Below are 57671 nucleotides of genomic sequence, written 5' to 3'. Positions count from 1 at the left end.
CGGCCCGACGCAGGCGGTGCGTGCGTTGAAGGAGGCCGGCTTCAACGCCGGCCTGGTCAAGCGCTCGCTGGCCGAGCTGCCCACGCTGCTGATGCCGGCGGTGCTGCTACTGCGCGGCAGCGAGGCCTGCATCGTCGCCGGCCGCCGCGGCGGCGGCCAGGCCGGTGCGGTCTACGACGTGGTCATGCCGGGGCCCGAGCACCACGCCTGCACCGCCACCGAAGCCGAGCTGGTGCAGGAGTACACCGGCTTCGCGCTGGTCGCCAGCCCGAAGGTCGAAGCCCGCGCCGGCGTGGCCGAGGAGGGGCTGCGCGACCCGAGCAGCCACTGGCTGTGGGGCACGCTGCGGCGCTTCATCCCCTACTACCGCTCGGCGATGGTGGCGGCGCTGCTGTCCAACCTGCTGATGCTGGTCACCGGCATCCTCACCTCGGTCATCTACGACAAGGTGATCCCGCACAAGGCCTTCGTCACGCTGTGGGCGCTGGCCATCGGCGGCTTCCTGGCGATGGGCTTCGACCTGCTGGCGCGCCAGCTGCGCGCGCACCTGATCGACCTGGCCGGCAAGAAGACCGACCTGCTGATCGGATCGCTGCTGTTCCGGCAGACGCTGTCGCTGCGCATGGAGCACCGGCCCGGCTCGGCCGGCGGCCACGCCCACCACCATGGCCAGGTGGAGGTGGTGCGCGAGTTCTTCGCCTCCGCCTCGCTGTCGGCGATCAGCGACGTGCCGTTCGCGCTGCTCTTCGTCGCCATGACCTTCGTCATCGGCGGCCCGCTGGGCTGGGTGCTGGTGATCGCGCTGCCGCTGATCGCCGCCTGCGCGCTCTTCATCCAGGGCGCGCTGCGCCGTGCCATGCACGCCAACATGGCCCAGCAGGCGGACCTGCACGGGCTGATGGTGGAGGCGGTGGAAGGCCTGGAGGACGTGAAGACCGCCGGCGCGCAGGGCCGCTTCCTGCACCGCTTCGAGCAGGCCAACGCGGCGGCGGCGGACAGTTCGCTGCGCTCGCGCCGGCTCACCGCCTGGGCCAACAACGTGGCCATGATCGGCCAGCAGGCGGTGACGCTGGTGATGCTGGTCTGGGGCGTCTACCTGATCGCCGACGGCGTCATCACCGGCGGCGCGCTCATCGGCGCGGTGATGATGGCCGGCCGGGCCATCCTGCCGCTGGGCGGGCTGGTCAGCCTGGCCATGCGCTACCAGGGTGCCCGCGCCGCGATGTCGGCGCTGGACAAGCTGATGGCGCTGCCGGTCGAACGCGAGCCCGGCCGCGCCTACATCGCGCACCGGCGGCTGACCGGCCGCATCGGCCTGCACGACGTCGGCTTCGCCTACCCGTCGCCGGCCGGCAGCACCACGCCGCCGCCCAAGGTGCTGAAGGGCGTGACGCTGCGCTTCGCGCCCGGCGAGCGGGTGGTCATCCTCGGCCGCATCGGCAGCGGCAAGTCGACCATCCTGCGGCTGATGGCCGGGCTCTACCAGCCCACCGAGGGCCTGGTAGAGGTCGACGGCATCGACCTGCGCCAGCTCGACAGCGCCGACTTCCGCAGCAAGGTGGGCTTCGTGTCGCAGGAGCCGCGGCTGTTCAACGGCACGCTGCGCGAGAACGTGCTGATGGGCCGCCACGACGCCGACGCCTCGCGGCTGGCCGAGGTGGCGCAGCTCACCGGCCTGGACCGGCTGGTGGCCAGCCACCCGCAGGGCTGGGAGCTGCCGGTGGGCGAGATGGGCGGCCTGCTGTCCGGCGGCCAGCGGCAGCTGGTGGCGCTGGCGCGCTGCCTGGTCACCCGGCCGCAGATCCTGCTGATGGACGAGCCCACCAGCTCGATGGACGCGCAGTCCGAAACCATGTTCCTGCGCCAGCTGAAGGAGGCCGCCGGCCCCTGCACGCTGGTCATGGTCACCCACCGGCCGGCGGTGCTGGAGCTGGCGCAGCGGGTGGTGGTGGTCGACGCCGGCCGTCTGGTGATGGACGGGCCGAAGGACCAGGTGCTGGCCGCGCTGTCCGGTGCCAAGCCGGCGGCTGCTGCCGCCTCCACCGCACCGCCGAACGTGCTGCGCCACCCGACCGCGCAGCCGATGGCGGCGCAGCCGGCGGTCTGAGGCAGGTCGATGTTCGGCTTCGGACGCAAACCCAAGCCCGCCCTGGCCGACGGCCGCGTGCTGCCCGGCGACGCCGACTTCATGAGCGGCGTCAACGCCGCCCAGGTGGTCGAGCGAGTGCCGCAGCTCACCTGGCCGCTGTGGCTGATGGCGCTGGCCGTGGGCGCGGCGCTGGCCTGGGCCATGCTGGCCCGCGTCGAGGTGGTGACCCGGGCCGACGGCCGCGTGGTGCCCGACGGCCGCGAGCAGGCCATCGCCAGCCTGGAGGGCGGCATCCTGCGCGAGCTGCTGGTGCGCGAGGGCATGCTGGTGGACGAAGGCCAGGCGGTGGCCCGGCTCGACCCGACACGCTTCGAGGCGCAGCAGAACGAGGGCCAGTCGCGGCGGCTGGCGTTGAAGGCCGCCATCGCCCGGCTGGGCGCCGAGGCCGGCGGCCGGGCGCTGGTCTTCCCCGACGAGGTGCGGGCCGCGCCCGACCTGATGGCCGCCGAGACCGAGGTCTACAGCAACCGCCGGCAGGTGCTGCAGGAGGCCGTCGCCGTCAACAACCGCAACGTCGGCCTGCTGCAGCGCGAGCTCGACATGGCCGAGCTGATGTCGGCCAAGGGCCTGCTCAGCGACGTCGAGGTGATGCGCCTGCGCCGCCAGGTCAACGACCTGCGGCTGGCCAGCAGCGACCGGCTGGCGCGCTTCCGCCAGGACGCCAGCGCCGAGCTGCTGAAGGCGCAGAACGAGCTGGCCGCGATGGAGGAGCAGCAGGTGGTGCGCGAGGACGCGCTGCGCCGCACGGTGCTGCGCTCGCCGGTGAAGGGGCTGGTCAAGTCGATCAAGCTCAACACGCTGGGCGGCGTGGTCGGCCCGGGCGCGGTGATCATGGAGATCGTGCCGCTGGGCCCGCGCGTGCTGGTCGAGGCACGTGTCAAGCCGCAGGACGTCGGCTTCATCCGCCTCGGCCAGACGGCGCAGGTCAAGCTGACCGCCTACGAGTACGTGGTCTACGGCGCGATGACCGGCACCGTCGAGTACATCAGCCCGGACGCCCTGGGCGACGCCGACCGCGCGGCGCAGAACGGCACCTGGTACCGCGTCATCCTGCGCGCCGACCCCGCGGCGCTGCGCGCGCCGACGCCGCTGCAGGTGCTGCCCGGCATGCTGGGCACGGTGGAGATCAACACCGCCGAACGCTCGGTGCTGTCCTTCCTGCTGCGGCCGATGATGAAGTCGCAGGAGGCGTTCAAGGAGCGCTGAGCGGCGCCCCGGCACCGCCGGCGCCAGCGGCCCGCACCGCTGTCCGGTCGGCCGGACGCCGTCGCCCGCCGCGCTCGAGGGCGGCCCCGCAGGGGCGGCGCGACGATTTGCCACGCTGATGTTCAGTCTACCCATCAGATGCCGAAAAGGCCCAGATGCACCCATCCTTTGGTCGTTGAACGGATCTGAGCGCAGACATGAACAGCCTCGACAAGCTGAAAATCGGTACCCGGCTGACGCTGGGCTTCGGCCTCGTCCTCGCCCTGCTGCTGGCGGTGGGCGGTGCGGGCATCTGGCAGACGGCGCGGGTCAACCAGGGCGCGCACGAACTGGGGAACAACTGGCTGCCCAGCGTCGTGGTGCTGGCCGACATGGGGCTCGTCATCACCGACGCACGGCGTGCCAGCCTGCGTCACGCGCTGCACGACGATGCCGAAGGCAAGAAGGCCCAGGAGGCCAGCTTCAACCACAGCATCGACGTCAAGCTGAAGGCGGACTTCGAGCGCTACGAGGCCTTGATCGCCACCGAGGAGGAGCGGGCGCTGTACCGTGACGCCCGGTCGGCCATCGACCGCTGGCTGGCGGCCGACCGGAAGCTGCACGCGGTGTCCAGCGGCGGCGAGGCGAACGTGGCGCAGGCCCATGCGCTGGTCGCCGGCGAGACGTCCGCCGCGTTCCTGGCCGCCCAGACGGCGATGCGCAAGAGCCTGGACTACAACGTCCGGCTGGCGGAGGTCGAGACCCGTCGTGCCCGCGACACCTACGACAGCGCACGCGGCCTGTCGTTCGCGTTGATGGGCGTGGCGGTGGCGCTGGGCGTCGCCTGCGCCGTGTTCATCACCCGTTCCATCACCGGGCCCCTCCGCCGGGCGGTGCAGGTGGTCGACACCGTGGCGCGCGGCGACCTGACGACGCACCTCGACCCGCAGGGGCGCAACGAACTGGCCGACCTGCTGCGCTCGCTGGCGACCATGACCCGGCAGCTGGCCGCCACCGTCGGCCAGGTGCGCCAGTCCAGCGAGCAGGTGGCCTCCGCCTCGACCCAGATCGCCACCGGCAACGCCGACCTGAGCCAGCGCACCGAGGAGCAGGCCAGCAACCTCGAGCAGACCGCCGCGTCGATGGAAGAGCTGCAGAGCACGGTGCAGCAGAACGCCGCGACCGCCCGCCAGGCCGACCGCATGGCGCACGAGGCCGCTGGCGCGGCAGGCGAGGGCGGACGGGTGGTGGGCGAGGTGGTCACCACCATGCAGGCCATCGCCGGCTCGTCGAAGAAGATGGCCGACATCATCGGCGTCATCGACGGCATCGCCTTCCAGACCAACATCCTGGCGTTGAACGCCGCGGTCGAAGCCGCCCGCGCCGGCGAGCAGGGCCGCGGCTTCGCGGTGGTCGCGTCGGAAGTGCGCAGCCTGGCGCAGCGCAGCGCCGAGGCGGCGCGCGAGGTCAAGGCGCTGATCGGCGACAGCGTGGTGCAGGTGGAGACCGGCACCCGCCTCGTCGGCCTGGCCGGCGAGCGCATGCAGGGCATCGTCGACCAGGTCCAGCGGGTGAGCCAGTTCATCGGCGAGATCTCCGGCGCCACGCAGGAGCAGTCCGGCGGCATCGGCCAGGTCAGCGACGCCGTGGCCCAGCTCGACCAGGTCACGCAGCAGAACGCGGCGCTGGTCGAGCAGAGCGCCGCCGCCGCGGACAGCCTGCGGCAGCAGGCGCAGCGGCTGAACGAGGCGGTGGCGGTGTTCCGGCTGGCGTGACCGGTCCGGCGGGCGGACACATCCTCTTTCCACCGGTCCAGAGAAGCGCGGCATTTCCGCTCGCTTTCCGTCGACCGGCCGCGGCGGCCCGGCGGTGAAATGGCCGTCGAGCACCAGCCTTGTCGGGCCGGTGTCGAGACCGCACCCACCGATGCCGCCGCTGTTGTCCTGCCGCCCGTCCTCCGTTCTGTCGCGCCCGGCGCTCGCCGTGGCGCTCGGCCTGGCGCTGTCGCTGCCGGCCGCCGCCCGCTGCATCGACGACAACGGCCGTGAGCTGCAGCCACCGGCGGGCGCCGACGGTGGTGCCGCCGCGCCGATGGAGCCCCGCGCCCAGATGCAGGAGCTGATCGGCCTGGCCATCTCGCGCAGCAACGCGGTGGGCGCGGCCAAGCTGCTGGTGGAGGCCGCGCAGCACGACATCGAGGAGGCCAAGGCCGCCGCCAAGCTGCAGGCCAGCGCCTTCGCCGGCGTCAACTACCAGAGCAACACCGTGTGGGGCCTGGCGCAGCCGGCCGGCACGCAGGGCCGGGTGGGCGCGCAAGTGGGCTCGATGCTGTACGACGGCGGCCGGGTCGAGCGCCTCACCGACTGGCGCACCTCGCTGGCCGAGGCCGCCCGCCAGGGCCAGATCAACACCCAGGAACAGATCGCCCTGCAGGCGGTGAGCAGCGCGCTGGAGCGCGCGCGCTACCGGCTGCAGGCCCAGGTCTACCAGCAGTACGGCCGCAAGATGGCCTGCCTGGTCGAGGCGCTGGAGCAGATCGTCAAGACCGACCGTGGCCGCGCCAGCGAGCTGGTGCAGGCCCAGAAGAGCCAGGCGCAGGCCGAGCTGGCGCGCGCCGGCGCCCTGTCGGCCATGCGCCAGTCCGAGATCCGGCTGCGCCGCTTCGTCGGCGACGGCCTGCCGCCCACCGAGGGGCTGTCGTCGCTGCTGACGCGGCTGCCGCCGATGGACGAGGTGATGGCGCAGACCGAGCGCTCGGCCGAGATCGCGCTGCTGAAGGCGCAGTCGCAGGCGGCGTCCAGCTACGCCCAGGCGCTGGCGGCGGCCACCAGGCCGCAGGTCAACTGGTCGCTCGGCGCCTCCAAGGCGGTGGGGGTCGGCAACCCGAGCGCGCTGCAGGTGGGCATCAACCTCACGCTGCCGCTGCTGGCGCCGGCCGCCGACCCGTCGATCGCCGCCGCCCAGCGGCGGGCCGAGGCCACCCGGTTGACCCAGATCGACGTGCTCGAGTCGCGCCGCTCCCGGGTGGCCGACGTGCACGAGCAGGCCACGTCGGCGTTCGACCGCGCCCGCCGCGTCGCCGAGGTGGTGCGCGACAGCGACCGCGTGCGCAACTTCACGCTGCAGCAGTGGCAGCAGCTCGGGCGGCGTTCGCTGTTCGACGTGATGGCCGCCGAGGGCGACCACTACAACATGCGCGTGACCTACGTCAACGCGCTGATCGACGGCCAGCAGGCGAACGCGCTGCTGTGGAGCCTGGGCGGCGGCCTCGCCGTCTGGCTGCAGTAGCCGCCGCCGCGGCGGTCAACCCGGGATCCTCCGGGGTTCAATGCCCTCAACTGATACGCGGACCTGCCGATACCTCCTGCATGGGGGAGACACGGGCCGCGACCCGATCACGCTGTATGTCGACCGGTTCGCTGCGCCTGCGGGCGCCAGTCCTTCGCGCAGCCGCTTCGGCGCTGCTGTCCTGCCTGATGCTGGCCGGGCCCGCATGGGCCGATGCGCTGCTCGACGACGCCCGCCGGCTGATGGCCGAGCAGCGCCCGGACGCGGCCTGGCGGCTGCTCGAACCGCACGAGGCCGCGCGCGCCGGCGACCCGGCTTACGACCACCTGCTCGGCATCGCCGCCGTCGATGCCGGCCACGTCACCCGCGGCATCCTGGCCCTGGAGCGGGTGCTGGCCGCACAGCCGGACAACACCCTGGCGCGTGCCGAGATCGGCCGCGCCTACCTCGCCGCCGGTGAGCCGCAGGCCGCCCGCCGGGCGCTGGAAGACGCCCGGCGCGGCACCATGCCGCCGGCCGCGGCGGCCACCATCGACCGCCTGCTCGGCACCCTGGCCGAGCGCCCGAGCGAGGGGCTGACGCGGCCGCTGCGACGTGCCTTCGCGGCGCTGACCGTCGGCCGAGACAGCAACGTCAACAGCGCGGCGGCGGCGTCCGAGGTCGCCATCCCGGCCTTCGGCGGCCTGCTGTTCACGCTCGACCCGCAGGTGCGCGGCCGCGGCGACACCGTGACCACTGCGCAGGTCGGGGCCGACGGCCAGTGGCCGCTGGCGGGTGGTGTCAGCGCCATCGCCGCCGCCGGCCTGCGCCGCGGCTGGAACGCCCGGGAACAGGCCTTCGAGCAGCAGAGCGCCGAGGCCAGCGCCGGCGGCGCCTGGGAGCGCGCCGGCGACCGCGTCACCGCGGCGCTGCAGGCCACCACCTTCCGCCTCGGCGGCCAGCGCTACCGCGACGCCCATGGCCTGGGCGCGCAATGGCAGCACACGCTGCGGCCGACCACCCAGCTCAGCGCCTTCAGCGAATGGTCCCGGCTCGACTACGCCGGCCAGCCCGACCGCAACGCCGACCGCACGGTGCTCGGGCTCGGCGCGGCGCAGGCGCTGGACAGCGGCCGGCGGGTGCCCTACGCCAGCCTCTACACCGCGCGCGAACGCAGCCGCAGCGGCCAGGACGCCTTCGCCCACCGCGCCTGGGGCGCCCGCGCCGGTCTGGAGCAGGCGTTCGGGGCGTCGCTGGCCGGCTTCGCCAGCGTGCAGTTCGAACGTCGACGGCACGGCGGCGACGACGCGCTCTTCATGGCGCGCCGGGCCGACCGCCAGACCGACCTGGTGGCCGGCCTGCGCTGGAGCCTCGCCGCCGACTGGCGGCTCACGCCGCAGTTGCTGATCACCCGCAACGCGTCCAACCTGCCGCTGGCGGACTACCGGCGGCGTGTGCTGCAGATCACCTTGAGAAGGGACTTCGAATGACGCCCGCCCGCCTGCGCACCACCGTCGCCCTGGCCGCCTCGATCGCCTGCGGCGCGGCGGTGGCCCAGGCCGCGGCGCCGGCGGCCCTGCTGCTGTTCGTCGACGGGCCGGTCACCGTGGTGGCCGCCGGCGGCGAGCGCCGGCCGGCGGTGCGCGGCGCCAGCGTCGCCAGCGGCGAGCGCATCGAGACCGGCCGCGGCCGCGCCCAGCTGAAGATGGTGGACGGCGCCATGCTGTCGCTGCAGCCCGAGACCGAACTGCAGATCGACGACTACCGCCTGGCCACCCTCGACCAGGACGAGCGCGCCGCGCTGACCCTGCGCCGCGGCGGCCTGCGCACCGTCACCGGTGCCATCGGCCGCAGCCGCCGCGACCACTACCGGCTGCAGACGCCGGCCGCCACCATCGGCATCCGAGGCACCGAGTACAGCGCGCAGGTGGACGAGGGCGTGCGCGTGCGCGTGGCCGGCGGCCGGGTGGCGGTGTGCAACGACGGCGGCTGCCTCGACCTGCGGCCGGGCCAGTCGGGCTTCACGCCGTCGCGCGCGGTGACGCCGGTGCTCGCCGCCGCCCCGGTGCTGCTGCCGGCCGCCGCGCCGGTGGCCGCGGCCGCGCCGACCCGCGTGGCGCATGCCGGCGGCGACGACGCCCGCACCGCCACGGGCCTGTCGCTGGAACCCGAGGCGCCGCCGGTGCCGACCCCGGCGCCGCCACCCAGTGGCCCCGTCGCCGCGCCGCCGGTCGACGGACCGATCGCCGCCCCTGGCAGCCCGGCGCCTGCCCCCGGCTCGGACCCGACGCCCGCGCCGTCCCCACCTGTCGCCGGTCCGGGTGCCGGCCCGGCGCCGTCGCCGGGCCCGGCGCCGAGTCCCGCCCCAGCCCAGAGTCCCGGTGCAGTCCCGAGTCCTGCCCCGGCCCCGAGCCCCGCGCCAGCGAGCCCAGTCCCGTCCCCGGCCCCCAATCCCATCCCGGCCGGACCGGTCCTCGATGTGCCGCTGCTGAACCCGGTGCTCGGCCCGACGCTGGCACTGACCGAGAAGCGCGGGCCGGCGATTGCCGTGTCGGTGGCCATGCAGCAAAGCGGGACCGACCTCGCGGCCGGTTCGGTGGTGCACCGGTTGGTCTCCGGCGCCGAGCGCGTGCTCAAGCTCGATGGCTCGGTCACCGAGATCAAGGACACCGCCACCGGCAAGAAGGTCGACAACGCCGAGATGACGGCGGACTTCGGCGCCGACGGCATCGTCGCCTGGGGCCGCTGGGCCGAGGGCAAGACCACCTTCCTGCCCAAGCACGACAAGCTGCAGGCGCTGCACTACGTGGCCATGCAGGGCTCGCCGGCGCTGCCGGTGGTGCGCGGCTACGCCTCGTTCGCCTCCACCGCGCCGACGCTGTCGGCGGCCGACGGCAGCACCATCGCGGTCGGCGTGCCGAACAGCGTCACCGGGGCGCTGGCCGTCAACTTCCCCGGCGCCAGCGGCGGCACGGTGGACTACCGGGTGCAGGTGCCGCTGGCGGGCCAGACCTACACGCTGGCCGGCACGGCGACGCAGAGCAACGGGTTCGCCTTCAACGGCCCGGCCACGTCCATCACCGCCACCGGCAGCGGCTGCGCCGCCGGCTGCACCGGCCTGCTCGGCGGCGGGCTGGCGGTGCAGGGCCTGGTGGGCGGCAACGGCAACAGCCGTGCGGGCCTGGTCTACGGTTTCGGCGCGCAGCCCGGCACCGTGGCCGGCGCGGTGGTCTTCAAGCCGAACTGATGCGCCGCACCGCGCCCGGCCCGCAGCCCACGCCGGCGGTGGCCCCGCCGCCGCAGGCGCCACGGGTGCTGGTCTGCGACGACTCGCCCAGCCATGCCGCCTACCTGGGCGCGGTGCTGCGGGCGGCCGGCCTGGGCACCGTCGAGGTGGAGACCGATCCCCGGCGGGCGCTGCTGCGGCTGGCCGGCGTCGACCCCTACGACCTGCTGGTGCTCGACCTGGAGATGCCGCACGTCGACGGCTTCGAGGTGCTGCGCCAGGTGCGGGAGCGCCATTCGCCGGCGGCGCTGCCGATCCCTGGTCATCAGCGGCACGGCGGCGGGCGACACCCGCAACCGCGCGCTGCGCGCCGGCGCCAACGACTACCTGAACAAGCCGGTGGAGGTCGAGGAGGCGACGCTGCGCGCGCGCAACCTGCTGCTCGTCAGCGGCGCGCACCAGGCCCAGCGACGGGCCGAGCAGGAGCTGGGCAAGGCGGTGCTCTGGGGCGCCGAGAAGCTCGACGCGCTGGTCGAGAGCGGCCTGCGCATCGCCATGGAGCGCGACCGCGACCGCCTGCTGGACCACCTGCTGCACGAGGGCCAGCGGCTGCTGCACTGCGACGCCGGCACCATGTACCTGGTCGGCGACGACGGCCACCTGCACTTTGCCCGGCGCACCCGCGGCGACCGGCTGCCCGCCGCCTCGCTGCCGATGTTCGACGCGAACGGCCGCCCCAACGCGCAGTACGTCTCGGTCTACACCGCCGTGCACAACGAGCCGGTGGCGATCGACGACGTGGCCCGCGAGACCCGCTTCGACCTCGGCGGCACCCGCCGCTTCGACGCCGAGACCGGCTACCGGACGGTATCGATGCTCACCGTGCCGGTGGCGCCGCGCGGCGGCGCGCCGATCGGCGTGCTGCAGTTCATCAACGCGCTCGACCGCGAAGGCGGCGGCATCGTGCCCTTCGACCGCGACGCGGTGCAGTGGGTGGGCGCGCTGGCCGCGCAGGCGGCGGTGGCGCTGGACAACCTGCAGCTGGTCGAGGAGCAGAAGGCGTTGATGGAAAGCATGATCCGCGTGCTGGCCAACGCCATCGACGCCAAGAGCCCCTACACCGGACGCCACTGCGAGCGGGTGCCCGAGCTGGCCATCATGCTGGCCGAGGCGGCCACCGACTGCCAGAGCGGCTCGCTGGCCGGCTTCGCCTTCCGCACCGAGGACGAGTGGCAGGAGTTCCGCATCGGCGCCTGGCTGCACGACTGCGGGAAGATCACCACGCCCGAGTACGTCATCGACAAGGCGACCAAGCTCGAGACCATCCACAACCGCATCCACGAGGTGCGCACCCGCTTCGAAGTGCTGCTGCGCGACGCGCAGGTCGAGCGCCTGCAGGCCCTGCTCGACGGCGCCGACCCGGCCGACGCCGACGCCCGCTTCGAGCGCCGGCGCCAGCGGCTGCAGGACGACTTCGCCTTCGTCGCCGAGACCAACCTGGGCGGCGAGTCGATGGACCCCGGCCGCATCGAGCGGCTGCAGCGCATCGGCCGCACGCCGTGGTTGCGCCACTTCGACGACCGGCTCGGCCTGTCGCAGGACGAGCTGGCGCGGCACGCCGGCGAGCCGGTGGCCCCGCTGCCCGCCACCGAGCGGCTGCTGGCCGACCGGCCGCGCGACATCCTGCCCCGCGGGCCCGAGGACCGGCCCGACCCGCGCCTGGGCTTCCGCATGGCGGTGCCCGAGCACCTCTACAACCGCGGCGAGCTCTACAACCTGTCCATCGAGCGCGGCACGCTCACCGCCGAGGAGCGCTACAAGATCAACGAGCACATGGTGCAGACCGTCACCATGCTGGAGAGCATGCCGTTCCCGCGCACGCTGCGCCGGGTGCCCGAGTACGCCGGCACGCACCACGAGACGCTATGCGGCGACGGCTACCCGCGCCGCCTCGGCGCCGAGCAGCTGTCGGTGCCGGCGCGCATCATGGCCATCGCCGACGTCTTCGAGGCGCTGACCGCCGCCGACCGGCCGTACAAGTCGCCGAAGACGCTGTCCGAGGCGCTGGCCATCATGGACCGCATGAAGCGCCGCCGGCACATCGACGGCGAGCTGTTCGACCTCTTCCTGCGTTCCGGCATCTGGCGCCGCTACGCCGAGCGCCACCTGCGGCCGGAGCAGCTCGACGCGGTCGACGTCGACCGCCTGCTGGCGCCGGCCGACGCGGTGCTGTCCGCCGGCGCCCCTTGAGCGTGGCCGGCGCGGCCCACCGCGAGCCGCCGCGCGCCGCGCTGCCGCGGGCCAGCGCGCTGCTGCCGCTGGCGCTGGCCGTGCTCGTCCTCTTCGTCGGCCTGGCCGAGTGGCGCCCGCTGGTGCAGCTGCGCCATGCGGTGTTCGACCACTACCAGCGGCTGCACCCGAGGGCCGAGTCGGACGACCCGCCGGTGGTGGTGGTCGACCTCGACGACGAGAGCCTGCGCCGGGTCGGCCAGTGGCCCTGGCCGCGGCCGCAGGTGGCGGCGCTGACCTCGGCCCTGCAGGCCGCCGGCGCGGCCGCCATCGTCTTCGACGTCGTGTTCGCCGAGCCGGACCGCACCTCGCCGCGCGCGGCGCTGTCGCTGTGGCAGCCGGCGCCCGCGCTGGCGCAGCGGCTGGCACCGGCGCTGGCCGCGCTGCCCGACCACGACACGCTGCTGGCCGACACGCTGCGCCGTGGCCGGGTGGTGCTCGGCCTGGCCCTGAACAGCACCCCGGTGCCCGGTGCGCCACCGCTGCAGGCGCCCAAGGCCATGGTCATCGCCCGCGGCGACGCGCCGCCCGACGCGCTGCTGCACGCGCTGCCGCGGCACGAGGACGCCGTCGGGCCGCTGCCCGCGCTGGCCGCGGCGGCGGCCGGCGTCGGCGTGCTCAGCTTCGTGCCCGACGACGACGGCGTCGTGCGCCGGGTGCCGCTGGTCGCCCGCTACCGCGACCAGGTGCACCCGTCGCTGATGGCCGAGGCGCTGCGCGTTGGCCTCGGCGCGCGCCGGCTGGAGGTCGACCTGCACGGCGGCTCCCGCCCGGCGCTGCGCGGCGTGCGCATCGGCGACGTCGCGCTGCCCACCACCCCCACCGGCGAGCTCTGGGTCCACTACGCCGCCCCCGCCCCGTCGACCCGCCTGCCGGCCTGGGCGGTGCTCGAGGGCCGCATCGACCGCGCCCGGCTCGACGGCCGCATCGTGCTGGTCGGCACGTCGGCGCAGGGCCTGCTCGACCTGCGCTTCAGCCCGCAGGGTGGCGTCATCCCCGGCGTCGACATCCACGCCCAGGCGCTGGAGCAGGCGCTGGGCGAGCACCCGCTGCAGCGCCCGCGCTGGGCCGCCGCGGCCGAGACCGGCACCGCCGCGGCGGCCGCCCTGGCGGCCGGGGGCACCGCCCTGGCGACGGGAGCGGCGGCTTCGGCGCTGGCCGCGCTGGCGCTGGTGGCGTTGCTGGCCCTGCTCGGCTGGGGCGCCTTCGTCGGCCCGGGCTGGCTGCTCGACCCGTCGCTGGCCGTGCTGGCCGCCCTGGCCGGCGCCGGCCTGTGCAGCGTGCTGCGGCACCAGCATGCCGAACGCCGCCAGCGCTGGATGCGCGACGCCTTCTCGCGCTACGTCTCGCCGAACCTGGTCCGCCACCTGGCCGAACGGCCGGAGGCGCTGGTGCTCGGCGGGCGGCGCCAGCAATGCACCTTCGTCTTCACCGACCTCGCCGGGTTCACCGGCCAGATGGAGCGGCTGGACCCGGCGCAGGCGGTGAACCTGCTCAACCACTACCTCGACCGCATGGTCGCCATCGCCTTCGAACACGACGGCACGCTGGACCGCATCGTCGGCGACGCGGTGGTGGTGATGTTCTCCGCGCCGGTGGAGCAGGCCGACCACCGGGAACGTGCGCTGCGCTGCGCGCTGGCCATGCGCCGCTTCGCCGACGGCTACGCGGCCGAGCTGACCGCGCAGGGCCAGCCCTTCGGCCGCACCCGCATCGGCGTGCACTCGGGCGAGGTCATCGTCGGCAACTTCGGCGGCCGCACGATGTTCGACTACCGCGCGCTCGGCGACCCGGTGAACACCGCGGCGCGCATCGAGGGCGCCAACAAGCACCTCGGCACCTGGATCTGCGTGTCGGATGCCACGCTGGCCGGCTGCCCCGGCGTGCTGGCGCGGCCGATAGGTCCGGTGCTGCTGTACGGCAAGCGCCAGCCGCTGCTGCTGCACGAGCCGCTGGACGGCCCGCCCGACCTCGACTACCTGGCGGCCTGGACGCTGCTGCGCGAGGGCCGGCGCCAGGAGGCGCTGCGGGCTTTCAGCGCGCTGGCGGCCGCCCGCCCCGACGACCCGCTGCCGGCCCTGCAGCGCGACCGCCTGGCCGCCGGCCGCGAGGCCGAGCCGATCCGCCTCGGCGACAAGTGACCGAGGGGCCCACCGCGGCCCGTGAAATGGCACCGGAACGCCGGTCGCATTTCATTTCAAGTCGCAGGGCCGGCAGGCCGATAACCGGACGACGAAGGTCCGGCTGCCCGCTGAAGAGGGTGAACCCGGACCGCCACAGGACAACGGACCAGGACCCTTTCAATGGCCTCGATCATCTCCAGCCTGAGCACCTCGCAGATCGCCGCGTTGTCGACGACGACGATCTCGCGCCTCACCACCGAGGACTGGCTGGCGTTCAGCTCGGACCAGATCATCGCGCTGGGCACGGCGCAGGTGAGGGCCATCGCCACCGCCGGCCTGGCGGTGCTGGGTTCTGATCAGATCGCGGCCTTCGAGACGCAGGACCTGCAGCAGATCAGCTCGGCCGGCATCCGCGCCTTCGGCAGCGACCAGGTCAACGCGCTGACCACCGACCAGATGGGCGCGCTCACCACCGAGCAGGTGGCCGCCTTCTCCACCGCGCAGCTGCACGCCCTGGCCACCGACAACTTCACGGCGCTGGGCAGCCAGCACTTCGCCGCGCTGTCGAGCACGCAGGCCGCCGCGCTGGTCAGCGACCAGCTCGCCGCCATCGAGACCGCCGACGTCGCCGCCCTGTCCACCGCCGCCGTGCGCGCGCTGGCCAGCGACGCGCTGGCCGCGCTGAACACCGACGCCGTCGTCGCGCTGTCCACCGCGCAGGTGGGCAGCCTGACCACGGCGCAGGTCGACGCGCTGGCCACTGGGCAGATCGCCGCGCTGGAGACGCGTGACCTGCAGGTGCTGTCCACCGCCGCCATCGGCACCTGGTCGAGCGAGCAGTTCAACGCGCTGGGCACCGGCCAGGTCGCCGCGCTGACCACGCAGCAGATCGTCGGCCTGACCACCGCGCAGGTGGCCGGCATGGTCACCGCCAACGTCGAGGCGCTGGGCACCGCGCAGGTGGGTGTCATCACCAGCGCCCAGGCCGCGGTGCTGAACTCGGCCCAGGTGCAGGCGCTGGAGACGCACGACCTGGGCGCGATGAGCACCGGCGCGCTGCGCCAGCTGGGCACCGACGACGTGCAGGCGCTGTCCACCGCGCAGATCGTCGCCCTGACCACCGCCCAGGCCGCCGCGCTGACCACCGCGCAGGTGGCGGCGCTGACCTCCGACCAGGTCATGGCGCTGGAGTCGGCCGACCTGCGGGCGCTGTCGACCGCGCAGCTGCGCGCCTTCGGCAGCGACCAGGTCCATGCCCTGACCACCGACCAGGTGCCGCTGCTGACCACCGCGCAGGTGGCCGGCCTCGGCACCGCGCAGGTCGCCGCCTTCACCACCGACCAGGTGCAGGCGCTGACCTCGGCGGAGCTGCGCGCGCTGTCCACCGCCCAGCTGGCGGCGATGGGCACCGACCAGGTGATCGCGCTGACCACCGAGCAGGTCGCCGCGCTGACCACCACCCAGGTCGCGGGCCTGGCGACGGCGCAGGTCGCCGCGCTGGAGACCGATGACCTGCGCGCCCTGACCACCGCGCAGACCGCCGCGCTGACCACCGCGCAGGTGGTGGCGCTGACCTCCGACCAGGTCGCCGCGCTGGAGACGGCCGACGTCGCCGCGCTGACCACGGCGCAGGTGCGGGCGCTGGGCAGCGCCGACCTGCAGTCGCTGACCACCGACGGCGTGATCGCGCTGACGACGGCCCAGGCCGCCGCCCTGACCACCGCCCAGGTGGCCGCGCTGACCACCGACCAGGTGGCCGCCCTGGAAAGCGCCGACCTGCGCGCCCTGTCCACCGCGCAGATCCGCGCGCTCGGCAGCGACCAGGTGCTGGCGCTGACCACCGACCAGGTGCCGGTGCTCACCACCGCGCAGGTGAACAGCCTGGCCACCGATCAGGTGGCCGTGCTGACCACCGACCAGGTGCAGGTGCTGACCTCGGCCGAGCTGCGCGCGCTGTCCAGCGCCCAGATCGGCGCCCTCGGCACCGATCAGCTCAACGCGCTGGGCACCGACCAGGTGGCCGCGCTCACCACCGGCCAGCTCGCCGGGCTGACCACCACCCAGGTCGCCGCCCTGCAGACCGATGACCTGCAGGCGCTGACCACCGCGCAGGTGGCCGGCCTGACGACGGCGCAGGTCGCGGCGCTGACCACCGAGCAGGTGGCGGCGCTGGAGACCGCCGACGTCGCCGCCTTGACCACCGCGCAGATCCGTGCGCTGTCCACCGACCAGGTGCAGGCGCTGACCACCGACCAGGTGCCGGTGCTGACGACGGTCCAGGCCGCCGCGCTGACCACCGCCCAGGTCGCCGCGCTGACCACCGACCAGGTGCAGGCGCTGGAGACCGGTGACCTGCGCGCCCTGTCCACGGCGCAGGTCCGCGCCCTGGGCTCCGACCAGGTGATCGCGCTGACCACCGCCGAGGCCGCCGCCCTGACCACCGCGCAGATCGCAGGCCTGACGACGGCCCAGGTCGCCGCACTGGAGACCGACGACCTGCGCGCCTTCAGCAGCGCACAGACCGCCGCCCTGACCACGGCGCAGGTGGCCGCGCTGACCACCGACCAGGTGGCCGCGCTGGAGACCGCCGACGTCGCGGCGCTGACCACGGCGCAGGTCCGCGCCCTCGGCACCGCCCAGGTCCAGGCGCTGACCACCGACGAGGTGATCGCGCTGACCACGGCCCAGGCCGCCGCGCTGACGACGGCGCAGGTCGCCGCCCTGACCAGCGACCAGCTGCGGGCGCTGGAGTCGGCCGACCTGCGCGCGCTGTCCACCGCGCAGCTGCGCGCGCTGACCAGCGACCAGGTGCAGGCGCTGACCACCGACCAGGTGCCGGTGCTGACCACCGCCCAGGTCGCCGGCCTGACGACGGCGCAGGTCGCCGCCCTGACCACCGACCAGCTGCAGGTGCTGGAGACGTCCGACCTGCGCGCGCTGTCCACCGGCCAGCTCAACGCGCTGGGCAGCGACCAGTTCAACGCGCTGACCACCGGCCAGGTGGCCGCGCTGACGACGGCCCAGGTGGCCGGCCTGGCGACGGCCCAGGTGGCCGCGGTGCAGACCGACGACCTGCAGGCGCTGACCACCGCGCAGGTGGCGTCGCTGACCACGGCCCAGGTCGCCGCGCTCACCACCGAGCAGGTGGCGGCGCTGGAGACCGCCGACGTCGCCGCGCTGACCACCGCCCAGGTGCGCGCCCTGACCACCGACCAGGTGATCGCGCTGACCACCGACCAGGTGCCGGTGCTGACCACCGCCCAGGCCGCGGCGCTGACCACGGCGCAGGTCGCCGCCCTGACCACCGACCAGGTGCAGGCGCTGGAGACCGGCGACCTGCGCGCCCTGTCCACCGCGCAGTTGCGCGCGCTCACCACCGACCAGGTCGTCGCCCTGACGACCGCCGAAGCGGCGGCGCTGACCACCGCGCAGGTGGCCGGCCTCAGCACCGCCCAGGTCGCCGCGCTGGAGACCGATGACCTGCGCGCCCTGAGCACCGGGCAGACCGTGGCGCTGACCACCGCGCAGGTCGCGGCGCTGACCACCGACCAGGTGCAGGCGCTGGAGACCGCCGACTTCGCCGCGCTGACCACCGCGCAGGTGCGTGCCTTCGGCAGCGACCAGGTGCAGGCGCTGACCACCGACGAGGTGGTCGCGCTGACCACGGCACAGGCCGCCGCGCTGACGACGGCGCAGGTCGCCGCGCTGACCACCGACCAGTTGCCGGTGATCGAGTCCGCCGACCTGCGGGCGCTGTCCACCGCCCAGCTGCGCGCCCTCGGCAGCGACCAGGTCGTCGCCCTGACCACCGACCAGGTGCCGGTGCTCAGCACCGCGCAGGTGGCCGGCCTTGGGACCGCCCAGGTCGCCGCCCTGACCACCGACCAGGTGCAGGTGCTGGAAACCGCCGACCTGCGGGCGCTGTCCACGGCGCAGCTCGGCGCCCTCGGCACCGACCAGCTGAACGCGCTGACCACCGAGCAGTTCGCCGCGCTCACCACGCAGCAGATCGCCGGGCTGAACTCGGCCCAGGTGGCCGGCCTGTCCACCACCAACATCGAGGCGCTGAGCACCGCCCAGGCGGCGGCGCTGACCACCGTGCAGGCCGGCGTCATCGGCACCGAGCAGGTGCAGGCCATCCAGACGCAGGACATGGCCGCGCTGACCACGGCGGCTTTGCGCCAGCTCGGCACCGACCAGATCCAGGCGCTGAGCACGGCGCAGATCCAGGCCCTCAGCACCGTGCAGGCGGCGTCGCTGACCACCGCCCAAGTGGCCGCGCTGACCACCGACCAGGTGCAGGCGCTGGAGACGTCCGACCTGCGCGCGCTCTCCACCTCGCAGCTGCGGGCGCTGGGCAGCGACCAGGTCGTCGCGCTGACCACCGAGCAGGCGGCCGCGCTGACCACCGCGCAGGTCGCCGGCCTGTCCACGGCCCAGGTGGCCGCGCTGCAGACCGATGACCTGCGGGCCCTGACCACCGCGCAGACCGTGGCGCTGACCACCGCGCAGGTGGCCGGCCTGACCACCGAGCAGGTGGCGAACCTGGAAACCGCCGACCTGGCCGCGCTGAACAGCGCCCAGGTGCGCGCGCTCACCACCGACCACGTGCAGGCGCTGACCACCGACGAGGTGATCGCGCTGACCACGGCCCAGGCCGCGGCCCTGACCACCGCCCAGGTGGCGGCGTTGACCACCGACCAGCTGCCGGCGATGGAGTCGGCCGACCTGCGGGCGCTGTCGACGGCGCAGCTCCGTGCGCTCGGCAGCGACCAGATCCAGTCGCTGACCACCGACCAGGTGCCGGTGCTGACCACCGCGCAGGTGGCCGGCCTGACGACGGCGCAGGTCGCCGCCCTGACCACCGACCAGCTGCAGGTGCTGGAGACGACGGACCTGCGCGCGCTGTCCACCGCGCAGCTCGGCGCCCTCGGCACCGACCAGGTGATCGCGCTGACCACGGCCCAGGCCGCGGCGCTGACCACCGCCCAGGTGGCCGGCCTGACGACGGCCCAGGTGGCCGCCATCGAGACCGATGACCTGCGGGCCCTGTCCACCGCCCAGACCGCTGCGCTGACGACCGCGCAGGTGGTGGCGCTGACCACCGAGCAGGTGGCCAACCTGGAGACCGCCGACGTCGCCGCGCTGACGACGGCCCAGGTGCGCGCCTTCTCCACCGACCAGATCCAGGCCCTGACCACCGACGAGGTGATCGCGCTGAAGACGGCGCAGGCCGCGGCGCTGACCACCGCCCAGGTGGCGGCGCTGACGACGGACCAGGTGCAGGCGCTGGAGACGGCCGACCTGCGCGCGCTGTCGACGGCGCAGGTCCGCGCGCTGACCACCGACCAGGTGATCGCGCTGACCACCGCCGAAGCCGCCGCGCTGACCACCGCCCAGGTGGCCGCGCTGACCACCGCCCAGGTGGCTGCGCTGGAGACCGATGACCTGCGCGCCCTGAGCACCGCCCAGCACGTGGCGCTGACCACGGCGCAGGTGGCCAGCCTGACCACCGACCAGGTGGCCGCGCTGGAGACGGCCGACTTCGCCGCGCTGACGACGGCCCAGGTGCGTGCCTTCGGCACCGCGCAGGTCCAGGCGCTGACCACCGACGAGGTGATCGCGCTGACCACGGCGCAGGCCGCCGCGCTGACCACCGCGCAGATCGCCGCGTTGACCACCGACCAGGTGCCGGTGATCGAGTCCGCCGACCTGCGGGCGCTGTCCACCGCACAGGTGCGGGCGCTGGGCACCGAGCAGATCGACGCCATCACCACCGACCAGGTGCCGGTGCTGACCACCCTGCAGGTGGCCGGCCTGACGACGGCCCAGGTGGCCGCTCTCGGCACCGACCAGATCGACGTCCTCACCACCGCCGAGCTGCGGGCGATGACCACCGCGCAGCTGGTGGCGCTGAGCACCGAGCAGTTCAACGTGCTCGACACCGCCCAGGTCGCCGCGCTGACCACCGCCCAGGTGGCCGCGCTGACCACCGCGCAGGTGGCGGCGATGGAGACCGACGACCTGCGGGCGCTCGGCACGGCGCAGGTCGTGGCGCTGACCACGGCCCAGGTCGCCGCGCTGACCACCGAGCAGGTGGCCAACCTGGAGACCGCCGACGTCGCCGCGCTGACGACGGCCCAGGTGCGCGCCTTCTCCACCGACCAGATCCAGGCCCTGACCACCGACGAGGTGATCGCGCTGAAGACGGCGCAGGCCGCGGCGCTGACCACCGCCCAGGTGGCGGCGCTGACGACGGACCAGGTGCAGGCGCTGGAGACGGCCGACCTGCGCGCGCTGTCGACGGCGCAGGTCCGCGCGCTGACCACCGACCAGGTGATCGCGCTGACCACCGCCGAAGCCGCCGCGCTGACCACCGCCCAGGTGGCCGCGCTGACCACCGCCCAGGTGGCTGCGCTGGAGACCGATGACCTGCGCGCCCTGAGCACCGCGCAGACCGTGGCGCTGACCACGGCCCAGGTGGCCGGCCTGACCACGGACCAGGTGGCGGCGCTGGAGACCGCCGACCTGGCCGCGCTGACGACGGCCCAGGTGCGTGCCTTCTCCACCGACCAGATCCGGGCGCTGACCACCGACGAGGTGATCGCGCTGAAGACGGCGCAGGCCGCGGCGCTGACCACCACGCAGGTGGCGGCGCTGACCACCGACCAGGTGCAGGCGCTGGAGAGCGCCGACCTGCGGGCGCTGTCGACCGCGCAACTGCGCGCCTTCGGCAGCGACCAGGTGCAGGCGCTGACCACCGACCAGGTGCCGGTGCTGAGCACCGCGCAGGTGGCCGGCCTGGCCACCGCGCAGGTCGCCGCGCTGACCACCGACCAGGTGCAGGTGCTGGAGACGGCCGACCTGCGCGCGCTGTCCACCGCGCAGATCGGCGCGCTGACCACCGACCAGGTGGTGGCGCTGACCACGGCGCAGGCGGCGGCGCTGACCACCGCGCAGGTGGCCGCCCTCACCACCGCCCAGGTGGTGGCCCTCGAGACCGACGACCTGCGCGCCCTGACGACGGCGCAGGTGGCCTCGCTGACCACCACGCAGGTCGCCGCGCTGACCACCGAGCAGGTGGCCAACCTGGAGACCGCCGACCTGGCCGCGCTGACCACGGCGCAGGTGCGCGCCTTCGGCACCGCACAGATCCAGGCGCTGACCACCGACGAGGTGGTGGCGCTGAAGACCGCGCAGGCCGCGGCGCTGACCACCGCCGAAGTGCAGGCGCTGACCACCGACCAGGTGCAGGCGCTGGAGACGGCCGACCTGCGCTCGCTGTCCTCCGCGCAGCTGCGCGCCCTGGGCAGCGACCAGGTGATCGCGCTGACCACCGGCCAGGCGGCGGCGCTGACCACCGCGCAGGTGGCCGGCCTGACCACCGCGCAGGTGGCGGCTTTGGAAAGCGATGACCTGCGCGCCCTGACCACGGCACAGATCGCGTCGTTGACCACGGTGCAGGTGACCGCGCTGACCACCGACCAGGTGGCCGCGCTGGAGACGGCCGACGTCGCCGCGCTGACGACGGCGCAGGTGCGCGCCTTCGGCACCGCGCAGATCCAGGCGCTGACCACCGACGAGGTGGTGGCGCTGAGGACGGCGCAGGCCGCGGCGCTGACCACCGCCCAGGTGGCCGCATTGACGACGGACCAGATCCAGGCGCTGGAGACGGCCGACCTGCGGGCGCTGTCCACCGCGCAGGTCCGCGCGCTGACCACCGACCAGGTGGTCGCGCTGACGACGGCGGAAGCCGCCGCGCTGACGACGGCCCAGGTGGCCGGCCTGACCACCGCGCAAGTGGCCGCCCTTGAAAGCGACGACCTGCGCGCCCTGACCACGGCGCAGGTGGCCGCGCTGACGACCGCCCAGGTCGCCGGCCTGACCACCGACCAGATCGTCGCGCTGGAGACCGCCGACCTGGCGGCGCTGACCACGGCGCAGGTGCGCGCCTTCGGCACCGCGCAGGTCCAGGCGCTGACCACCGACGAGGTGGTCGCGCTGAGGACGGCGCAGGCCGCGGCGCTGACCACCACGCAGGTGGCCGCGTTCACCACCGACCAGGTCCAGGCGCTGGAGAGCGCCGACCTGCGGGCGCTGTCGACCGCGCAGCTGCGCGCCTTCGGCAGCGACCAGGTGCAGGCGCTGACCACCGACCAGGTGTCGTCGCTGACCACCTCGCAGGTGGCCGGCCTGGCCACGGCGCAGGTCGCCGCCTTCACCACCGACCAGGTGGTGGCGCTGACCTCGTCCGAGCTGCGCGCCCTGAGCACCGCCCAGGTGGTGGCGCTGACCACCGACCAGGTGATCGCGCTGACCACCGGCCAGGCGGCGGCGCTGACCACCGCGCAGGTGGCCGGCCTGACCACCGCGCAGGTGGCGGCCTTGGAAAGCGATGACCTGCGCGCCCTGACCACGGCACAGATCGCGTCGTTGACCACGGTGCAGGTGACCGCGCTGACCACCGACCAGGTGGCCGCGCTGGAGACGGCCGACGTCGCCGCGCTGACGACGGCGCAGGTGCGCGCCTTCGGCACCGCGCAGATCCAGGCGCTGACCACCGACGAGGTGGTGGCGCTGAGGACGGCGCAGGCCGCGGCGCTGACCACCGCCCAGGTGGCCGCATTGACGACGGACCAGATCCAGGCGCTGGAGACGGCCGACCTGCGGGCGCTGTCCACCGCGCAGGTCCGCGCGCTGACCACCGACCAGGTGGTCGCGCTGACGACGGCGGAAGCCGCCGCGCTGACGACGGCCCAGGTGGCCGGCCTGACCACCGCGCAAGTGGCCGCCCTTGAAAGCGACGACCTGCGCGCCCTGACCACGGCGCAGGTGGCCGCGCTGACGACCGCCCAGGTCGCCAGCCTGACCACCGACCAGATCGTCGCGCTGGAGACCGCCGACCTGGCGGCGCTGACCACGGCGCAGGTCGCCGCGCTGCGCACCGCGCAGATCGCGGCCCCTGACCACCGACGAGGTGATCGCGCTGGAATCGGCCGACCTGCGGGCGCTGTCCACCGCCCAGCTCGGCGCGCTCGGCAGCGACCAGCTCAACGCCCTGACCACCCTGCAGGTGAGCCAGCTCACCACCGCGCAGGTGGCCGGCCTGACCACCGCCCAGGTGGCGGCGATGCAGACCGACGACCTGCAGGCGCTGACCACCGCGCAGGCGGCGGCGCTGACCACGGCGCAGCTGCAGGCCCTGGGCTCCGACCAGGTGATGGCGCTGCAGACGGCCGACCTGGCCGCGCTCAGCACGGCGCAGCTGCGGGCGATCGAGACCGCCGACTTCGCCGCCCTGGGCAGCGACCAGATCCGCGCGCTCGGCACGGCCCAGTTCGCCGGGCTGACCACCGCGCAGGTGGCCGCCATGACCACCGACCAGATCGCCGCCATCGAGACGCAGGACCTGCGGGCGATGACCACGGCCGAACTGCGCGCCTGGGGCAGTGACCAGCTCAACGCGCTGGGCACCGCGCAGGCCGCGGCGCTGACCACGGCGCAGGTGCAGGGCCTGTCCACCGACCAGGTGGCGGCGCTGGAGACCGCCGACCTGCAGGCGATGGGCACGGCGCAGTTCGCCGCGTTCTCGACCGCGCAGGTGGCGGCGCTGACCTCCGACCAGGTGAGCGCGATCGACACCGCCGACCTGGTGGCGTGGAACACCGCGCAGCTGCGGGCCCTCGACGCGGCCGATGTGGCGGCGCTGGGCACCGCCCAGGTGGTGGCGCTGTCCACCGCCCAGTTCGCCGGCCTGACGACGGCGCAGGTGGACGCCTTCACCACCGAGCAGATCTCGGTGCTGGAGACGGCCGACCTGCGGGCGCTGTCGACCACCTCGATCTCGCAGTGGACGACCGAGCAGTTGAACGCGCTGGAGACCCACCAGGTCGCCGCGCTGACCACCGCCCAGGTGCATGCGCTGTCCACCGACCAGGTGATGGCGCTGGAGACGGCCGACCTGCAGGCGCTGACGACGGCGCAGTTCGCCGCCTTCGGCAGCGACCAGATCCATGCGCTGACGACCGACCAGATCCAGGCGCTGACGACGGCCCACATCGTCGCCTTCACCACGGCGCAGATCGACGGCCTGACCACCGACCAGATCGTGGCCCTGACCACCGAGCAGGCCTTCTCGCTGGAGACCCGCGACATCGCGGCGATGGACATGACCCAGGTCTCGGCCTTCGAGACCGAGGACATCGCGGCGATGACGGCGCCGGGCCAGATCGACGCCATGGTCGGCGCCACGCCGATCGTGCTCGACCTCGACGGCAACGGCGTGCAGACGCTGGCCGCCGGCCAGGGCGTGCACTTCGACGTCAACGCCACCGGCTCGACCCACAAGGTCGGCTGGGTCGGCGCCGGCGACGGCCTGCTGGTGATGGACCGCAACGGCGACGGTGTGATCAACGACGGCCGCGAGCTGTTCGGTGGCGGCACGCTCAACGCCGCCGGCCAGCGCGTCGGCAACGGCTACGCCGCCATGGCGCTGGAGGACAGCAACCACGACGGCGTGCTCAACGCGAAGGACGAGCACTGGAACCAGCTCAAGGTCTGGGTCGACGGCAACCACGACGGCAAGACCGACATCGGCGAGCTGAAGGGCCTGGTCGACCTCGGCATCACCGAGATCGGGCTGGCCCACCAGAAGGGCACGCAGACCGACAACGGCAACCTGCTGGGCCTGGTCGGCAGCTACACCGCCGCCGACGGCCAGAGCCACCAGGTGGCCGACGTCTGGTTCGCCAAGGACACGGCGCCGGCGGCGCCGCCCCTGGCCGACCTGCTGTCGGCGCCGACCGGTGACGTGCTGGGCGCGAGCCCGGCACCGGCCGCCGCACCGGCGCCGGCGGCGGGCACCGCGCAGGCGACGCTGGTCGACCGGCAGGCGCTGCTGAACCCGGACGAACAGAAGCACCTGCCGCTGATCTGACGCACACAAGGAGAGGGTGAGGGGGTTGACGGGCCCCGGGGGCGCCGCGAGGCGGCCGCCGGGGCCTTGTCTTTTGTCACGCCTGCCGGGGCCCCAGGCCCCCGGCTCATGGGGCGTGGCGGTCGCCGGGCCCACCGCAGAATGGGCTCACGGCCCGACGTGCTGGGCCGTGAGGAGCCGTCGATGATCCCCGCCCCCCGCCTCCCTGCGTCCCTGGCTGACCCGCACGGTGCGCCGCGTCACCGGCGAGGACCTGCGCCTGCGCCGCTCGCGTGCGCAGCGGCTGCTCGACGAGCCGGTGCTGCAGCGCCTCGGACACCTCGATCCCAAGGGCCGGCAGGGCCTGCTGGAGCAGGTGCTGGTCGGGGCCGGCCTGGGCATCGCCCGCCAGCTCCAGGAGCTGCGCGCGCGCCGCCTGGGTGGCGACGCGGCCGCGGTGCTCGACAGCGTGCGGGCGCTGGCCGGCTACTGCCACCTGCAGAAGGGCGGCCTGGTCGCCGACCTCTGCCAATCGGCGGTGGAGCAGCTGCGCGAGACCGGCCAGCTGGCCGCCGTCGCCTCGCTGCTCGACGTCATCGAGCGCCGCGCCGAAGGGCTGCTCGCCGAGCTGCGGTCGGCCGCCCGCGACGACGCCGCGCTGCGGCTGGGCCTGGCCTGAGGCCGGGGCGGCGTCAGGGCGCGGGCGACGGCGCGGCCGGTGGAACGGGCGCCGTCGCGGCGGGCGCGGCGGCCTGCGGCGCGGCGGTCGCCGGCGCCACCGTGTAGCCGCGGCCGTCCAGGCAGGCGGCGACCTGGCGCTGGAACTCCTGCGCATCGGCCTGCGCCGCCGCGTCCAGCGCGGCCAGCCGGTTGCAGTCCTGGATGTCGACCTCCGCCTGCACCGGCGACTGGCCGAATCGCGGCGTCACCCGAGGGTCCGGCGGCCCCGGCGGCACGGCCTCGACCACCCCGGGCGGCGCCGGCACCGCCTGGTAGCCGCCCCCCGGCAGCGGCGCGTACCAGCCGCCGCCCCAGCGGTGGTACGGCGAGCCGCCGATCCAGACCGTGGCGGCCGCCACCGGCAGCACCGGCACCACCCAGCCGTAGCCCGGCCAGGGGCGGTGGCCATACACCGGCCACGGCCGGTGGTAATGCGCCGGCGGCCGCCAGGCCGGTGCGCCCCAGCCCGGCCCGGCGCCCCAGCCCGGCCGGTGGACGAACGCGGGCGGCGGCCCGGGCCGGACCGCGGCCGGCCCACCGCGCGAACCGCCGTGCCAGCTGCGCACGCCGTCGCGCGCCGCGGCGGGCAGGGCGGCGAGCAGCGCGGCGGCCAGCGCCAGCGGCGCCACCAGGTGCGCCGCGCACAGAGCGGCAGGGCGTGAGGGCAGGACGGCGTGCATGGTGCGGGCAGCCTCGCACCGTGCACCGGCCCTGTCAAACCGATGGCCATTGGCGGGACGGCCGGCCGACGGCCGCCCTCTAGAATCCGCGCCCTTTGGCCAGGCCCGTCCGCCGTCCCGGCGCGGCGGGCGCCCCGCGCGATCCGATGTTCAAGAACGCCCTTGTCTTCTCCCTGGCCGTGGCCGACGCCGCGCCCACGCTGGCCACCGTCGAGGAACGCCTGCAGTCGCAGCGCTTCGCCGGCTGCGGCCCTTCCGAGGCCCAGGCCATGGGCTGGGTGCCGCCGCGCGGCGAGCCGCACGGCCCGCTGCTGGAAAGCGTCGCCGGCCAGTGGCTGCTGCTGCTGCGCCACGAGCGCAAGGCGGTGCCCGCCGGCGTGGTGCGCGAGCAGCTCGAGGCCCGGCTCGACGCGGTCGAGCGCGAGACCGGCCGCCGGCCGCGCGGCAAGCGCAGCAAGGAGCTCAAGGAGGAGGTGGTGCACGCGCTGCTGCCGCGCGCCTTCCCGAAAACCTCCAGCCACTGGGTCTGGGTCAGCCTGGACAGCGGCCGGGTGGTGGTCGGCGCCGGCAGCCCGGCCCGCGCCGACGCGCTGCTGAGCCTGCTGCGCGAGGCGCTGGGCACCGGCCTGCGCATCGAGCCGCTGCAGACGCAGGTGTCGCCGGGCGCCGCGATGGCCGAATGGCTGACCGCCCGCGAGGCGCCGCCCGGCTTCACCATCGACCGCGACTGCGAACTGCGCCAGCCCGACAGCGAGAAGGCCACCGTGCGCTACGCCCGCCACACGCTGGACCTCGACGAGGTGGTGGCCCACATCGCCGAAGGCAAGCGGCCGACGCAGCTGGCGATGACCTGGGACGAGCGCGTCTCCTTCGTGCTCACCGAGGGGCTGGCGCTCAAGCGCATCCAGCTGCTCGACGCGGCGCTCGACGGCCACGACGACGATGGCGGCTTCGACGCCGACGCGGCGCTGGTCACCGGCGAGCTGTCGCGCCTGCTGCCCGACCTGGTGCTGGCGCTGGGTGGCGAAGGGCTGCCGCCACCGGCCGCGTCGCCGGCACCGGCCGCTTCGGCGGACCGGCCACCGGCCGACGCGGCGCAGGACCTGGCCTCCGTGCCGTTCTGACGCCGACGCCGGCGAGGAACCACTACCCCGCCTCGGGGGCGGTGGACGGTTGGGGCGCATTGGCGCCCCGCAGGCCCCCCGGCATACTCGGTCGCACCGCTTCCGCTCCCCTGTGATCCCGCCATTGCCCGTGTCGTCGCCCTGTTGCCCTTCGCCCCCGGCCGTGCGCCACCGCCAGCCATGACGACCGGCGCCTCCACCCCCCTCCCGTCCGTCGAACGCCGCACCGCGCCCCGGGTGCCGCTGTCCCTGCACGGCCTGCTGCAGCTGGATGCCCGCTCGCCGGTGGCGGTGCGGGTGGTCGACGGCTGCGGCGACGGGCTCGGCCTGCGCCATGCCACGCCCCTGCCGCGCGACGTGCTGCAGGGCCGGGTGTTCGTCCACGTCGCCGGCGGTCGCAGCGCTCGGGTGATCGAGGCCGAGGTCTCGCTGTGCCACAGCGACTTCACCCGCCGCGAGTTCGAGACCGGCGTGCACATCCGGTCGATCAGCCTCGTCCACCGACGGCTGCTGGAAGCCCTGATCGGCACCGCCGCCACCACGCCGGCACCGTCCCCCGCCGCCGGGGGCTGAGCCCGCGCCGGGCGGCCTGCCGCCGGGAACCGCCGCGCGGCGGCGCCGACCGCGCGCCGGGAGAGGCGGTCTTTTCCTCCGCTTATCCCGCTTAAGTCGCGCAGGCCGGCCGGAACAATGGCCGCAAGGTCCTCACCTCCTTGCCGTCCGTGTCCTGCCTCGCCGTTCCCTTCGCCACCGTCCCCCGCCGGGGTCAAAAGCGCCGCCTTGCGCCGGCTGATCGCGGCATGGGGCAGGGCGTCGCGAGCGGACACTGTCCCGCATCGGTCGCCTCGTCGACCGGCCAACCCGTCCTGCGCGGCGGCGACCACCGAACCGCCTGCACCGGAGACACCGCATGAACGTCAAACGCTTTACCGGCCGCACCTCGCGCGACGCGCTGAACCTGGTGCGCCAGGCCTTCGGCGACGAGGCGGTGGTGCTGTCCACCAAGCCCTGCGCCGACGGCGTCGAGGTGCTGGCGATGGCGCCGGACGGCCTGCAGCAGATCGAACGCGTGGCCGCCAGCGCGCCGGTGGTGAACGCGCCCGCCGCCCAGCCCGCCACCGCCGAGGAGGAGCGCCACGTCGCCCCGCCGCGGCGCAGCGCCGCCGCCGCGCTGAAGGCCGTGATCACCCGGCCGCGCCAGCCGGCGACCGAGCAGCCGGTGGAGACCGACGTCGAGCAGCTGGCCATGAGCACGCTGTCGTTCCAGGACTATGTGCGCGAGCGCATGCTGCGCCGCCGCCGGGCCGAGATGGCCGGTGTCGACGACGGTCGCACCGCCGCCGAATCGGCCTTCGACGCGCGCCTGGAAGACCGGCCCGCGCTGCCCCGTTCGCGCACCGAGCGCCAGGAGCCGCGCTTCGACGACGCGCCGCTGCCGACCACCGCCCGCGTCGAGCCGCGCTTCGAGCCGGCCACGGCGGCGCCGGTGGCCAGCGCCTTCGACGAGTTCCTCGACGAGCAGGCCCTGCTCGAGGCCGACGCGGCGCACGCCGCGCCGCGCCGCGCCGAGACCGCCGCCGCCCCGGCGCGCCGGCCCGTGCCGCCCGCCCGGCCGCAGCCGTTGCGCCAGCCGCCGGTGCTGCGCGACGAGATCGCCGCCGCCGCGCAGGCCGCGCCCGTTCAACCGGCGCCCGCCGTGGCGCCCGCCGCGCAGGCCGAGACCCGCCGCGACGCGGCGCAGATGCTGCACGAGCTGCGCTCGATGAAGGGCCTGATCGAAGAGCGCTTCGGCGCCCTGGCCTTCATGGAGAAGCTGCAGCGCCATCCCGCGCAGGCCCGCCTGACGCAGAAGCTGCTCGACGACGGCTTCTCGCCCGGCCTGGTGCGCAAGCTGGCCGAGAGCCTGCCGATGGACGCGCCCGATGAGGCCGCCTGGGCCGCCGGCGTGCTGGCGCGCAACCTCGTCGCCGGCGAGCAGGAACCGGCGCTGGAGGACCAGGGCGGCGTCTACGCGCTGATCGGCTCCACCGGCGTCGGCAAGACCACCTCCACCGCCAAGCTGGCCGCGGCCTTCGCCACCAAGTTCGGCGCCGCCAACCTCGGCCTCATCACGCTGGACGCCTACCGCGTCGGCGCGCACGAGCAGCTGCGGGCCTACGGCCGCATCCTCGGCGTGCCGGTGCACACCGCGCACGACCGTGCCTCGCTGGAAGACCTGCTGGAACTGCTGTCGGCCAAGCGCATGGTGCTGATCGACACCGCCGGCATGGCCCAGCGCGACAGCCGCACCCGCGAGCTGCTCGACATGCTGGCCCACCGTTCGATCCAGAAGGTGCTGGTGCTCAACGCCGCCGCCCAGGGCGAGACGCTGGAAGACGTCATCCTGGCCTGGGGCGCGGCGCAGTGCCGCGGCGTGGTGCTGTCCAAGCTCGACGAGGCGGTGAAGCTGGCCCCGGCGGTCGACGCGCTGCTGCGCCACAAGCTGAAGGTGCTGGCGGTGGCCAACGGCCAGCGCGTGCCGGAGGACTGGCACCGCCTGTCGGCCCAGGCCCTGGTGCACCGCGCGCTGAAGGCCCAGCCGGGCGCCGCCTGGCGCATGGACGCCAGCGACGTCAACCTCATCTTCGCCCGCCACACCGGCGCCCACGCGGCCGGCGCGCGCGCCTGACACCGACCCGACCGCTGCCCGCCCCCCGCATGCGCGACGTCCTCTCCCCCGCTCCAGCGGCATCCCCTTCGACCAGGCCGACGGCCTGCGCCGGCTGTTCGCTGGCCGGCCCGCCACCCGCTGCATCGCGCTGGCGAGCAACCCCCACGTGGCCTTCGGCGCGCTGCTGCTGCAGGACCTGGCGCGCGCCTTCGTCGCGCTCGGTCGCCGCGTGCTGGTGCTCGACGCCGGCGAGTCGGCGCCCGAGCCGCACGAGCTCGCGGCACTCGACCTGGCCGCCTGCGTGCAGCCGATCGACGAGCAGGTGGGCTACCTCGCCGCCCGCGGCCTGCCGCTGCGCCATGTCGACGCCCGCGGTTCCTGCGCCGGGTTGCTGCAGGCGGCGCTGGCCGCCGCACCGCAGGCGGACGTGCTGCTGGTGCACGCCAGCGCCGGCGAACTGGCGCGACTGTTCACCCGCCAGGCCGTGCGCCCGCTGCTGCTGGCCAGCGACCATCCGGCCAGCGTCACCCATGCCTACGGCGCGATGAAGCTGCTGCACCAGCGCACCGGCCTGGCCACCTTCGACCTGCTGCTGGAGGCCGCCGAGCATTCGCCGCGCCGCGACGCCATCGCCGACCGCGTGGCCAGCTGCGCCGACCGCTTCCTCGGCGCCGTGCTGCACGACTGGGCCGCCATCGACCCCGCCGCGGCCGACGACGAGCCGCTGCCCGATGCGCTGCTGCGCATCGCCCGCGACCAGCTGGCGCCGTCCGACGACACCTTCACGATGCCCGTGCCCGCCGCCCGCCTCGCCGCCGGCCCGGCCGCGCACCGCCCCCAATGACCCCGCACCCGCCCGGAGCCTCCCCCGTCATGTACACCGCCAAAGGCCGACTGGACAACAACGCGATGCTCAAGCAGTACAGCCCGCTGGTGCGGCGGCTGGCGCATCAGATGATTGCCAAGCTGCCGGCCAACGTCGAGATCGACGACCTGATCCAGGTCGGCATGATCGGCCTCAACGACGCGCTCGGCCGCTTCGACGCCGCCCAGGGCGTGCAGTTCGAGACCTTCGCCACCCAGCGCATCCGCGGCGCCATGCTCGACGAGCTGCGCGGCAGCGACTGGATGAGCCGCGGCAGCCGCCGCCAGCAGCGCAGCATCGAGGCCGCGGTGCACCGGCTCGAGCAGCGCCTGGGCCGCGCGCCGCAGGAAAGCGAGATCGCCAAGGAGATGGAGCTGTCGCTCGCCGAGTACCAGGAGCTGCTGGGCAAGGTGCGCGGCACGCAGCTGGTCTACCTGGAGGACATGACCGGCGACGGCGAGGACGACGACTACCTCGACCGCCACATGACGCCCACCGAGGAGGCCAACCCGCTGGGCCTGCTGCAGGACCGGCGCATGCGCGAGGCGCTGGTCGAGGCGATCAAGAACCTGCCCGAGCGCGAGCAGTACGTGATGAGCATGTACTACGAGCACGACATGAACCTGAAGGAGATCGCCGCCGTGCTCGGCGTCACCGAAAGCCGGGTGTGCCAGCTGCACAGCCAGTCCATCGCCCGTCTGCGCGTCAAGCTGCGGGCCTGGTAACGCGGGGGTGCTCCGGTGAAGTTCCATGCCGGCGATCAGCGCCTTCGTTCCGTGACGTCACACCCCGATGCGCAAAGCACCACCGACGAGGATGTGCAGCGGCTGCGGCGCATCGCCGACTCGCTGCCGTCCTTCGTCGGCTACTACGACCCCCAGCAGCGACTGCTGTTCGGCAACGCGGCGTTCCGCCGCCACTACGGCATCGGCGATGCCCCGCTCGACGGCCTGACGCTGCGCGAGGTGCTCGGCGACGAGCGCCATGCGGCCTCGTCGGCGCGCATCGCGCGTGCGCTCGCGGGCGAGTGCCAGCGCTACCAGCTGCACACCCGCAACAACGCCGGCGAGCCGGCCGACCTCATCATCGAGGACGTGCCCGACATCCAGGACGGCCGGGTGGTCGGCGTCATGGTGCTGATCACCGACATCACCGAGCTCAGGCAGGCCGAGGCCGAGCGCGAGGCCAGCGACAAGCGGCTGCGCACCATCGCCGACAACCTGCCGGTGCTGATCGGCTATGTCGACCGGGCGCTGAAGCTCGGCTTCTGCAACGCCACCTTCCACGACTGGCTGGGCCAGGCACCGCAGGCCCTGGTCGGCCGGCGCATCGACGACCCGGCGCTGCGGCCGCTGTTCCGCGACGGCGGCCCGGCGCGGCGCGCGCTGGACGGCGAGCGGGTCAGCTACGAGGACGAACTGCCCGGCGAGTCGCCGCGCTGGCACCGCACGACGCTGGTGCCCGACCGCCACGGCGACGACGAGGTCGTCGGCTTCTTCCTGCTCAGCACCGACGAGACCACGCAGCGCATCGCGCAGCAGCAGCTGGCGGCGCTGGCGAGCTTCGACCACCTGACCGGCCTGCCCAACCGCATGCGCTTCGAGGAGCGGCTGGCCGAGGCCATGGAGCGCACCCGTCGCAGCGGGCGGCCGATGGCGCTGGTCTTCCTCGACCTCGACCGCTTCAAGCAGGTCAACGACACCTTCGGCCATGCGGCGGGCGACGAGCTGTTGCGGCAACTGGCGCAGCGGCTGCAGGCCGGCGTGCGCCAGGTCGACACGGTGGCCCGGCTGGCCGGCGACGAGTTCGTCGTCATCCTCGAGGGCCTGCACTCGGCGCAGGAGGCGGGCGTCGTCGCCGGCCAGCTGGTCGGCAGCATGCGCGTGCCCTTCGAGCTGGACGGCGTCGGCGCGCTGCGCGCCACCGTCAGCGCCGGCGTGTCGGTCTACGCCCGCGGCCCGATGACCGCGGCCCAATTGCTGGCCCAGGCCGACCGCGCGCTGTACGCGGTCAAGGCCGACGGGCGGGACGGGGTGCGCAGCGCGGCCTGAACGGCGCCCCGCGCTGGGCGGGACCGCCGCCGGTACAGTCCGCGGCCGTGACCCCCACGCCGATGCCCGCGCCCTTGATCCGCCTGGACGGCGTCGGCCTGCGCCATGCCAACGGCCTGCAGGCGCTGGAGGGCGTGGACCTCGCCCTTGCCCGCGGCGAGTTCGTGAGCCTGCTCGGGCCGTCGGGCTGCGGCAAGAGCACGCTGCTGCGGCTGCTCGCTGGGCTGGCCCGGCCGACGTCGGGCCGCCTGCACCGGCCCGAGGCCGCCGGGGCCGACGACCACACCGGCGTCGTCTTCCAGGAGCCGACGCTCATGCCCTGGGCCAGCGTGCACGACAACGTCGCCCTGCCGCTGAAGCTCCAGCGCTGGCCCCGCGAGCGCATCGCCGTCGCGGTGCCCACGGCGCTGGCCGCGGTGGGCCTGGCCGACTTCGCGCGGGCGTTGCCGCGCGAGCTGTCGGGCGGCATGAAGATGCGGGTGTCGATCGCCCGCGCGCTGGTCACCCGGCCGACGCTGCTGCTGCTCGACGAGCCCTTCGCCGCGCTGGACGAGATCACCCGCTTCCGCCTCAACCAGGACCTGCTGTCGCTGTGGCGGCCCGACGGCGCCGCCGAGCCGGCGTTCACCGCGGTCTTCGTCACCCACAGCGTGTACGAGGCGGTGTTCCTGAGCCGCCGGGTGCTGGTGATGGCGGCGCGGCCCGGCCGCATCGTCGCGGCGCTCGACATCGACGAGCCGCACCCGCGCGGCCCGGCCTTCCGCCGCAGCGAGCGTTATGCCCGCTGGTGCGCCGAGGCCGGCGAGGCGCTGGAGGCGGCCAGCGCCGTCCATCCGAATGGCTGAGCCCGACACCCGCGGCGGGCGCGCCCGCTGGCTGGCGCCCACGCTGGCCGTGGCGCTGGCGCTGCTGGCCTGGGAAGGGCTGCTGCGCTGGTACGCGGTGCCGACCTACCTGGTGCCCGGCCCCTGGCTGGTGGCGCGCACGCTGGCCGGGCAGTTCGGCTCGCTGCTGCCGGCCTGGTGGTTCACGCTGAAGATCACGCTGGGCGCGCTGGCGCTCGCGGTGGTGGGCGGCATCGCGCTGGCGGCGGTGTTCGCGCTGTCGCGCACGGTGGAGCGCAGCCTGTACCCCTTCGCGGTGGTGCTGCAGGTCACGCCCATCGTGGCCATCGCGCCGCTCATCCTCATCTTCGTCGAGTCCACCACCGCGGCGCTGCTGCTGTGCGCCTGGATCGTCGCCTTCTTCCCCATCCTGTCCGGCACGGTGGTCGGGCTGCGCAGCGCCGACGCCGGCCTGAAGGACCTGTTCACCCTCTACCGCGCCAGCCGCTGGCAGCGCCTGACCCGCCTGCTGCTGCCCTCGGCGCTGCCGTACTTCATGGCCGGCCTGCGCGTGGCCGGCGGGCTGGCGCTGATCGGCGCGGTGGTGGCCGAGTTCACCGCCGGCGCCGCCGGCCAGGAGACCGGCCTGGCCTCGCGCATCCTGGAAGCCGGCTTCCGCACCGAGATCCCCAGGATGTTCGCGGCGCTGGTGCTGGTGTCGGCGACCGGCCTGCTCATCCACCTCGGCCTGGGCGCCCTGAGCCGCGCCCTGCTGGCGCGCTGGCACGACAGCGAACGCGAGTGAGGCGGGCAGGGCGGTGCGCGGCCGCCCTAACATCCGTCACGTCACCGCTGCCCGCCACGTCACCGCCATGCGCCTGCTCGCCGTGCTCCTGTTGTCCCTGGCCGCCACCCTGCCGGCGCGCGCCGCCGACAGGGTGGTCTTCGCCACCAACTGGAAGGCGCAGGCCGCGCACGGCGGCTTCTACCAGGCGCTGGCCGGCGGCACCTACGCCAAGGCCGGGCTGGCGGTGGAGATCCGCCAGGGCGGGCCGCAGGTCAACAACCGGCCGCTGCTGCCCGCCGGCCGCATCGACTTCCTGATGACCGGCAACCTGCTGCACAGCTTCGACAACGCCAAGAACGGCGTGCCGGTGGTGGTGGTGGCGGCGATGTTCCAGAAGGACCCGCAGGCGCTGCTGGCGCATCCCGGGCAGTTCAAGGCCTTCGCCGACCTGAAGAACGCCGACGTGGCCTGGATCGCCAAGGACGCGCAGTTCAGCTGGTGGCAGTGGCTGAAGTCGGACCACGGCTTCAGGGACGAGAAGCTCAAGCCCTACAACTACCAGCTCGGGCCCTTCCTGTCGAACCGGCGCAGCGTGCAGCAGGGCTACGCCATCGAGGAGCCGATCGCGGTGGAACGCGCCGGCGGCTTCAAGCCCGAGGTGCACCTGCTGGCCGACCATGGCTTCAGCACCTACTCCACCACCATCGAGGCGCGGCGCGAGACGGTGGAGAAGAACCCGGAGCTGGTGCGCCGCTTCGTCGAGGCGTCGATCCTCGGCTGGGTCAACTACCTCTACGGCGACCGCCGCGCCGCCGACGCGCTGATCAAGCGCGACAACCCGGACATGACCGACGACACCATCGCCCGCAGCATCGCGCTGATGAAGTCGCTCGGCATCGTCGATTCGGGGGAGGCGCAGGTGGCGGGCATCGGCGCGATGAAGCCGGAACGGGTGAAGGACTTCTTCGACAAGATGGTCCGCGCCGGGCTGTACAAGCCGGGGGAGGTGGACCTGTCGAAGGTGGTCGACTACCGGTTCGTCAACAAGGGCGTCGGGGTGGACGTCGCGAAGCGGCTGGGTGGCGGGAAGTAGCCGCCCGGTGGGCCTGCGCGGCCCACGGGCGGCCCTGCAAACAAGCCTCGAAGCCTCGAAGCCTCGAAGCCTCGAAGCGTCAAAGCCGCAACGCCCCCGCGTACCCGGTCATCTCCAGATACCCCAACCCCACCCGCCGCGACCCCCCGCGTCGTCGGTCAGCAGCTCGCTGATCCCCTCCCAGTACACGCTCCCCGTGCTGCCCCGGCTGTCCAGCTCCTGCGCCCCGAGCAGCGCCCGCACGACGAACGCTCCCGCCGGCGTGCGCACCCGCCACCCCACCGGGTAGCGCGCCCCGGTGGCCGGGCTGGTCCACCAGCGCAGCGGCTCGAAGCCCACCGCATCGGCCCCGTCGAACACCTGCGGCGCCGCCGCCCCGACCGGCCGGAAGCTGCCGCCGGCCCAGACGGTGGAACCGTCGCGCCGGCGCAGGCGGAAGGCGGTCAGCGCCGCGCCGTCGTGAAGGTTCATGCCGATCCAGTCCCAGCCCACCGCCTCGGGGTGGAGCAGGGTCTCGCTCCACTCGTGGTCCAGCCAGGCCCGGCCCCGCACCGGCACCGCCGGCGCGCGGGCCTCGCGCTGCAGTCGGCCGCGCACCGCCAGCTGCGGCCGGCTGTAGTAGTGGCTGGCCTCGCGCGGGTCGGGGCCCTTGCGCGACAGGCCGGCCAGGCCCTGCAGCAGCAGCGGCTGGGTGGGCGAGAAGGCGAGGTCGAAGGCGAAACCCTGCGCCGTGCTGACGACCCGGCTGCGGTAACCGCCGTCGCCCACCGGGCCGTCGCGCCGCAGCGACCAGTCGCGCAGCACCAGCGCGGTGTCGCCGGTCGCCGCCTCGGCCACCCCGAAGCCGGCGCGCGCCAGGCGTTGGTCGTGGCGCAGCCGGCCGGCGGCCAGGTCGGTGAGTGCCGCATGCGCGAACACCAGCTGCCGGGCGGCGAAGCGGCTGGGCGTGTCGGCCGGCACGTCGGTGCGCGAGCGGAAGAAGGTGACCTGGAAGCCGAAGGCAGGCCCGACCTCGGCAGGTGCCTCACCCTCAAGCACCAGCCAGCCGGTGACGTACCACCACTCGGTGCGGGTGTCGGGGTGCGCCCCGAAGTCGGCGGGAAAGCGCAGCGCGCGCGGCCCGACGCCGAGTGCCGGCGGATCGGCCGCGCCGGCGACCGTCGGCAGCCCCAGCGCCGCGAGGGCCGCCAGGCCGTGTCGCCGGTCCATCACGCCTGCAGCAGCACGTGCTGCGTGCCGCTGGCCGGGAAGTGAAAGGCGATGCCGCCGTCCTCGGCGCGCAGCGCCACCGGGCCGGCGGCCATGAAGTTGGCGTCCAGCGCGGTGGCGCGGGCCAGCGCCGGGTTGCGCAGCCACAGCTGCAGCCGGGCCCGCTCGATCTGCCAGGGTGCGCGGCCGTGCGAGGTGATGCGGAAGCCCTCGACGCTGCGGCCGTCGGGCCGCTTCCACGACGCCGGCACCTGCGCCCAGCCGGTGGGCCGGCTGGCGGTGCAGAACTGCACAAGCACCCGTCGCGACCGCGCCAGCGGCTGCTCGTCCAGCGACACCACCAGCAGCGCGCCGAAGCGGTTGCCGCAGTCGACGCGCAGGTCGCGCAAGGCATGCCGCGGCGCGGCGTCGAAGTGCGCCGCCACGCCCTGCGCCCGCGGCGAATCGAGGCGCAGCACGCCCTGGCGCCGGTCCCAGGCCAGTTCGCCGGTGGCCGGCCGCAGCAGGCCGTCGGCCGACGCCGCCGCCGGCGCCGCGCGCGGCGCCGGCGCGTCGCCGAAGGCCACCAGCACCGGGCCGAGCAGGAAGGCGTCGCTGGCCTGGTCGGGGCGTTGCGCGGCCTGGGCGTCGCGGTTGGGGTCGTAGGCCGGGTCCTCCGGCGGCTGCGCCGGCTCGCGCTGCCACAGCGAGGACAGCGGCCGCCGCTGCACGACGGTCGGCGGCGCGCGCTGCAGGTCGCCGCGGCGGTAGAGCAGGGCGGCGGCGGGGAAGCCGCCGATCACCTCCGGCATGCCGAAGGTCCACTTCGACTGCGAATCCAGCCAGCCGTTGGCCGATCGCGGCGGCACATGGCCTTCCTCGCCGGTGGCGAACCAGTAGTGGCCGGCGGTGCCGAGCAGGCTCTGGAAGGCCGCGACGAGGAACGGCCCCTCCGCGCCGTGCGCGCCGGGCATCACCCAGCCGGCCTCGGTGACCAGCATCGGCCGCCCGGCCACCTGGCGCAGCGCCAGCGGCAGCCGGCGCGGGTCGCGCAGCACGCTGCCGTCGGTGTAGCGGTCGCCGGCCAGCACCGCCCAGCCGACGTGCTCGCCCTCGTGCAGGCCATGGGTGTAGACGTTGGCCGCGTCGACCTCGCCGGGGCCGTAGCTCCAGCGTTCGGCGTCGCCCAGCCGGGCCTCGTCGGCCGTGCGCCAGTTGCCGGCGTTGACCAGCGCCTTGACGCCCAGGTCGCGGCGCAGCCAGTCCACCGTGCGCTGGTTGAAGTCGCGCATCGTGGTGGCCAGGAACTCGGTCTGGTCGGCCAGCCGGCGGCCTATCGCGGCGCTGCGCGGCGGCTGCGCCAGCGTCCACAGCGGCAGCAGCGCCAGCCGGCCCTCGGCCGGTCGGTCGGCGGGCTCGGTGCCGCTGCCGATCGACCAGGCGCCCGCCCAGGCCGACAGCGCCTTGTCGACGCTGCCGTGGCGGCCGGCGAGCCAGGCGCCGTAGCGACGCTCCAGCGCCTCGCGCTGCGGGCCCTTCAGGCCCTCGAGCGTCCAGAACAGCAGGCTGTCCTCGTTCTGCAGCTGCAGGATGGCCAGCGCCGGGTCGTCGAGCAGCGCGATGCCGGTGTGCGGGTTCTTCGGCCGCAGCAGCTGCGTCAGCCAGGACCGGTAGGCGCGCTGCAGCACCTCGTCGAAGAACAGCAGCCCCCAGGCCGGCTGCGGCCCGCCGGCGAGCGGGGTGTCGGGCGCGAACTGCATCGGCCCGGCCCAGTAGGGCGACAGCGTCACGTAGATGCCCTCGCGCCGGTAGGCGGCCACCGCGCGCCAGATGCCGTCACGCTCCGACTCGTTGATGCGGTCCATCGGCTGCCCGGCCTGCGGCGGCGGCGAGAGCTGCCGGTGCAGCCGCACCATGTTCACCCCGCGCTTGGCGAGGAAGCGCGCATGGCGGGCCAGGTCGGGCGCGGTCTGCGGCCCGCGCGGCGTGGGCTGCCAGCCGAAGCCGACGCCCGAGTTCACCGCCCAGAAGCGAAGCGGCCGGCCGTCGCCGCGGCGGAAGCCGCCCTGGCCGTCGACGGTGACGAAGCCGCTCTCGCCGGCCACCGCCTCGTTGAGCGAGCGCAGGTCGAGCAGCGCCTGGGGGTCGAAGCGGTCGGGCGGCGGGTCGTGGGCCCAGGTGTCGGCGGCGGCGGTGCCGGCGCCCTGCGCCATGGCGCCCGGCGGGCCCGCCACCGAGCCACCCATCGCGCCACCGACCACGCCGGCCAGGGTCCCGAGCACGCGCCGCCGTTCCATCACCAGTCCTCCTTCACCGACAGCGCCAGCTCGCGCGAGGCCGCCGCCCGGCCGGCCAGCGCGGCGGTCAGCGTGCCGGCGACCACCACCGCCGCGGCCAGCGCGGCCAGCGGCGCCCAGGGCACGTGCAGGTCCATCGTCCAGCGGAAGCTCTGCGGGTTGACCACGTGCACCAGCACCACGCTCACCGCCAGCCCCAGCACCACGCCGAGCACCGCGCCGGCCCCGGTCCACAGCGCGCCCTCGGCGGCCACCAGCGCCAGCAGCTGGCGCCGGGTCACGCCCAGGTGCGCCAGCGTGCCGAACTCCTTGCGCCGCGCCAGCACCTGGCCGGAGAAACTGGCGGCGACGCCGAACAGGCCGATGAAGAGGGCCACCGCCTGCAGGTAGCGGGTGACGGCGAAGCTGCGGTCGAACAGCCGCAGCGACTGCGCCCGGATCTCCGCGGTGGAGGCCGTCTCCAGCAGCGCCGGGTCGGCCACCCCCTGGCGCAGGCCCGCCTGCACCGCGTCGGCGTCGGCACCGGTCTGCAGCCACAGGGCGAGGTCGGTCAGCCGGGTGTCGCCGGTGGCGCGCTGCCAGTCGGCCAGGTCGACCAGCAGCGCGCCGTGCTGCCGGGCGTAGTCCCGCCACAGGCCGAGCACGGTGACCTGCAGCGGCGGCCGGTCGGGCGCAAGCGGCAGCGCCAGCCGGCCGCCGGGCCCGACGCCGTACAGCGCGGCCACCGCTTCGCTGGCGTAGACGCCCAGTTCGCCGGGAGGCGCCGGGCGTTGCTCGCCGACCAGCGGCAGCCGGCGGGCGTCGGCCAGCGGCCGGGCGACGATGGCCAGCGGCGGCTGGGCCGGGTCGAGCACCACCGATTGCGTGCGCTGGCCTTCGACGCGGCGCACGCCGGGCAGGTCGGCGGCGTGGGCCAGCAGGCCGGGCGGCAGCACGCCGGCGCCGCCGCCGGCCTCGGGGCCGCCGGCGCCCACGCTGCGGGCGTAGACGTCGGCCGGCAGCAGCCGGTCCAGCCAGTCGGCCACCGCCAGCCGGAAGCTGGCCACCATCACCAGCAGGGCGACGCCCAGGCTCAGCGCCGCCACCACGCCGGCCACCGCGACGCTGGCCTGCAGCCGCTGCTGGCGGGCGCGTTCCAGCGCCAGCAGCGGCAGCGCACCGCGCGGCGAGGGCAGCACGGCGAGCAGCGCGCCGACCACCGCCGGCACGCAGACGATGCCGCCCAGCAGCCCGGCCGCCACCGCCAGGTAGGCGCCCAGCGGCAGCCCGCGCCAGGGCGGCAGCAGCGCCAGGCCGAGGGCGGCGACCAGCAGCGCCGGACCGAGCCAGCGCCAGCGCCGGCCGACGGCGCCGTCCAGCCCCAGCCCCTTCAGCGCCTGGGCGGGGGCGATGGCCTCGGCCTGCCGCGCCGGCACCCAGGCGCCGGCCAGCGCGGCCAGCAGGCCGAGCGCGAAGTAGGCCAGCGCCGGGCCGGCCGTCGCCTGCAGCGTCGGCGTCAGACCGCGGAAGTAACCGCCGCCCAGGTCGCCGCCCAGCAGCCGCAGCGCCAGCGCCGCCAGCGCCGCGCCCAGCGCCAGGCCCAGCGCGCTGCCGACAAAGCCGACCAGCGCCGCCTCGGTCAGCACCAGGCGGCGGCGCTCCCGTCCGGACAGGCCGAGCACGCCGAGCAGCGCGAAGGCCGGCAGCCGCCGCGCCACCGACAGCGCCTGCACCGAGAAGACGAGGAAGCCGCCGGTGAACAGCGCCACCAGCGCCAGCACCGTCAGGTTGACCCGGTAGGCGCGGGAGACGGCGCTGGCGCGGGCCTCGGCCTCCTGCTCGCCGGCCACCCGCAGGCCGGGCGGCAGGGCGGCGATCAGCGCGCGGCGATCCGCCCCCTCGGCCAGCCGCAGGTCGACGCGGTGCAGCCGGCCGGTCGGACCGAACAGCGCCTGGGCGCCGGCGATGTCCATCACCGCCAGCGGCGGGCCGGCGGCGTTGACGCTGCCGTCGCGCTGCAGGGTGACCAGGCGGTCGCCGGCCGCGAGCCGCAGCGGGCCCGCGTCGCCCAGCCGCTGCCGCGCCGCCGGGTTGAGGAAGATGCGGTCGGGGTGGAGCAGCGCCAGCCGGTCGGCGCCGTCGGCGACCCGGGGCAGCAGGTCGGGCGCCAGCGACGCCACCACCAGCGTGTCGACACCGAGGATGCGCAGCGGCACGCGGCTGCCGTCGGCGGCGAGGGCCTGCGTCGTCGCCTCGACCACCGGGCCGGCCAGCGCCACCCGCGGGTCGGTGGCGACGGCGGCGAAGAGCGCTTCGTCGAAGCTGTCGCCTCGGGCGGCGCGCAGCGTGAGGTCGGGTTCGCCGCCGGCGGCGCGCGAGGCGGCGGAGAACTGCGCCAGCGCGGCGTCGTTGAGCAGCTGCACCGAATAGGCCAGCGCCACGCCCAGGGCCACCGCCAGCAGCGCCACGCCCTGCCGCCAGGGGTGCGCCCGCCATTCCGGCAGGCTCAGCGCTGCCAACAACCAACGGGTCATGGGGCCCTCAGGCCGCTCGGCGTCAGCGTCAGCACCCGGTCGCAGCGGGCGGCCGCCGCCGGCGAGTGCGTCACCAGCAGGCCGATCGCCGGCTGGGCGCGCACCTGGTCGAGCAGCAGGTCGAGCACCGGCGCGGCGGTGGCCGGGTCGAGGTTGCCGGTGGGCTCGTCGGCCAGCACCAGCGCCGGCCGGTGCACCAGCGCGCGGGCGATGGCCACCCGCTGCAGCTGGCCGCCGGACAGCGTGCGCGGCAGCCGGTCGGCGAAGCCGGCCAGGCCGACCGCGTCGAGCAGCGACTGCACGCGGGCCTCGTCCGGTGTGCCCAGCAGCCGCAGCGGCAGGCCGACGTTGTGGCCCACGCTCAGGTGCGGCAGCAGGTGGAAGGCCTGGAAGACGAAGCCCACGTGCGCGCGGCGGAACAGCGCCTGGCCGTGCTCGTCCAGCGCGGTGACCTCGGTGCCGCCCAGGCGCACCGTCCCGGCGTCCGGCCGGTCGAGCCCGGCGATGCAGTTGAGCAGCGTCGACTTGCCGACGCCCGATTCGCCGAGCAGCGCCACCACCTCGCCGGGCACGGCGCGCAGGTGCACGTCGGTGAAGACGGGCGCGTCGCCGTAGCGCTTGGTCAGGCCGTCGAGTTCGAGCATGGGCGGCTCAGAGCGATCGGCGTACCGCCTGCACCACCTGGTCGATGGCGTCCGGCGCATCGGCGGCCACCGGCCGGCGGTCGGCCCAGCCGCGCAGCCAGGTGAGCTGGCGCTTGGCCAGCTGGCGGGTGGCGGCGATGCCGCGCTCGCTCAGCGCCCCGAGGTCCGGCGCATGGTCGTTCCGGTCCAGCGCCTCCCAGGCCTGCCGGTAGCCGACGGCGCGCATCGACGGCAGGCCGGGGTGCAGGTCGCCGCGCGCGCGCAGCCGCCGCACCTCGTCGAGGAAGCCGGCCGCCAGCATGGCGGCGAAGCGCCGGGCGATGCGGTCGTGCAGCCACGCCCGGTCGCCGGGCTCCAGGCTGATCAGCGTCGGCCGGGGCCCGGTGGGCGCCGCCTCGCGACGGTGGAAGCTGGACAGCGGCCGGCCGCTGCTGCGGAACACCTCCAGCGCGCGCTGGATGCGCTGCGCGTCATGCGGCTTCAGCCGCGCGGCGGTGGCCGGGTCCACCCTCGCCAGTTCGGCGTGCAGCGCCGGCCAGCCGCGTTCGGCGGCCTCGGCGTCCAGCGCCGCGCGGACGTCCGGGTCGGCCTCGGGCATGGCGTCCAGGCCGTCGACCAGCGCCTTGAAGTACAGCATCGTGCCGCCGACCAGCAGCGGCAGCGCGCCGCGGGCGGTGATGTGGTCGATGGCCGCCTGGGCGTCGGCGACGAAGCGGGCGGCCGAATAGGCCTCGTGCGGGTCGAGCAGGTCCAGCCCGTGGTGCGGCACCTCTTCGCGCTCGGCGGCGGTGGGCTTGGCGGTGCCGATGTCCATGCCGCGGTAGACCAGCGCCGAATCGACGCTCACCACCTCCACCGGCCGGCCGTCGAGGGCGAGCGCGCGCGCCACCGCCAGCGCCGCCTCGGTCTTGCCGGCGGCGGTGGGCCCGGCCAGGCCGATCCACACCGATGTCACCGCGAGACGGAGGCGCCTGACCCCGTGGGGACAGGTCGCCGCAGGCGACCAGGGGCGGGCTGCCCGTTAGCGCGCCCAAAAGGATCCGGGTCCCCCGGTCCTTTTGGGTAGCCCCCGCGGGGGGCGGCCGCCAGACGGCCGGGGGTCGTCATCAAAACCGCTCGTGCGGGCCGAGGTAGCGCCATTGGCCGGGCGGCAGGGCGCCCAACCCGATGCGGCCGATGCGCAGCCGCTTCAACGACACCACGGCCAGGCCGACGAGTTCGCACATGCGGCGGATCTGCCGCTTGCGGCCCTCGTTCAGCACGAACCGCAGGTGCCGCTCGCTCTGCCAGGTCACCTTGGCCGGCTGCAGCGGCTGGTCGTCCAGCCACAGGCCATGGCGCAGCCGCTCGACGGCGTCGGGCGCCGGGCCGCCGGGCAGAGGCCGGACCTCGACCAGGTACTCCTTCTCCACAGGCGAGTCCTCGCCGATGAGCAGCCGCGCGATGCGGCCGTCCTGCGTCAGCACCAGCAGGCCGGTGGAGTCGAGGTCGAGCCGCCCGGCCGGCGCCAGGCCGCGTGCATGGCCGGGGTGGAAGGGCTTGCGCGTCGGGTCCTCCGGCCAGTGGTGGTCGGCGGTGACCAGCACGCTGGCCGGCTGGTGGCCGTCCTCCGCCTGGCCGCTGACATACCCCAGCGGCTTGTGCAGCAGCACGGTGACGCGCTCGGCCTGCGCCGCGCGGGCGATGGGGTCGACCTCGATGCGCTGGCCGGGCCGCACCCGCTGGCCCAGCACCGCCATCTCGCCGTCCACCCGCACCCAGCCGGCGGCGATCCAGTCGTCGGCCTCCCGGCGCGAGGCCTGGCCGCTGTCGGCCAGGTGCTTGGACAGGCGGATGCCGGTGGGAGGCGGTGCGGTCGGCCGAGGCGGCGGCTCGCGGCGTGGTGGCGCCGGCGGAAGGGGCGGGCGCGCCGGCTCGGGCACCGCAGCACGTGTCGGCCGGGGCCGCGGCGCGTCCTCGAGCGGCCGCGGCGGCAGCGGCGACCGCGGCGCGCCGGGCCGCACGCCCCGACGGTGCGGGTCGCGCGGCGGGGCGCCGGGCTTCAGGCCCAGCTTGGGTTTTGACGGTGGGGGTGAGGACATCGAGGGGCGGCTCAGCGGCCGCGCAGGAAGAGGGCGTCGAGTTCGCGCAAGCTGATCTGGCGCCAGGTCGGCCGGCCGTGGTTGCACTGGTCGGCGCGCTCGGTGCGCTCCATGTCGCGCAGCAGGGCGTTCATCTCGTGCAGCGTGAGCTGGCGGTTGGCGCGCACCGCGCCATGGCAGGCCATGGTGGCCAGCACCTCGTCGCGGGCGCGCTGCACCAGGCGGCTGCCGCCCTCGTGCTCGGCGAGCTCGGCCAGCACCGCCCGCGCCAGCGCCACCGGGTCGGCGCCACGCAGCGCGGCGGGCTGGCTGCGCACCGCCAGCACGCCGGGCGACAGCGGCGACACGTCCAGGCCCAGCTCGGCCAGCGTCGAGCCCTGCGCCTCGGCGGTGGCCACCTCGGCCGGCGTGGCGGCGAAGGTGGCCGGGATGAGCAGCGGCTGGGCCTCGATGGCGGCCACCGCCATGCCGGCCTTCAGCCGTTCGTAGACCACCCGCTCGTGCGCGGCGTGCATGTCGACGATGACCAGGCCGTGCGCGTTCTCGGCCAGGATGTAGACGCCCTGCAGCTGCGCGATGGCGCGGCCGAGCGGCCAGGCGCCGGCGGCCGCCTCGTCGACTCGGCCCGCCGTGGCCGGTGGCGCCGCGTCGGGCGCCTGGGCGGGGTCGGCGGCGGGCGTCCGCCACAGGGGCGGCGGCGCCTCGGCCACGCCCAGCGGGCGGGCACCGGGCAGCCATTCGGCGCCGACCACCACGCCGGGGCGCTCGGCCGCCGGCCAGGCAAGCGGCGCCTGCCGCGGCCAGGCCGGCGCCGGTGCCGCGGTGACGGCCTCGGCCGTCACCGCCGCGGGCGCCGGCACCCGCACCGCCGCCAGCGCCGCCTCCACCGCCTGCCGCAGCGCCTGGTGCACCGCGCGCCCGTCGCGGAAGCGGATCTCGCTCTTGGCCGGGTGCACGTTGACGTCCACCAGCTCCGGCGGGATCTGCAGCATCAGCAGCCAGGCCGGCTGGCGCTGGCCGTGCAGCACGTCCTCGTAGGCCGAGCGCACCGCATGCAGCACCAGCTTGTCGCGCACGCCGCGCCCGTTGACGTAGAGGTGCTGCAGGTCGGCGCGGCTGCGCGCGGCCTCGGGCAGGCCGATGCGCCCGGCGATGACCAGCGGCCCGGCGAGCGCGTCCACCGGCCGGCTGGCGTCGAAGAAGTCGGCGCCCAGCACCTCGCGCTGGCGCTGCGGCAGCTCGGCCGGCCGCCATTGCACCAGCAGCTTGCCGTCGTGCCAGGCGGCGAAACCGACGTCGGGCCGCACCAGGGCCTGGCGGCGCAGCACGTCCAGGCAGTGCGCCAGTTCGGTGGCCTCGGTCTTGAGGAACTTGCGCCGCGCGGGGGTCGAGAAGAACAGTTCGCGCACCTCCACCGTGGTGCCGGCCGCGCGCGCGGCGGGGGTGCACTCGCCGCTGCGGGCGTCGAGCCGCAGGGCGCCGGGGGCGTCGGCGGTGCGGCTGGTGATCGACAGCTCGCTGACCGACGCGATGGCGGCCAGCGCCTCGCCCCGGAAGCCCAGCGTGCCCACCCGTTCCAGCTCCACCAGCGAGGCGATCTTGCTGGTGGCGTGGCGCTTCAGCGCCAGCGGCAGCTCGGCGGCGGGGATGCCCTGGCCGTCGTCCTCCAGCGCGATGGCGCGCACGCCGCCGCCGGACAGCCGCAGCGTGACGTTGCGGGCGCCGGCGTCGAGCGCGTTGTCGAGCAGCTCGCGCACGACGGAGGCGGGCCGCTCGACCACCTCGCCGGCGGCGATCTGGCTGATCAGCTCGTCGGGCAGCTCGCGGATCGGGCGGCGCTCGGTCAGGGGGTGCATCCGGGCCATTCTAGGAAGCACGGGCGGCACGGAACCTGCCAGGGCCGCCCGTCACGCACCGTTGCCCATAATCCACCGCATGGACGCCATCGCCTTCCTGATCGACTTCATCCTGCACGTCGACCAGCACCTGCAGCAGTTCGTGGCGGCTTACGGGCCCTGGGTCTACGCGCTGCTGTTCGTCATCCTCTTCGTCGAGACGGGGGTGGTGGTCATGCCCTTCCTGCCCGGCGACTCGCTGTTGTTCGTCGTCGGCACGCTGTGCGGCGCGGGCCTGATGAACCTGCCGCTGACCATGGTGCTGCTGACGGTGGCCGCCATCCTCGGCGACCAGTGCAACTACAGCATCGGCCGCGCCATCGGGCCGAAGGTGTTCCAGTGGCCGGATTCGCGCTGGTTCAACCGCCGGGCCTTCGACCAGGCGCATGCCTTCTACGAGCGCTACGGCGGCATCACCATCGTCATCGCGCGCTTCATGCCCTTCATCCGCACCTTCGCGCCGTTCGTGGCCGGCGTGGCGGAGATGAACCGGGCGCGTTTCACCGCCTTCAACGTCGGCGGCGGCCTGCTGTGGGTGGTGGGGCTGACGCTGGCCGGCTACCTCTTCGGCAACCTGCCCTGGGTGCAGGCCAACCTGTCGAAGATCATCTGGGCGCTGATCCTGGTGCCGGGGCTGCTGGCGCTGTGGGGCGCCTGGCGCGAGGGGCGCAAGGCGGCCGCCAGCGCGACGTGACGGCCTCCTTCGCCTGACCGCCCCTTGAATCGGTCGCCGCGGCCGGCACGGCGGCTGCCTAGAATCGCCTCGCGTTTTCCCCATACCTCCAACACACCACTCCTGCCATGCAAGTGCCTGCTTCGGTCTTCAAGGCCTACGACATCCGCGGCATCGTCGGCCAGACGATCGACGAGACCTTCGCCGAGCACCTCGGCCGGGCCTTCGGCACCGAGGCCCGCCAGGCCGGCGAGCGCGCGGTGGCGGTGGGCCGCGACGGCCGGCTGTCCGGCCCCGGCCTGGCCGGGGCGCTGATGAAGGGGCTGGCCGCGGCCGGCGTGGACGTCATCGACCTCGGGCCCGTGACCACGCCGATGGCGTACTACGTCGCCGCGACCCGCGGCGAGCAGGGCTGCCATTCCTGCATCCAGGTCACCGGCAGCCACAACCCCAAGGACTACAACGGCTTCAAGATGGTGCTGGCCGGCCGCGCCATCTACGGCCCGGAGATCCAGGCCCTGCGCCAGCGCATCGAGGCCGAGGACTACACCGCCGGCAACGGCACGGTCACCCGGCTGGACCTGCTGGCCGAGTACAGCAAGCGCATCACCGCCGACTGCAAGCTCAGCCGTCCGGTGAAGGTGGTGGTCGATTCGGGCAACGGCATCCCCGGCGCGTCGGCGCCCGGCATCCTGCGCGCGCTGGGCTGCGAGGTGACGGAGCTCTATTCCGAGGTCGACGGCGACTTCCCCAACCACCACCCCGACCCGTCGAAGCCGGAGAACCTGGCCGACCTGATCCGCACCGTGGCGTCGACCGACGCCGAGATCGGCCTGGCCTTCGACGGCGACGGCGACCGCCTGGGCGTGGTGACCAAGGACGGCCAGATCATCTACCCCGACCGGCAGCTGATGCTGTTCGCCAAGGACATCCTGCAGCGCAAGCCGGGCGCCACCATCATCTACGACGTCAAGTGCAGCCAGCGGCTGACCAGCGAGATCCGCGCGGCCGGCGGCACGCCGCTGATGTGGCGCACCGGCCATTCGCTGGTCAAGGCCAAGCTGAAGGAGACCGGCTCGCCGATCGCCGGCGAGATGAGCGGCCACATCTTCTTCGGCGAACGCTGGTACGGCTTCGACGACGCCACCTACACCGCGGCCCGGCTGCTGGAGATCCTGAGCCGGGTGCCCGACCCCAGCGCGGTGCTCAACGCGCTGCCCACGAGCTTCAACACGCCGGAGCTGAACGTGCCCTGCGCCGAAGGCGAACCGCATGCGGTGGTGGCCGAGCTGCAGAAGAACGTCAGCTTCCCCGGCGCCACCGAGATCACCACCATCGACGGCGTGCGCGCCGACTACGACGACGGCTTCGGCCTGGTGCGGGCGTCGAACACGACGCCGGTGCTGGTGCTGCGCTTCGAGGGCCACACCGAGGAAGCCCTGCACCGCATCGAGGCCGACTTCATGGCCGCCCTGCGCAAGGTCAAGCCCGACGCCCAGGTGCAGCAGGCCGCGCATTGACACCTCGCCCCCTGACGCGGGACTGAAGACCACGCGGTGGCCGGCCGGGTCGCCCTCTCGCCGCGCCAGGCGCTGGCCCGGGCGGTCTACGCGCTGGCCCTGCGGCTGCTGCTGCCGCTGCTGCTGGCGCGGCTGTGGTGGCGCGGGCGGCGCGAACCGGGCTATCGCCATGCGGTGGCCGAACGGCTCGGCTGGTACAGCGGCCCGACGCCGCGGCCCGGCGCGCTGTGGCTGCACGCGGTGTCGCTGGGCGAGACCCGCGCCGCCGCGCCGCTGGTCGACGCGCTGCGCGCCCAGCGTCCGGGCCTGCACCTGCTGCTGACCCACGGCACCGCCACCGGCCGCGAGGCCGGCGCCGCGCTGCTCAAGCCCGGCGACCTGCAATGCTGGCTGCCATTCGACACGCCGGGCGCCACGCGACGCTTCATGGCCCGCTTCCGGCCGGTGCTCGGCGTGCTGATGGAGACCGAGCTCTGGCCCCACCTGCAACGTGCCGCGGTGGCGGCCCAGGTGCCGGTGGTGCTGGCCAACGCCCGGCTGTCCGAGCGCAGCCTGGCCCGCGGCCGACGCCTGGCCGCGCTGCTGCAGCCGGCCGCCGCCTCGCTGACCCGGGTGCTGGCGCAGACCCAGGACGACGCCGAGCGGCTGCGCGCCTTCGGCAGCGGGCCGGTGGAGGTCTGCGGCAACCTGAAGTTCGACCTCACGCCGTCGCCGGTGCTGGTCGAGCGCGGGCAGGCCTGGCGCCGCTGGCTCGGCCGGCCGGTGGTGCTGGCGGCCAGCCTGCGCGAGGGCGAGGACGCGCCTTTGCTGGCCGCCTGGGCGGCGCTGCCCGAACCCCGACCGCTGCTGCTGGTGGTGCCGCGCCATCCGCAGCGCTTCGACGAGGTGGCCGAGCGCATCGTCGCCGCCGGCCTGCGGCTGATGCGCCGCAGCCGCTGGACCGACATGCCCGCCGCCGGCAGCCGCGAGGCCGACGCCTGGCTGGGCGACTCGCTGGGCGAGATGCCGCTGTACTACGCGCTGGCCGACGTGGCGCTGCTCGGCGGCAGCTTCGCCCCGCTGGGCGGGCAGAACCTGATCGAGGCCGCGGCCTGCGGCTGCCCGGTGCTGATGGGGCCGCACACCTTCAACTTCGCCGAGGCGGCCGAACTGGCGCTGCAGGCGGGCGCGGCCGAACGCGTGCCCGACATGGCGCAAGCGGTGCAGCGCGCGGTGGCGCTGGTGCAGGCACCCGGCCGTGCCCGCCGCGTCGAGCAGGCGCTTGCCTTCGCCCGCGCCCACCGCGGCGCCACCGAGCGCACGGCGCAGCGGCTGCTCCCGTTCCTCGACCGCGGCTGAGCGTCCCGGCCGGGCGGCGGCGCTACGGTGTGCCGAAGGCGATCGACAGCGTGACGTCCAGCACCGGGCTGTCCAGCGCGCCGCGCAGCGAACGGATGCGACCGCCGCCCACCTGCAGCCGCGCATGGCGGCCGAGGTCGCGGCCCACCCAGACCAGCGGTTGGTAGACCGCGCCGCCCTGGTTGGACACGCCGCCGCCGCCGGCGGCGCCGGCCAGCGCCTCCAGGCCGATGCGCCAGCCGCTGTCGGGCCCGAGCCGCGTGTTCCAGCCCAGCCCGACCAGGCCGGTCGAGAAGGCGCCGGCCCCGCCCCATGCGGCCGACACCGCATGGCCGGTCAGGTACCAGCGCTCGTCCAGCGCGCTGCGGAACTTCAGGCCGATGAGCTGCATGGAGCGCTCGCCGCCCGCGCGGCGCTCGACATCGCGCCAGTCCTGCAGGGCGAGGCTCCACTCCATGTCGTTGAGCGCCGCCGGCTGGTCGGGCAGGCGTCCCGTCTCCAGCCCGCCGAGCGGCAGCGACAGCGACGCCTGCACATGCCGCGCCGACAGCTCGCCGTTGAGGCCGATGACACGGCCGAGCTCGACGTTGAGCGCCAGCTGCGGCCGCATCAGCCAGGTGGCGACCACGCCGGCGCGCAGCAGCTGGCCGCCGCCGGTGGGCACCGCCCCGCCACCGCCCAGGCCCAGCGCCGCCCGGCCGCCGAGCAGCAGGCCCTGGCCCAGCACCGGCCAGCGGCCCGACAGCGAGCCGAACACCTCCGCATAACCGTCGGCGCTGCCCTGCGCGGCGCCGGCGGCCTCCATGCCGGCGGCGAAACCGGCCTCCAGGTCGCGCTCCAGCCGAATGCCGACGTAGGACAGCGGCGAGCCGCCGGTGGTGCCGGTGTAGCGGCCGACGATGGGCTCCATGCGGTCGAAGCCCACGCCCCCGCGCACGCTGCTGGTGTTGCGCCGCCCGGCGACGCCGGGGGCGGTGTGCACGAACCGGTCGGAGCGCATGAGCACGATGCCGAACTGCGTGCTGGCGATGCGACCGGTGGGAAAGCGCACCTGCGACAGGCTGAAGCCGCTCTGCCAGCCGTCGCGGTCCCACAGCAGGTCGACGTGCGGCCTCAGCATCAGCCCGCCGCCCACCGGCGCGTTCGCACCGCCGCCGCCGGTGGCCGAGGCGCCGGTCACGATGCCGAGTCTCGGCCCCAGCACCCAGCGCCGCTGCAACTCGGCGCCCCAGGTGAAGAGGCCGCCGCGCTGGCCGGTGGCCGCGCCGAAGGCGATCGGACCCGCCCACCAGCCGGGCCGCAGCTCGACCAGGTACGCGCCGTGGGCCAGGCCCATCACCTCGCCGCCGGGCAGCTTCACCCGCTCGTAGCCGAGCTGCATCGACGCCGGCAGCGACTGCAGCCGGGCGCTCGATTCACGCGACGACGGCAGGTCCTGTGCCGTCGCGGCGCCGCCTGCCAGGGCAGCGATGAGGAGGAGCGAGCGCAGGGGCCGAGGCGGCATGAGGACGATGGTGCGGGCTGGCAAAGGCCGCGCATCTTACGGAGGCTGGTGTCGGCCCCTCGTCCGACGGGTACGTCGGCCGATCCCCCGAGGGGATCGCGGGCCGGCTTGGGAGCGGCCCGGCGCTCGGCCCGCACCCGCCGCGATAATCATCGGCATGCTGCTGCTGCTCTCGCCCGCCAAGACCCTGGACTTCGAGACGCCGGTGGCCGAGGCGCTGCTCGCCCGCGCCCGCAAGCCCGCCTTCGTGGCGCGCTCGCAGGCGCTGGTCGGCCTGCTGCGCGACCTGCCGGCCTCGGGCATCGGCGAGCTGATGGGCATCTCGCCGGCGCTGGCCGACCTCAATGCGCAACGCTTCAAGGCCTGGTCGTCGCGCTTCGGGCCGCACAACAGCAAGCCGGCGCTGCTGGCCTTCGCCGGCGACGTCTACGACGGGTTGCAGGCCGGCACGATGTCGGAGGCCGACATCGACTGGGCGGAGCGCCACCTGCGCATCCTGAGCGGCCTGTACGGCGTGCTCAAGCCGCTGGACTGGCTGCAGCCCTACCGGCTGGAGATGGGCACCCGGCTGGCCAACCCGTCGGGCCGCGACCTCTACGCCTTCTGGGGCGACACGCTGGCCGAGCACCTGAACAAGGAGCTGAAGGCCGACGCCTCGCCGGTGATCGTCAACCTGGCCAGCCAGGAGTACTTCAAGGCGGTGGACCGGCCGGTGCTCAAGGCCCGGGTGGTCGAGTGCGTGTTCGAGGACTGGAAGGACGGCCGCTACAAGCTCATTTCCTTCTTCGCCAAGAAGGCGCGCGGCCTGATGGCGCGCTGGGTCATCGACCACCGGGTGATGACGCCGCAGGCCCTGACCGGCTTCGACCGCGAGGGCTATGCCCATGCGCCGGAGGCCTCGACCGCGCAGCGGCTGGTGTTCCGCCGCCGCCTGGCCGGCTGACCCGCGGTCAGCCACCGTCCGAACGACACGGGAGCCGTCGTGAACGTGCAGCAGAGCCAACAGAGCATCACGCCGGAGCTGCGGGCCTGGATCGTCGCGCAGGCCGAGGCCGGCTGCGACCCGCAGGCCGTGCTCAAGGCCATGCACGACAGCGGCTGGGACGAGGAGGTCGCGCTGGAGGCGATGGAGGGCACGCTGCGCGAGCACCTGGCCGCGCGCGGTGCGGGCCGAGAGGTGGCCCAGCCGCCGCTGCGCCCGGCGGCGTCGGTGCCCGAGCCCGACCTGTCGCAGTCGCCCGCCACGCTGTGGGCCGGCGACCGCGAGGTGAGCGTCGTCATGACGCTGGCGTCGCCGCGGGTGATCGTCTTCGGCGGCCTGCTCAGCGATGCCGAGTGCGACGAGCTGATCGCGCTGGCCGAGCCGCGGCTGTCGCGGTCGGAGACGGTGGACACCGACACCGGCGGCAGCGAGGTCAACGCCTCGCGCACCAGCCAGGGCATGTTCTTCCAGCGCGGCGAGCACCCCGTATGCGCGCGGCTGGAGCAGCGCATCGCCACGCTGCTGCGCTGGCCGGTGGAGCGCGGCGAGGGCCTGCAGATCCTGCGCTACGGGCCGGGCGCCGAGTACCGCCCGCACCACGACTACTTCGACCCCGCGCACGCCGGCACCCCGACCATCCTCAAGCGGGGCGGTCAGCGGCTGGGCACGGTGGTGGTCTACCTCAACACGCCGGCCAAGGGCGGCGCCACCACCTTCCCCGAGGCCGGCCTGGCGGTGGCCCCGGTGCGGGGCAACGCCGTCTTCTTCAGCTACGACCGGCCGCACCCGGCCACCCGCACGCTGCACGGCGGCGCCCCGGTGGTCGAGGGCGAGAAGTGGGTGGCGACGAAGTGGCTGCGCGAGGGCCGCTTCGACTGAAGAACCCCGCGCGGCCGGGCGACGTCCGCTGCTGCGCCGCTGCTACCCTCGCCGCCCCATGTCCGCCACGCTCACCCCTCCGATCACCCCGGCCGCCGAGGTCGACGCCCGCCTGCACGACGCCGGCTACGCGGTGCTCGACGCCGCGGGCCTGTGCGCGCTCGCCCGGCTCGACGTGGCGGCGCTGCATGCCCTGGCGCCGGCCTGGGACCGGCTGCCCGCCGACGCCCACCTGCGCGACGGCGGCCGCTACCGGCGTCGCCGCCACGGCTGCTTCATCGCCGAGGCCGGCACCGTGATGCCGGTGCCGCACCGCGCGCACTGGCAGCCGGTGGAATACAACGCGCTGCACGGCGGGCTGCAGCGCTGGTTCGAGCCGCTGGAACCGGCGCTGGCCGAGGCGCCCGCCTGGTCCGCGCTGCTGAACGCGCTGGCGGGCCGCGCCGACGCGCTGCGCGGCCGGCAGGCCTGGTGCGTGGAGGCCCATCCCTTCCGCATCGACACCACCGACGGCATCGGCCGGCCGACGCCCGAGGGCGCGCACCGCGACGGCGTCGACCTGGTGGCGGTGGTGCTGGTGGCGCGCGACGGCGTCAAGGGCGGCGAGACGCGCGTCTTCGAGGCCGCCGGTCCGCAGGGACTGCGCTTCACGCTGACCGAGCCGTGGAGCGTGCTGCTGCTCGACGACGCGCGGGTCATCCACGAGACCACGCCCATCCAGCCGCTGGACCCGGCGCGGCCCGGCCACCGCGACACGCTGGTGCTGACCTACCGCGCCGGCAGCTTCCAGGGCGACTGACCTCCGCGCGCCCATGACCCTGCCCATCACCTTCGCCGACGTGCAGGCCGCCGCCCAGCGGCTGGCCGGCGTCGCGCACCGGACGCCGGTGCTGACCTCCCGCACCGCCGACGCGCGCACCGGCGCCCGCCTGTTCTTCAAGGCCGAGAACCTGCAGCGCATGGGCGCCTTCAAGTTCCGCGGCGCCTACAACGCGCTGGCCTCGCTGGGCGAGGCCGAGCGCCGGGCCGGCGTGCTGGCCTTCTCCTCCGGCAACCATGCGCAGGCGGTGGCGCTGGCGGCGCGGCTGCTCGGCATGCCGTCGGTGATCCTGATGCCGGCCGACGCCCCGGCCGCCAAGATCGCCGCCACCAGCGGCTACCAGGCCGGCGACGCGCGCAGCGAGGTCATCCTCTTCGACCGCTACCGGGAGGACCGCGAGGCGCTGGCCCGGCGCGTCGCCGCCGAGCGCGGGCTGACGCTGGTGCCGCCGTTCGACCACCCGCTGGTGATGGCGGGGCAGGGCACGGCGGCGCTGGAACTGCTCGAGGACGCGGGGCCGCAGGACCACCTGTTCGTCTGCGTCGGCGGCGGCGGGCTGATCTCCGGCTGCGCCACCGCGGCCAAGGCGCTGGCGCCGGGCTGCCGTGTCTGGGGCGTGGAGCCGGCGGCCGGCAACGACGTGCAGCAGAGCCTGGCGCGCGGCGAGATCGTCCGCCTGCCCGAGGTGCCGCGCACCCTGGCCGACGGCGCGCAGACGCAGGCGCCGGGCCGCCACACCTTCGCCGTCATGCGCGAGGCGGTGGACGGCGTGGTGACGGTCGACGACGCGGTGCTGGTGCGCACCATGGCCTTCCTCGCCGAGCGGCTGAAGGTGCTGGTCGAGCCCACCGGCTGCCTGGCCGCCGCGGCGGTGCTGGAAGGTGCACGCGAGGCGCTGCCCGACCTGCGCGGCGCGCGGGTGGGCATCGTGCTGAGCGGCGGCAACATCGACCTGGCGCGCTTTGCCGCGCTGGTCGCGGCGCCGGGCTGAGGACAGGCGCGCTGGGCGCGCCCGGGGGCCGCCGTCAGCCGCGGGCGCGCATGGCCACGCGGGCCTGGACGAACTGGAAGGCGAACTCGACCGCTTCGCGCACGTGGCGCTGGGTGTCCTCGCGCTCGCGCTCGGTGAGGTAGAAGGCCAGGTCCACCGGGTGGCGGATGTAGCGTGGCGGCAGCCGGTTCAGCGCCACGCAGGCCACGTCGGCGAGCAGCGGCCCGCCCAGCAGCGGGTAGTCGCTGGCCATCTCGGCCACGGCCGACAGCACCGGCTGCTCGTGGTGGTTGCGGATGGACTCGAATTCGGTGTCGTCGGTCATGGGCGGGAGGTCGGGCGGTGGGCTTCATGCCCCCATCGCCGGTCTTCGGCCTCGCCGCGCCGAACTTGACGGCGACACCCGCCGTCGCCGTTGAAAGCGTCTCAGGCGGCGCCGAGCGCCGGCACGAAGCCCTGCCGCGGCTGCGCCACCGCGGCGGGGTTGGCGCGCACGAAGTCGAGCATGCGGGTGATGCAGCCCAGCGCCTTCACGCGCACCGGCTCGTCGACCTGCACCTCGCCGGCGCCGTGCTCCAGGCAGGCCAGCACGCCCTGCAGTGCGTTCATCGCCATCCACGGGCAGTGCGCGCAGCTCTTGCAGGTGGCGCCGGCGCCGGCGGTGGGCGCCTCGATCAGCGTCTTGCCCGGCGCCAGCTGGCGCATGCGGTGCAGGATGCCGTTGTCGGTGGCGACGATGTACTCGCTGGCGGGCCCGTCGACCACCGCCTTGAGCAGCTGCGAGGTGGAGCCGACCACGTCGGCCATGCGCACCACGCTTTCCGGCGATTCGGGGTGCACGAGCACCTGCGCGCCGGGGTGCTCGCGCTTGAGCAGCTCCAGCTCCAGGCCCTTGAACTCGTCGTGCACGATGCAGGCGCCGTTCCACAGCAGCATGTCGGCACCGGTCTGCTCCTGGATGTAGCGGCCGAGGTGGCGGTCGGGCGCCCACAGGATCTTGCGGCCCTGGGCCTTGAGGTGCTCGACGATGGCCAGCGCGCAGGAGCTGGTCACCATCCAGTCGGCACCTGCCTTCACCGCGGCGCTGGTGTTGGCGTAGACCACGACCTCGCGGTCGGGGTGGGCGTCGCAGAAGGCGGCGAAGTCGTCCGGCGGGCAGCCCAGGTCGAGCGAGCAGGTGGCGTCCAGGTCGGGCATCAGCACCCGCTTCTCCGGCGACAGGATCTTCGCCGTCTCGCCCATGAAGCGCACGCCGGCGACGATCAGCGTCCTGGCCGGGTGCTCGCGGCCGAAGCGGGCCATCTCCAACGAATCGGCGACGCAACCGCCGGTCTCCAGCGCCAGGTCCTGCAGGTCGCCGTCGACGTAGTAGTGCGCGACCAGCACCGCGTCCTGCTGCTCGAGCAACTGGGCGATGCGGGCCTTGGCGTCGTCGCGCTCGCTCCGCGACAGCGGCGGCGGCACCTTGGCCCAGGCCTGCACGGTGCAGCTGCCGCCGGCGGCATCCTGGCGGGTGTAGTCGAAGCGGATGGGCTGGGGGGTCATGACGGGAAGTGCAGGACAGGGGCCCTTGGCAGCTCGCCTGTCGAAAGGGCCGCCATGGTACGCGGCGTGCGCGGGGCTGGCCGGCTCACGGCTTCTCCGCCAGGGCGAGGAAGCGGCGCGGCGGCAGGCCCACGCAACGGCGCACCATGGCGCTGAAGGCGCTGGGGCTGGCATAGCCCAGCTCGGCCGCGATCTCCGCCATCGGCTTGCGCTGGGCCGCCAGCGCGACCGCGCGGGAGAGCAGGGCCTGCTGCCGCCACTGGGCGAAGCTGGTGCCGAGTTCGTGCTGGAACAGGCGGGCGATGGTGCGCGGGCTGGCGCCGGCGTCCCGGGCCCAGCCCTGCAGGCTGGCGTGGCGGGTGGGGTCGTCGAGCATCGCTTCGCACAGCGCGCGCAGCCGCTTGTCCTGCGGCAGGTCGACCCCCAGCGGCACCGGGTCGGCGCGGTGCAGTTCGTCGAGCAGCAGCGAGACGAGCAGTCCTTCGCGCGTGCGGTCTCCAGCGACGGCGGGGCGGGCGGCACCGTCCGCCGAGGGGTCCAGCTCCTGGACCAGCGCCCGCAGCAGGTCCGACACGGCGAGCACCCGGCATTGGCGCCAGGCGCCGATCGCGTCCTCGTTCGACGCGTCGGGTCCGTACTGGCCGGGCGGCTGGTGCAGGTAGAGGGTGTGCACGGTGGCGGTCTCGACCACCGTCACGGCGTGCTCGATGGCCGGGGGAATCCACAGCGCCCGAGACGGCGGGACCACGAAGCTGCCCTGGGGCGTGGTCAGCCGCGTGACACCGTTGAAGGAGAACGCCACCTGCGCCCAAGGATGTGCGTGCGGCCGCACGCGCTCGTCATGGCGCAGCAC

Annotated in this window: 38 protein-coding genes and 2 pseudogenes (2 of these 40 running past the window's edge); 28 read left to right on the top strand and 12 right to left on the bottom strand. The window is 74.8% G+C overall.

The window, feature by feature from the left end:
• From LRS07_RS16625 to LRS07_RS16565, 12 genes and pseudogenes are all read left to right on the top strand, one after another.
• Positions 1–2107: the 3' portion of a type I secretion system permease/ATPase gene (locus tag LRS07_RS16625; protein ID WP_260502141.1), read on the top strand. It extends 155 nt beyond the left edge of the window; the window shows 2107 of its 2262 coding nt (coding positions 156–2262); its start codon lies beyond the left edge, outside the window; its stop codon occupies positions 2105–2107.
• A 9-nt stretch (positions 2108–2116) separates the two neighbouring features.
• Positions 2117–3355: a beta-barrel domain-containing protein gene (locus LRS07_RS16620; RefSeq protein WP_260499074.1), complete on the top strand. Its 1239-nt coding sequence runs from the start codon at positions 2117–2119 to the stop codon at positions 3353–3355.
• A 197-nt stretch (positions 3356–3552) separates the two neighbouring features.
• Positions 3553–5109: a methyl-accepting chemotaxis protein gene (locus LRS07_RS16615; protein ID WP_260499073.1), complete on the top strand. Its 1557-nt coding sequence runs from the start codon at positions 3553–3555 to the stop codon at positions 5107–5109.
• Between the two features lie 151 nt (positions 5110–5260).
• The gene (locus LRS07_RS16610; RefSeq protein WP_260499072.1) at positions 5261–6622 is read left to right on the top strand and encodes a TolC family protein; all 1362 of its coding nucleotides are present in this window, start codon (positions 5261–5263) and stop codon (positions 6620–6622) included.
• Positions 6623–6738: 116 nt separating this feature from the next.
• The gene (locus LRS07_RS16605) at positions 6739–8091 is read left to right on the top strand and encodes a surface lipoprotein assembly modifier (RefSeq protein ID WP_260499071.1); all 1353 of its coding nucleotides are present in this window, start codon (positions 6739–6741) and stop codon (positions 8089–8091) included.
• Positions 8088–9848: a FecR family protein gene (locus LRS07_RS16600; protein WP_260499070.1), complete on the top strand. Its 1761-nt coding sequence runs from the start codon at positions 8088–8090 to the stop codon at positions 9846–9848. Before LRS07_RS16605 ends, LRS07_RS16600 begins: the two co-directional genes overlap by 4 nt.
• Positions 9848–10114, top strand: a pseudogene (locus tag LRS07_RS22310) (response regulator); the annotation flags it as partial. The gene LRS07_RS16600 and the pseudogene LRS07_RS22310, both read left to right, overlap by 1 nt.
• A gap of 112 nt (positions 10115–10226) precedes the next feature.
• Positions 10227–12077: an HD domain-containing phosphohydrolase gene (locus LRS07_RS16595; RefSeq protein ID WP_260499069.1), complete on the top strand. Its 1851-nt coding sequence runs from the start codon at positions 10227–10229 to the stop codon at positions 12075–12077.
• Positions 12078–12079: 2 nt separating this feature from the next.
• Positions 12080–14257 (top strand): CHASE2 domain-containing protein, encoded by a 2178-nt coding sequence (locus tag LRS07_RS16590; RefSeq protein ID WP_260502140.1) that lies wholly within the window; start codon positions 12080–12082, stop codon positions 14255–14257.
• A 162-nt stretch (positions 14258–14419) separates the two neighbouring features.
• Positions 14420–23164 (top strand): annotated as a pseudogene (locus tag LRS07_RS16585) (hypothetical protein); the annotation flags it as partial.
• Between the two features lie 52 nt (positions 23165–23216).
• Positions 23217–25175, top strand: coding sequence for an SPM autocatalytic domain-containing protein (locus LRS07_RS16570; RefSeq protein WP_409450556.1), 1959 nt, complete (start codon positions 23217–23219; stop codon positions 25173–25175).
• A 229-nt stretch (positions 25176–25404) separates the two neighbouring features.
• A complete protein-coding gene (locus LRS07_RS16565; protein WP_260499068.1) occupies positions 25405–25833 on the top strand; it encodes a hypothetical protein in 429 nt (142 codons plus the stop codon).
• Positions 25834–25846: 13 nt separating this feature from the next.
• On the opposite strand, the gene LRS07_RS16560 is transcribed toward LRS07_RS16565, so the two are convergent.
• A complete protein-coding gene (locus tag LRS07_RS16560; protein ID WP_260499067.1) occupies positions 25847–26554 on the bottom strand; it encodes a DUF6515 family protein in 708 nt (235 codons plus the stop codon).
• Positions 26555–26700: 146 nt separating this feature from the next.
• On the opposite strand from LRS07_RS16560, the gene LRS07_RS16555 reads away from it, so the two are divergent.
• The 9 genes from LRS07_RS16555 to LRS07_RS16515 all read left to right on the top strand — a co-directional run bounded on the left by LRS07_RS16555 (position 26701) and on the right by LRS07_RS16515 (position 35948).
• On the top strand, positions 26701–27678 hold the full coding sequence (locus LRS07_RS16555) for a recombination-associated protein RdgC (RefSeq protein ID WP_260499066.1): 978 nt from the start codon (positions 26701–26703) through the stop codon (positions 27676–27678).
• 180 nt (positions 27679–27858) lie between these two features.
• Positions 27859–28251 (top strand): PilZ domain-containing protein, encoded by a 393-nt coding sequence (locus LRS07_RS16550; protein ID WP_260499065.1) that lies wholly within the window; start codon positions 27859–27861, stop codon positions 28249–28251.
• A 337-nt stretch (positions 28252–28588) separates the two neighbouring features.
• Positions 28589–30346: a flagellar biosynthesis GTPase FlhF gene (flhF, locus tag LRS07_RS16545; protein WP_260499064.1), complete on the top strand. Its 1758-nt coding sequence runs from the start codon at positions 28589–28591 to the stop codon at positions 30344–30346.
• A 148-nt stretch (positions 30347–30494) separates the two neighbouring features.
• Positions 30495–31172 carry a P-loop NTPase family protein gene (locus LRS07_RS16540; protein WP_260499063.1) on the top strand — a complete coding sequence of 226 codons (678 nt, stop codon included), beginning with the start codon at positions 30495–30497 and terminating at the stop codon, positions 31170–31172.
• 29 nt (positions 31173–31201) lie between these two features.
• The gene (locus LRS07_RS16535) at positions 31202–31918 is read left to right on the top strand and encodes an RNA polymerase sigma factor FliA (protein ID WP_260499062.1); all 717 of its coding nucleotides are present in this window, start codon (positions 31202–31204) and stop codon (positions 31916–31918) included.
• Between the two features lie 51 nt (positions 31919–31969).
• Positions 31970–33244, top strand: a complete 1275-nt coding sequence (locus LRS07_RS16530; RefSeq protein ID WP_260499061.1) for a GGDEF domain-containing protein — start codon at positions 31970–31972, stop codon at positions 33242–33244.
• Between the two features lie 62 nt (positions 33245–33306).
• A complete protein-coding gene (locus tag LRS07_RS16525) occupies positions 33307–34089 on the top strand; it encodes an ABC transporter ATP-binding protein (RefSeq protein WP_260499060.1) in 783 nt (260 codons plus the stop codon).
• On the top strand, positions 34082–34873 hold the full coding sequence (locus LRS07_RS16520; RefSeq protein WP_260499059.1) for an ABC transporter permease: 792 nt from the start codon (positions 34082–34084) through the stop codon (positions 34871–34873). Before LRS07_RS16525 ends, LRS07_RS16520 begins: the two co-directional genes overlap by 8 nt.
• 67 nt (positions 34874–34940) lie before the next feature.
• Positions 34941–35948 (top strand): ABC transporter substrate-binding protein, encoded by a 1008-nt coding sequence (locus tag LRS07_RS16515; protein WP_260499058.1) that lies wholly within the window; start codon positions 34941–34943, stop codon positions 35946–35948.
• Between the two features lie 108 nt (positions 35949–36056).
• Here the strand turns inward: LRS07_RS16515 and LRS07_RS16510 are convergent, their stop codons facing one another.
• From LRS07_RS16510 to mutL, 7 genes are all read right to left on the bottom strand, one after another.
• Positions 36057–37157, bottom strand: a complete 1101-nt coding sequence (locus LRS07_RS16510; RefSeq protein WP_312028310.1) for a lipocalin-like domain-containing protein — start codon at positions 37155–37157, stop codon at positions 36057–36059.
• A complete protein-coding gene (locus LRS07_RS16505) occupies positions 37157–39433 on the bottom strand; it encodes a hypothetical protein (protein ID WP_260499057.1) in 2277 nt (758 codons plus the stop codon). The genes LRS07_RS16510 and LRS07_RS16505 overlap by 1 nt, the downstream gene beginning before the upstream one ends.
• Complete coding sequence (locus tag LRS07_RS16500; RefSeq protein ID WP_260499056.1) at positions 39433–41946, bottom strand: FtsX-like permease family protein; 2514 nt, start codon at positions 41944–41946, stop codon at positions 39433–39435. The genes LRS07_RS16505 and LRS07_RS16500 overlap by 1 nt, the downstream gene beginning before the upstream one ends.
• Positions 41943–42590 carry an ABC transporter ATP-binding protein gene (locus LRS07_RS16495; RefSeq protein WP_260499055.1) on the bottom strand — a complete coding sequence of 216 codons (648 nt, stop codon included), beginning with the start codon at positions 42588–42590 and terminating at the stop codon, positions 41943–41945. The genes LRS07_RS16500 and LRS07_RS16495 overlap by 4 nt, the downstream gene beginning before the upstream one ends.
• Positions 42591–42597: 7 nt before the next feature.
• Positions 42598–43545 (bottom strand): tRNA (adenosine(37)-N6)-dimethylallyltransferase MiaA, encoded by a 948-nt coding sequence (gene miaA, locus LRS07_RS16490; protein WP_260499054.1) that lies wholly within the window; start codon positions 43543–43545, stop codon positions 42598–42600.
• Between the two features lie 151 nt (positions 43546–43696).
• A complete protein-coding gene (locus LRS07_RS16485) occupies positions 43697–44671 on the bottom strand; it encodes a pseudouridine synthase (protein WP_409450555.1) in 975 nt (324 codons plus the stop codon).
• 11 nt (positions 44672–44682) lie between these two features.
• The gene (gene mutL / locus LRS07_RS16480) at positions 44683–46527 is read right to left on the bottom strand and encodes a DNA mismatch repair endonuclease MutL (protein WP_260499053.1); all 1845 of its coding nucleotides are present in this window, start codon (positions 46525–46527) and stop codon (positions 44683–44685) included.
• A gap of 79 nt (positions 46528–46606) precedes the next feature.
• Here mutL and LRS07_RS16475 point away from each other — a divergent pair, with 79 nt between their 5' ends.
• From LRS07_RS16475 to LRS07_RS16465, 3 genes are all read left to right on the top strand, one after another.
• Entirely contained in the window at positions 46607–47260 is a 654-nt protein-coding gene (locus tag LRS07_RS16475) for a DedA family protein (RefSeq protein WP_260499052.1), read from the top strand.
• A gap of 107 nt (positions 47261–47367) precedes the next feature.
• Positions 47368–48759, top strand: a complete 1392-nt coding sequence (locus tag LRS07_RS16470; protein ID WP_260499051.1) for a phosphomannomutase/phosphoglucomutase — start codon at positions 47368–47370, stop codon at positions 48757–48759.
• A 36-nt stretch (positions 48760–48795) separates the two neighbouring features.
• Positions 48796–50097, top strand: coding sequence for a 3-deoxy-D-manno-octulosonic acid transferase (locus LRS07_RS16465; protein WP_260499050.1), 1302 nt, complete (start codon positions 48796–48798; stop codon positions 50095–50097).
• Positions 50098–50119: 22 nt separating this feature from the next.
• Here the strand turns inward: LRS07_RS16465 and LRS07_RS16460 are convergent, their stop codons facing one another.
• Positions 50120–51601, bottom strand: a complete 1482-nt coding sequence (locus tag LRS07_RS16460; protein WP_260499049.1) for a hypothetical protein — start codon at positions 51599–51601, stop codon at positions 50120–50122.
• Between the two features lie 157 nt (positions 51602–51758).
• On the opposite strand from LRS07_RS16460, the gene yaaA reads away from it, so the two are divergent.
• Genes yaaA through LRS07_RS16440 form a run of 4 tightly spaced genes read left to right on the top strand, consistent with a single transcriptional unit; the run spans position 51759 to position 55273 of the window.
• The gene (gene yaaA, locus LRS07_RS16455; protein ID WP_260499048.1) at positions 51759–52544 is read left to right on the top strand and encodes a peroxide stress protein YaaA; all 786 of its coding nucleotides are present in this window, start codon (positions 51759–51761) and stop codon (positions 52542–52544) included.
• 39 nt (positions 52545–52583) lie between these two features.
• Complete coding sequence (locus tag LRS07_RS16450; RefSeq protein WP_260499047.1) at positions 52584–53462, top strand: 2OG-Fe(II) oxygenase; 879 nt, start codon at positions 52584–52586, stop codon at positions 53460–53462.
• Between the two features lie 58 nt (positions 53463–53520).
• The gene (locus LRS07_RS16445) at positions 53521–54261 is read left to right on the top strand and encodes a 2OG-Fe dioxygenase family protein (RefSeq protein ID WP_260499046.1); all 741 of its coding nucleotides are present in this window, start codon (positions 53521–53523) and stop codon (positions 54259–54261) included.
• A gap of 13 nt (positions 54262–54274) precedes the next feature.
• Positions 54275–55273, top strand: coding sequence for a threo-3-hydroxy-L-aspartate ammonia-lyase (locus LRS07_RS16440; protein ID WP_260499045.1), 999 nt, complete (start codon positions 54275–54277; stop codon positions 55271–55273).
• A 34-nt stretch (positions 55274–55307) separates the two neighbouring features.
• On the opposite strand, the gene LRS07_RS16435 is transcribed toward LRS07_RS16440, so the two are convergent.
• The 3 genes from LRS07_RS16435 to LRS07_RS16425 form a co-directional block, all read right to left on the bottom strand.
• Positions 55308–55598 (bottom strand): late competence development ComFB family protein, encoded by a 291-nt coding sequence (locus tag LRS07_RS16435; RefSeq protein WP_260499044.1) that lies wholly within the window; start codon positions 55596–55598, stop codon positions 55308–55310.
• Positions 55599–55699: 101 nt separating this feature from the next.
• Positions 55700–56818, bottom strand: coding sequence for a quinolinate synthase NadA (nadA, locus tag LRS07_RS16430; RefSeq protein WP_260499043.1), 1119 nt, complete (start codon positions 56816–56818; stop codon positions 55700–55702).
• Positions 56819–56903: 85 nt separating this feature from the next.
• A protein-coding gene (locus LRS07_RS16425; RefSeq protein WP_260499042.1) for an AraC family transcriptional regulator crosses the window boundary here: on the bottom strand, positions 56904–57671 show its 3' portion. The gene runs 87 nt beyond the window's last position; 768 of the gene's 855 nt are visible here — the last part of the coding sequence; its start codon lies off the right edge, out of view; the stop codon is at positions 56904–56906.

The sequence above is a fragment of the Aquabacterium sp. J223 genome (assembly GCF_024666615.1).
Classification (GTDB): Bacteria; Pseudomonadota; Gammaproteobacteria; order Burkholderiales; family Burkholderiaceae_C; genus J223.
The sequence above is the reverse complement of the archived record's forward strand: the minus strand, read 5'-3'. Positions and strand labels throughout refer to the sequence as shown.

Coding starts and splice junctions, on each gene's coding strand:
- LRS07_RS16620 (WP_260499074.1), top strand. CDS start 2,117: ATGTTCGGCTTCGGACGCAAACCCAAGCCCGCCCTGGCCGACGGCCGC.
- LRS07_RS16615 (WP_260499073.1), top strand. CDS start 3,553: ATGAACAGCCTCGACAAGCTGAAAATCGGTACCCGGCTGACGCTGGGC.
- LRS07_RS16610 (WP_260499072.1), top strand. CDS start 5,261: ATGCCGCCGCTGTTGTCCTGCCGCCCGTCCTCCGTTCTGTCGCGCCCG.
- LRS07_RS16605 (WP_260499071.1), top strand. CDS start 6,739: ATGTCGACCGGTTCGCTGCGCCTGCGGGCGCCAGTCCTTCGCGCAGCC.
- LRS07_RS16600 (WP_260499070.1), top strand. CDS start 8,088: ATGACGCCCGCCCGCCTGCGCACCACCGTCGCCCTGGCCGCCTCGATC.
- LRS07_RS16560 (WP_260499067.1), bottom strand. CDS start 26,554: ATGCACGCCGTCCTGCCCTCACGCCCTGCCGCTCTGTGCGCGGCGCAC.
- LRS07_RS16555 (WP_260499066.1), top strand. CDS start 26,701: ATGTTCAAGAACGCCCTTGTCTTCTCCCTGGCCGTGGCCGACGCCGCG.
- LRS07_RS16550 (WP_260499065.1), top strand. CDS start 27,859: ATGACGACCGGCGCCTCCACCCCCCTCCCGTCCGTCGAACGCCGCACC.
- flhF (WP_260499064.1), top strand. CDS start 28,589: ATGAACGTCAAACGCTTTACCGGCCGCACCTCGCGCGACGCGCTGAAC.
- LRS07_RS16535 (WP_260499062.1), top strand. CDS start 31,202: ATGTACACCGCCAAAGGCCGACTGGACAACAACGCGATGCTCAAGCAG.
- LRS07_RS16525 (WP_260499060.1), top strand. CDS start 33,307: ATGCCCGCGCCCTTGATCCGCCTGGACGGCGTCGGCCTGCGCCATGCC.
- LRS07_RS16520 (WP_260499059.1), top strand. CDS start 34,082: ATGGCTGAGCCCGACACCCGCGGCGGGCGCGCCCGCTGGCTGGCGCCC.
- LRS07_RS16515 (WP_260499058.1), top strand. CDS start 34,941: ATGCGCCTGCTCGCCGTGCTCCTGTTGTCCCTGGCCGCCACCCTGCCG.
- LRS07_RS16510 (WP_312028310.1), bottom strand. CDS start 37,157: ATGGACCGGCGACACGGCCTGGCGGCCCTCGCGGCGCTGGGGCTGCCG.
- LRS07_RS16505 (WP_260499057.1), bottom strand. CDS start 39,433: ATGGAACGGCGGCGCGTGCTCGGGACCCTGGCCGGCGTGGTCGGTGGC.
- LRS07_RS16500 (WP_260499056.1), bottom strand. CDS start 41,946: ATGACCCGTTGGTTGTTGGCAGCGCTGAGCCTGCCGGAATGGCGGGCG.
- LRS07_RS16495 (WP_260499055.1), bottom strand. CDS start 42,590: ATGCTCGAACTCGACGGCCTGACCAAGCGCTACGGCGACGCGCCCGTC.
- LRS07_RS16485 (WP_409450555.1), bottom strand. CDS start 44,671: ATGTCCTCACCCCCACCGTCAAAACCCAAGCTGGGCCTGAAGCCCGGC.
- mutL (WP_260499053.1), bottom strand. CDS start 46,527: ATGCACCCCCTGACCGAGCGCCGCCCGATCCGCGAGCTGCCCGACGAG.
- LRS07_RS16475 (WP_260499052.1), top strand. CDS start 46,607: ATGGACGCCATCGCCTTCCTGATCGACTTCATCCTGCACGTCGACCAG.
- LRS07_RS16470 (WP_260499051.1), top strand. CDS start 47,368: ATGCAAGTGCCTGCTTCGGTCTTCAAGGCCTACGACATCCGCGGCATC.
- LRS07_RS16460 (WP_260499049.1), bottom strand. CDS start 51,601: ATGCCGCCTCGGCCCCTGCGCTCGCTCCTCCTCATCGCTGCCCTGGCA.
- yaaA (WP_260499048.1), top strand. CDS start 51,759: ATGCTGCTGCTGCTCTCGCCCGCCAAGACCCTGGACTTCGAGACGCCG.
- LRS07_RS16445 (WP_260499046.1), top strand. CDS start 53,521: ATGTCCGCCACGCTCACCCCTCCGATCACCCCGGCCGCCGAGGTCGAC.
- LRS07_RS16440 (WP_260499045.1), top strand. CDS start 54,275: ATGACCCTGCCCATCACCTTCGCCGACGTGCAGGCCGCCGCCCAGCGG.
- LRS07_RS16435 (WP_260499044.1), bottom strand. CDS start 55,598: ATGACCGACGACACCGAATTCGAGTCCATCCGCAACCACCACGAGCAG.
- nadA (WP_260499043.1), bottom strand. CDS start 56,818: ATGACCCCCCAGCCCATCCGCTTCGACTACACCCGCCAGGATGCCGCC.